Origin of the sequence: Flavobacterium sp. 9AF, from assembly GCF_902506265.1 — a bacterium.
GTDB lineage: Bacteria > Bacteroidota > Bacteroidia > Flavobacteriales > Flavobacteriaceae > Flavobacterium.
Genome location: NZ_LR733556.1, coordinates 1,267,509 through 1,325,179 on the forward strand (window position 1 = coordinate 1,267,509; position 57,671 = coordinate 1,325,179).

Annotated in this window: 59 protein-coding genes and 3 tRNA genes (2 of these 62 cut by a window edge); 38 read left to right on the top strand and 24 right to left on the bottom strand. The window is 30.2% G+C overall.

The window, feature by feature from the left end:
* Nucleotides 1-260, bottom strand: partial view of an NADH:ubiquinone reductase (Na(+)-transporting) subunit B gene (locus HALO113_RS06045; RefSeq protein ID WP_159778169.1) — the 5' portion only. Its footprint begins 937 nt before the window's first position; 260 of the gene's 1,197 nt are visible here — the first part of the coding sequence; the start codon lies at nucleotides 258-260; its stop codon lies off the left edge, out of view.
* Nucleotides 261-289: 29 nt separating this feature from the next.
* On the bottom strand, nucleotides 290-1,636 hold the full coding sequence (locus tag HALO113_RS06050; RefSeq protein ID WP_159778170.1) for a Na(+)-translocating NADH-quinone reductase subunit A: 1,347 nt from the start codon (nucleotides 1,634-1,636) through the stop codon (nucleotides 290-292).
* A gap of 196 nt (nucleotides 1,637-1,832) precedes the next feature.
* On the opposite strand from HALO113_RS06050, the gene HALO113_RS06055 reads away from it, so the two are divergent.
* The 4 genes from HALO113_RS06055 (at nucleotide 1,833) to pruA (ending at nucleotide 6,278) form a co-directional block, all read left to right on the top strand.
* Nucleotides 1,833-3,080 (top strand): DUF5103 domain-containing protein, encoded by a 1,248-nt coding sequence (locus HALO113_RS06055; protein ID WP_159778171.1) that lies wholly within the window; start codon nucleotides 1,833-1,835, stop codon nucleotides 3,078-3,080.
* Nucleotides 3,080-4,159: a DUF3667 domain-containing protein gene (locus tag HALO113_RS06060; RefSeq protein WP_159778172.1), complete on the top strand. Its 1,080-nt coding sequence runs from the start codon at nucleotides 3,080-3,082 to the stop codon at nucleotides 4,157-4,159. Before HALO113_RS06055 ends, HALO113_RS06060 begins: the two co-directional genes overlap by 1 nt.
* A gap of 3 nt (nucleotides 4,160-4,162) precedes the next feature.
* Complete coding sequence (gene apaG, locus HALO113_RS06065; RefSeq protein WP_159778173.1) at nucleotides 4,163-4,549, top strand: Co2+/Mg2+ efflux protein ApaG; 387 nt, start codon at nucleotides 4,163-4,165, stop codon at nucleotides 4,547-4,549.
* A gap of 100 nt (nucleotides 4,550-4,649) precedes the next feature.
* Nucleotides 4,650-6,278, top strand: a complete 1,629-nt coding sequence (gene pruA, locus HALO113_RS06070) for an L-glutamate gamma-semialdehyde dehydrogenase (protein WP_159778174.1) — start codon at nucleotides 4,650-4,652, stop codon at nucleotides 6,276-6,278.
* Between the two features lie 71 nt (nucleotides 6,279-6,349).
* Here pruA and rsmG read toward each other — a convergent pair whose 3' ends face one another.
* Nucleotides 6,350-6,979, bottom strand: coding sequence for a 16S rRNA (guanine(527)-N(7))-methyltransferase RsmG (rsmG, locus tag HALO113_RS06075; protein WP_159779561.1), 630 nt, complete (start codon nucleotides 6,977-6,979; stop codon nucleotides 6,350-6,352).
* A 114-nt stretch (nucleotides 6,980-7,093) separates the two neighbouring features.
* Here rsmG and HALO113_RS06080 point away from each other — a divergent pair, with 114 nt between their 5' ends.
* Together HALO113_RS06080 and HALO113_RS06085 are read left to right on the top strand one after the other, a co-directional pair.
* Nucleotides 7,094-8,191 carry an acyl-CoA desaturase gene (locus HALO113_RS06080; protein ID WP_159778175.1) on the top strand — a complete coding sequence of 366 codons (1,098 nt, stop codon included), beginning with the start codon at nucleotides 7,094-7,096 and terminating at the stop codon, nucleotides 8,189-8,191.
* 56 nt (nucleotides 8,192-8,247) lie between these two features.
* Nucleotides 8,248-9,432: a pyridoxal phosphate-dependent aminotransferase gene (locus HALO113_RS06085; protein WP_159778176.1), complete on the top strand. Its 1,185-nt coding sequence runs from the start codon at nucleotides 8,248-8,250 to the stop codon at nucleotides 9,430-9,432.
* Between the two features lie 65 nt (nucleotides 9,433-9,497).
* Here HALO113_RS06085 and HALO113_RS06090 read toward each other — a convergent pair whose 3' ends face one another.
* The 3 genes from HALO113_RS06090 to HALO113_RS06100 all read right to left on the bottom strand — a co-directional run bounded on the left by HALO113_RS06090 (nucleotide 9,498) and on the right by HALO113_RS06100 (nucleotide 11,636).
* Nucleotides 9,498-10,556: a serine hydrolase gene (locus HALO113_RS06090; RefSeq protein ID WP_159778177.1), complete on the bottom strand. Its 1,059-nt coding sequence runs from the start codon at nucleotides 10,554-10,556 to the stop codon at nucleotides 9,498-9,500.
* 104 nt (nucleotides 10,557-10,660) lie between these two features.
* Nucleotides 10,661-11,065, bottom strand: coding sequence for a hypothetical protein (locus tag HALO113_RS06095; RefSeq protein WP_159778178.1), 405 nt, complete (start codon nucleotides 11,063-11,065; stop codon nucleotides 10,661-10,663).
* Entirely contained in the window at nucleotides 11,055-11,636 is a 582-nt protein-coding gene (locus HALO113_RS06100; protein WP_159778179.1) for an RNA polymerase sigma factor, read from the bottom strand. Before HALO113_RS06100 ends, HALO113_RS06095 begins: the two co-directional genes overlap by 11 nt.
* 134 nt (nucleotides 11,637-11,770) lie before the next feature.
* On the opposite strand from HALO113_RS06100, the gene HALO113_RS06105 reads away from it, so the two are divergent.
* Complete coding sequence (locus HALO113_RS06105) at nucleotides 11,771-12,112, top strand: DUF6249 domain-containing protein (protein WP_159778180.1); 342 nt, start codon at nucleotides 11,771-11,773, stop codon at nucleotides 12,110-12,112.
* A gap of 111 nt (nucleotides 12,113-12,223) precedes the next feature.
* Nucleotides 12,224-13,393, top strand: coding sequence for a formate-dependent phosphoribosylglycinamide formyltransferase (gene purT / locus HALO113_RS06110; RefSeq protein WP_159778181.1), 1,170 nt, complete (start codon nucleotides 12,224-12,226; stop codon nucleotides 13,391-13,393).
* 49 nt (nucleotides 13,394-13,442) lie between these two features.
* Here purT and HALO113_RS06115 read toward each other — a convergent pair whose 3' ends face one another.
* Nucleotides 13,443-15,902: a T9SS type A sorting domain-containing protein gene (locus HALO113_RS06115; RefSeq protein ID WP_159778182.1), complete on the bottom strand. Its 2,460-nt coding sequence runs from the start codon at nucleotides 15,900-15,902 to the stop codon at nucleotides 13,443-13,445.
* Between the two features lie 95 nt (nucleotides 15,903-15,997).
* Here HALO113_RS06115 and HALO113_RS06120 point away from each other — a divergent pair, with 95 nt between their 5' ends.
* Nucleotides 15,998-16,321: a DUF6370 family protein gene (locus tag HALO113_RS06120; protein WP_159778183.1), complete on the top strand. Its 324-nt coding sequence runs from the start codon at nucleotides 15,998-16,000 to the stop codon at nucleotides 16,319-16,321.
* Nucleotides 16,321-16,896, top strand: coding sequence for a Crp/Fnr family transcriptional regulator (locus tag HALO113_RS06125; protein ID WP_159778184.1), 576 nt, complete (start codon nucleotides 16,321-16,323; stop codon nucleotides 16,894-16,896). The genes HALO113_RS06120 and HALO113_RS06125 overlap by 1 nt, the downstream gene beginning before the upstream one ends.
* Nucleotides 16,897-16,898: 2 nt before the next feature.
* Here the strand turns inward: HALO113_RS06125 and HALO113_RS06130 are convergent, their stop codons facing one another.
* Nucleotides 16,899-17,783, bottom strand: coding sequence for a phospholipase A (locus tag HALO113_RS06130; RefSeq protein ID WP_201297579.1), 885 nt, complete (start codon nucleotides 17,781-17,783; stop codon nucleotides 16,899-16,901).
* A gap of 188 nt (nucleotides 17,784-17,971) precedes the next feature.
* On the opposite strand from HALO113_RS06130, the gene HALO113_RS06135 reads away from it, so the two are divergent.
* The 13 genes from HALO113_RS06135 (at nucleotide 17,972) to HALO113_RS06195 (ending at nucleotide 25,991) form a co-directional block, all read left to right on the top strand.
* Nucleotides 17,972-18,943: a mechanosensitive ion channel family protein gene (locus tag HALO113_RS06135; RefSeq protein ID WP_159778185.1), complete on the top strand. Its 972-nt coding sequence runs from the start codon at nucleotides 17,972-17,974 to the stop codon at nucleotides 18,941-18,943.
* Between the two features lie 115 nt (nucleotides 18,944-19,058).
* Nucleotides 19,059-19,775, top strand: coding sequence for a pirin family protein (locus HALO113_RS06140; RefSeq protein WP_159778186.1), 717 nt, complete (start codon nucleotides 19,059-19,061; stop codon nucleotides 19,773-19,775).
* Nucleotides 19,776-19,786: 11 nt separating this feature from the next.
* Nucleotides 19,787-20,071 (top strand): GNAT family N-acetyltransferase, encoded by a 285-nt coding sequence (locus HALO113_RS06145; RefSeq protein ID WP_159778187.1) that lies wholly within the window; start codon nucleotides 19,787-19,789, stop codon nucleotides 20,069-20,071.
* Complete coding sequence (locus HALO113_RS06150; RefSeq protein ID WP_159778188.1) at nucleotides 20,061-20,480, top strand: OsmC family protein; 420 nt, start codon at nucleotides 20,061-20,063, stop codon at nucleotides 20,478-20,480. The genes HALO113_RS06145 and HALO113_RS06150 overlap by 11 nt, the downstream gene beginning before the upstream one ends.
* Before the next feature lie 30 nt (nucleotides 20,481-20,510).
* Nucleotides 20,511-20,735, top strand: a complete 225-nt coding sequence (locus tag HALO113_RS06155; RefSeq protein ID WP_159778189.1) for a (4Fe-4S)-binding protein — start codon at nucleotides 20,511-20,513, stop codon at nucleotides 20,733-20,735.
* A gap of 3 nt (nucleotides 20,736-20,738) precedes the next feature.
* Nucleotides 20,739-21,272 carry an NADPH-dependent FMN reductase gene (locus tag HALO113_RS06160; protein ID WP_159778190.1) on the top strand — a complete coding sequence of 178 codons (534 nt, stop codon included), beginning with the start codon at nucleotides 20,739-20,741 and terminating at the stop codon, nucleotides 21,270-21,272.
* Between the two features lie 88 nt (nucleotides 21,273-21,360).
* Nucleotides 21,361-21,891 carry a YceI family protein gene (locus tag HALO113_RS06165; protein ID WP_159778191.1) on the top strand — a complete coding sequence of 177 codons (531 nt, stop codon included), beginning with the start codon at nucleotides 21,361-21,363 and terminating at the stop codon, nucleotides 21,889-21,891.
* A 133-nt stretch (nucleotides 21,892-22,024) separates the two neighbouring features.
* A complete protein-coding gene (gene fabD / locus HALO113_RS06170; protein ID WP_159778192.1) occupies nucleotides 22,025-22,897 on the top strand; it encodes an ACP S-malonyltransferase in 873 nt (290 codons plus the stop codon).
* Nucleotides 22,898-22,971: 74 nt separating this feature from the next.
* Complete coding sequence (locus HALO113_RS06175) at nucleotides 22,972-23,760, top strand: HipA family kinase (RefSeq protein WP_159778193.1); 789 nt, start codon at nucleotides 22,972-22,974, stop codon at nucleotides 23,758-23,760.
* Complete coding sequence (locus HALO113_RS06180; protein WP_159778194.1) at nucleotides 23,738-24,121, top strand: DUF3037 domain-containing protein; 384 nt, start codon at nucleotides 23,738-23,740, stop codon at nucleotides 24,119-24,121. Before HALO113_RS06175 ends, HALO113_RS06180 begins: the two co-directional genes overlap by 23 nt.
* Before the next feature lie 95 nt (nucleotides 24,122-24,216).
* Nucleotides 24,217-25,035, top strand: a complete 819-nt coding sequence (locus HALO113_RS06185) for a heat-shock protein Hsp90 (RefSeq protein WP_159778195.1) — start codon at nucleotides 24,217-24,219, stop codon at nucleotides 25,033-25,035.
* A gap of 5 nt (nucleotides 25,036-25,040) precedes the next feature.
* Entirely contained in the window at nucleotides 25,041-25,715 is a 675-nt protein-coding gene (locus HALO113_RS06190) for a peptidoglycan DD-metalloendopeptidase family protein (protein WP_159778196.1), read from the top strand.
* Nucleotides 25,716-25,757: 42 nt separating this feature from the next.
* Nucleotides 25,758-25,991, top strand: coding sequence for a hypothetical protein (locus HALO113_RS06195; RefSeq protein ID WP_159778197.1), 234 nt, complete (start codon nucleotides 25,758-25,760; stop codon nucleotides 25,989-25,991).
* A 117-nt stretch (nucleotides 25,992-26,108) separates the two neighbouring features.
* Here the strand turns inward: HALO113_RS06195 and HALO113_RS06200 are convergent, their stop codons facing one another.
* The 4 genes from HALO113_RS06200 to HALO113_RS06215 form a co-directional block, all read right to left on the bottom strand.
* Complete coding sequence (locus HALO113_RS06200) at nucleotides 26,109-27,338, bottom strand: radical SAM protein (protein WP_255477868.1); 1,230 nt, start codon at nucleotides 27,336-27,338, stop codon at nucleotides 26,109-26,111.
* Between the two features lie 61 nt (nucleotides 27,339-27,399).
* Entirely contained in the window at nucleotides 27,400-27,618 is a 219-nt protein-coding gene (locus HALO113_RS06205) for a hypothetical protein (RefSeq protein WP_159778199.1), read from the bottom strand.
* Nucleotides 27,619-27,748: 130 nt separating this feature from the next.
* Entirely contained in the window at nucleotides 27,749-28,762 is a 1,014-nt protein-coding gene (galE, locus tag HALO113_RS06210) for a UDP-glucose 4-epimerase GalE (RefSeq protein WP_159778200.1), read from the bottom strand.
* 72 nt (nucleotides 28,763-28,834) lie between these two features.
* On the bottom strand, nucleotides 28,835-29,965 hold the full coding sequence (locus tag HALO113_RS06215) for a DegT/DnrJ/EryC1/StrS aminotransferase family protein (RefSeq protein ID WP_159778201.1): 1,131 nt from the start codon (nucleotides 29,963-29,965) through the stop codon (nucleotides 28,835-28,837).
* A 93-nt stretch (nucleotides 29,966-30,058) separates the two neighbouring features.
* Here HALO113_RS06215 and HALO113_RS06220 point away from each other — a divergent pair, with 93 nt between their 5' ends.
* The 3 genes from HALO113_RS06220 (at nucleotide 30,059) to HALO113_RS06230 (ending at nucleotide 33,972) form a co-directional block, all read left to right on the top strand.
* Nucleotides 30,059-31,315, top strand: a complete 1,257-nt coding sequence (locus tag HALO113_RS06220) for a 3-deoxy-D-manno-octulosonic acid transferase (RefSeq protein WP_159778202.1) — start codon at nucleotides 30,059-30,061, stop codon at nucleotides 31,313-31,315.
* 108 nt (nucleotides 31,316-31,423) lie between these two features.
* Nucleotides 31,424-33,583 carry a S46 family peptidase gene (locus tag HALO113_RS06225; RefSeq protein WP_159778203.1) on the top strand — a complete coding sequence of 720 codons (2,160 nt, stop codon included), beginning with the start codon at nucleotides 31,424-31,426 and terminating at the stop codon, nucleotides 33,581-33,583.
* Nucleotides 33,584-33,738: 155 nt separating this feature from the next.
* Nucleotides 33,739-33,972, top strand: coding sequence for a hypothetical protein (locus HALO113_RS06230; protein WP_159778204.1), 234 nt, complete (start codon nucleotides 33,739-33,741; stop codon nucleotides 33,970-33,972).
* A gap of 133 nt (nucleotides 33,973-34,105) precedes the next feature.
* On the opposite strand, the gene HALO113_RS06235 is transcribed toward HALO113_RS06230, so the two are convergent.
* Complete coding sequence (locus tag HALO113_RS06235; RefSeq protein ID WP_159778205.1) at nucleotides 34,106-34,459, bottom strand: DUF1508 domain-containing protein; 354 nt, start codon at nucleotides 34,457-34,459, stop codon at nucleotides 34,106-34,108.
* 255 nt (nucleotides 34,460-34,714) lie between these two features.
* Here HALO113_RS06235 and HALO113_RS06240 point away from each other — a divergent pair, with 255 nt between their 5' ends.
* The 3 genes from HALO113_RS06240 to HALO113_RS06250 are packed head-to-tail and all read left to right on the top strand — an operon-like array spanning nucleotide 34,715 to nucleotide 36,970.
* Complete coding sequence (locus HALO113_RS06240) at nucleotides 34,715-35,365, top strand: hypothetical protein (RefSeq protein WP_159778206.1); 651 nt, start codon at nucleotides 34,715-34,717, stop codon at nucleotides 35,363-35,365.
* 55 nt (nucleotides 35,366-35,420) lie between these two features.
* Nucleotides 35,421-35,996 (top strand): hypothetical protein, encoded by a 576-nt coding sequence (locus HALO113_RS06245; protein ID WP_159778207.1) that lies wholly within the window; start codon nucleotides 35,421-35,423, stop codon nucleotides 35,994-35,996.
* Between the two features lie 8 nt (nucleotides 35,997-36,004).
* Nucleotides 36,005-36,970, top strand: a complete 966-nt coding sequence (locus HALO113_RS06250) for an HTTM domain-containing protein (RefSeq protein ID WP_159778208.1) — start codon at nucleotides 36,005-36,007, stop codon at nucleotides 36,968-36,970.
* 65 nt (nucleotides 36,971-37,035) lie between these two features.
* Here HALO113_RS06250 and HALO113_RS06255 read toward each other — a convergent pair.
* The 4 genes from HALO113_RS06255 to mutS all read right to left on the bottom strand — a co-directional run bounded on the left by HALO113_RS06255 (nucleotide 37,036) and on the right by mutS (nucleotide 40,381).
* Nucleotides 37,036-37,121, bottom strand: a tRNA-Leu gene (locus HALO113_RS06255).
* A gap of 372 nt (nucleotides 37,122-37,493) precedes the next feature.
* A tRNA-Leu gene (locus HALO113_RS06260) sits at nucleotides 37,494-37,579 on the bottom strand.
* Between the two features lie 22 nt (nucleotides 37,580-37,601).
* A tRNA-Gly gene (locus tag HALO113_RS06265) sits at nucleotides 37,602-37,674 on the bottom strand.
* A gap of 136 nt (nucleotides 37,675-37,810) precedes the next feature.
* Nucleotides 37,811-40,381 (bottom strand): DNA mismatch repair protein MutS, encoded by a 2,571-nt coding sequence (mutS, locus tag HALO113_RS06270; protein ID WP_159779563.1) that lies wholly within the window; start codon nucleotides 40,379-40,381, stop codon nucleotides 37,811-37,813.
* Between the two features lie 430 nt (nucleotides 40,382-40,811).
* Here mutS and HALO113_RS06275 point away from each other — a divergent pair, with 430 nt between their 5' ends.
* Both HALO113_RS06275 and HALO113_RS06280 read left to right on the top strand, forming a co-directional pair.
* Complete coding sequence (locus tag HALO113_RS06275; protein ID WP_159778209.1) at nucleotides 40,812-41,339, top strand: RNA methyltransferase; 528 nt, start codon at nucleotides 40,812-40,814, stop codon at nucleotides 41,337-41,339.
* A 449-nt stretch (nucleotides 41,340-41,788) separates the two neighbouring features.
* On the top strand, nucleotides 41,789-42,919 hold the full coding sequence (locus tag HALO113_RS06280) for a DinB family protein (protein ID WP_159778210.1): 1,131 nt from the start codon (nucleotides 41,789-41,791) through the stop codon (nucleotides 42,917-42,919).
* A 113-nt stretch (nucleotides 42,920-43,032) separates the two neighbouring features.
* Here the strand turns inward: HALO113_RS06280 and HALO113_RS06285 are convergent, their stop codons facing one another.
* The 5 genes from HALO113_RS06285 to HALO113_RS06305 form a co-directional block, all read right to left on the bottom strand.
* Nucleotides 43,033-45,711, bottom strand: a complete 2,679-nt coding sequence (locus HALO113_RS06285) for a carboxypeptidase-like regulatory domain-containing protein (RefSeq protein ID WP_236554606.1) — start codon at nucleotides 45,709-45,711, stop codon at nucleotides 43,033-43,035.
* Entirely contained in the window at nucleotides 45,704-45,964 is a 261-nt protein-coding gene (locus HALO113_RS06290; protein ID WP_159778211.1) for a hypothetical protein, read from the bottom strand. Before HALO113_RS06290 ends, HALO113_RS06285 begins: the two co-directional genes overlap by 8 nt.
* 12 nt (nucleotides 45,965-45,976) lie before the next feature.
* A complete protein-coding gene (locus HALO113_RS06295; protein ID WP_159778212.1) occupies nucleotides 45,977-46,714 on the bottom strand; it encodes a GLPGLI family protein in 738 nt (245 codons plus the stop codon).
* An 11-nt stretch (nucleotides 46,715-46,725) separates the two neighbouring features.
* Nucleotides 46,726-47,490, bottom strand: coding sequence for a GLPGLI family protein (locus tag HALO113_RS06300; protein ID WP_159778213.1), 765 nt, complete (start codon nucleotides 47,488-47,490; stop codon nucleotides 46,726-46,728).
* Between the two features lie 120 nt (nucleotides 47,491-47,610).
* Complete coding sequence (locus HALO113_RS06305; protein ID WP_159778214.1) at nucleotides 47,611-48,015, bottom strand: hypothetical protein; 405 nt, start codon at nucleotides 48,013-48,015, stop codon at nucleotides 47,611-47,613.
* A gap of 725 nt (nucleotides 48,016-48,740) precedes the next feature.
* On the opposite strand from HALO113_RS06305, the gene HALO113_RS06310 reads away from it, so the two are divergent.
* Nucleotides 48,741-48,917: a hypothetical protein gene (locus HALO113_RS06310; protein ID WP_159778215.1), complete on the top strand. Its 177-nt coding sequence runs from the start codon at nucleotides 48,741-48,743 to the stop codon at nucleotides 48,915-48,917.
* Nucleotides 48,918-48,988: 71 nt separating this feature from the next.
* On the opposite strand, the gene HALO113_RS06315 is transcribed toward HALO113_RS06310, so the two are convergent.
* Both HALO113_RS06315 and HALO113_RS06320 read right to left on the bottom strand, forming a co-directional pair.
* A complete protein-coding gene (locus HALO113_RS06315) occupies nucleotides 48,989-49,180 on the bottom strand; it encodes a hypothetical protein (RefSeq protein WP_159778216.1) in 192 nt (63 codons plus the stop codon).
* A gap of 15 nt (nucleotides 49,181-49,195) precedes the next feature.
* Nucleotides 49,196-49,825 carry a hypothetical protein gene (locus HALO113_RS06320; RefSeq protein WP_159778217.1) on the bottom strand — a complete coding sequence of 210 codons (630 nt, stop codon included), beginning with the start codon at nucleotides 49,823-49,825 and terminating at the stop codon, nucleotides 49,196-49,198.
* Between the two features lie 388 nt (nucleotides 49,826-50,213).
* Between HALO113_RS06320 and HALO113_RS06325 the strand changes: the two genes are divergently transcribed.
* The 6 genes from HALO113_RS06325 to HALO113_RS06350 all read left to right on the top strand — a co-directional run.
* Nucleotides 50,214-51,908 (top strand): helix-turn-helix domain-containing protein, encoded by a 1,695-nt coding sequence (locus tag HALO113_RS06325; protein ID WP_159778218.1) that lies wholly within the window; start codon nucleotides 50,214-50,216, stop codon nucleotides 51,906-51,908.
* Between the two features lie 134 nt (nucleotides 51,909-52,042).
* Nucleotides 52,043-52,252, top strand: a complete 210-nt coding sequence (locus tag HALO113_RS06330; RefSeq protein ID WP_159778219.1) for a hypothetical protein — start codon at nucleotides 52,043-52,045, stop codon at nucleotides 52,250-52,252.
* A 13-nt stretch (nucleotides 52,253-52,265) separates the two neighbouring features.
* On the top strand, nucleotides 52,266-53,933 hold the full coding sequence (locus tag HALO113_RS06335) for a S8 family peptidase (protein WP_159778220.1): 1,668 nt from the start codon (nucleotides 52,266-52,268) through the stop codon (nucleotides 53,931-53,933).
* Between the two features lie 2 nt (nucleotides 53,934-53,935).
* Nucleotides 53,936-55,558 carry a S8 family peptidase gene (locus HALO113_RS06340; protein WP_159778221.1) on the top strand — a complete coding sequence of 541 codons (1,623 nt, stop codon included), beginning with the start codon at nucleotides 53,936-53,938 and terminating at the stop codon, nucleotides 55,556-55,558.
* A 2-nt stretch (nucleotides 55,559-55,560) separates the two neighbouring features.
* Nucleotides 55,561-57,192 carry a S8 family peptidase gene (locus HALO113_RS06345; RefSeq protein ID WP_159778222.1) on the top strand — a complete coding sequence of 544 codons (1,632 nt, stop codon included), beginning with the start codon at nucleotides 55,561-55,563 and terminating at the stop codon, nucleotides 57,190-57,192.
* Nucleotides 57,193-57,548: 356 nt separating this feature from the next.
* Nucleotides 57,549-57,671, top strand: the start of a protein-coding gene (locus HALO113_RS06350) for a lantibiotic dehydratase family protein (RefSeq protein ID WP_159778223.1). 2,061 nt of this gene lie beyond the right edge of the window; the window shows 123 of its 2,184 coding nt (coding positions 1-123); the start codon lies at nucleotides 57,549-57,551; its stop codon lies off the right edge, out of view.

The following is a 57,671-nucleotide window of genomic DNA, read 5'->3' on the forward strand; positions in this document are numbered from 1 at the left end:
AAATCAACAGCTTCAAAACCGTTAATTTGTCCATTCATTTGGTAACCTGCATTAAACATACCAAATAATAATACAGGAACCATTGCCATAATAACCGTGTTCATCACACGTTTTAAATCGGCAGCATCTCTAACATGTGAACCAGAATGTGTTGTTATGTTAGGCATATAAAGAAAAGTGTGCAACGCATTGAACGATTGTTCCATTTTAGTGCCACGATACTTTTCTTTTAAATTATGTAAATTTTGTTTCAAACTCATTTTTTGTGATTTTAAATTTCTTAAAGGGATTAACCTACTTCTTTAATCATTAAGTCTAATCCTTGTCTCACAATTCTCTGATGATCTTGTTTTGAAACATCAACAAATTCTGTTAAAGCAAAATCTTCAGGAGCAACTTCATAAATACCTAAGGCTTCCATTTGGTCAATATCTTTAACCAAAATAGCTTTTAATAATTGCATTGGGTAAATATCAAGCGGACAAACTTTTTCATACTCTCCAGTTAGCACAAAACCTCTGTGCTCTCCGTTTGTATTTGTATTTAAATCGTATTTTTTATTTGGTGTTAAAAAAGAGAACATCATGGCTCTGTAAACACTAAATTTATTAGGACGTGGTATATTCCAACCAAAGAAATCGTAATCATTACCTTCAGGAATAACTGTAACTTGGTTATGATAAAAACCTAAAGCATGTTCTTTTGATTTTTTATCTCCTGTAAGTACATTACCACTGATAATTCTATAATTACCTTCTTTTAAGTTACCCGCAACTATATCATTAATTTGCGCACCAATTATAGCTTTCGCATAAGAAGGTCTTTCAAAACCTGTTCCTGTTAAAGCAATTATTCTTTCTGAATTGATTTTACCTGTTAAAAACAATTCGCCAATAACAGCAACATCTTCGATTTGAACAGTCCATACCTTTTCACCTTTATTGATTGGATCAATTTTAGCAATTTGAGTAGAAACTAGACCAACAGGATGAACCCCTTTCCCTTTATGTACTGTCACTCCTTCTACTGAAGGCATAAAATCTGCATTAGCTGCAACCGTCACATGTACTTTTCCAGAAGTTAATTTTGTTAATGCAGAAAAACCAGCCTCTAAAGCTTCTTTTTTTCCATTTAAAACAAAATTCAAATCTCCCTCTAAAGGCGCAGAATGAATTCCAGAAACAAAAATAGCTTTAGGAGTATCTGCCGAATTTGCAACAACATCATACGGACGCTGTTTAACGAATGGCCAACAACCTGAAGCTAACAAATGTTGTTTTACTTCTGATCCAGATAATGATTTTGGATCTAATTTGCTATGCTCTAAATGGACATCTTGAGAGTCGGCAAGTATTCTAATCTCTAGAATTACTCTTTTTTCCCCGCGAACGATTTCCTGAATAGTTCCACTTACTGGCGAAACAAATTTTACACCTTCATCTTTCTTAGAGAAGAAAATGGGTTCACCTGCTTTTACAGTAGCTCCTTCTTTTACAATCATTTTTGGAGTAACCCCATGAAAATCTGAAGGTTTAATAGCATAGACTTTCGATCGGGCTGCGTTTGAAAGTTGCTTTTCTGCTTCGCCCTTCAACTTAAGGTCTAAACCTTTTTTAATTCGAATGTCTTTTGACATGTTTATTGAAGATATGGTTAGTACTATTTTATAAAACGTGCAAATTTAATTAATTAAGAAACACTACTCCAAAAATATAGCAACTGATTTTTATTATTTATACTAATTCTAAATTAAACAAAAAAAGACATTGTTGCATTAATTTTGTATTACTATTTATAGAATTATTATTTTTACACAAACAACAAAAAACATAATGTTTAAAAAAGCTATCATATCAATACTAATTATTTATAGTTCAGTTTTTTACAGCCAAGTTGAAACTGAAACAATTCCACCATACAACATCAAAACTGTCTCTTTTGTTCAAAATAATCAAAATGTCTTACCTTTTTTTAGATTAGGAGAATCTTTTGAATTGCAATTTGATGATTTATTTGGCAATGAAGCCGATTATTATTATACTATTACTCAATACAATTATGATTGGACACCTTCAAATTTAGCCAAAGTAGAATATTTAACTGGAATGGATAATCAAAGAATAATTACTTATGAAAACTCATTCAATACACTACAACTTTACTCTCATTACAAGCAACAGTTCCCAAATAAATACAATCAAATAACTAAAAGTGGTAACTATATCATAAAAATCTTCAACGACGAACAAGAGTTGGTTTTTTCAAGAAAATTTATCATTTACGAAGAAGAAGTTCGAGTTGCATCAGAAGTGCGCAGAGCTCGCGATTTTGAAAGTATAAATGAAAAACAAAATATAGAAATCAGCATTAATTATGGTGATTTAATTTTACAAAACCCCATACAAAATGTAAAAATTACTATTTTTAAAAACGGCAATTGGAAAGAACAAATTTCAAATATTAAACCACAATATACTATTGGTACAGAATTAATCTACAAATACAATAAGGAAACACAATTTTGGGCAGGAAATGAGTTTTACACGTTAGATAATTCTCAAATAAGAGTAACAAATAATAGTGTTTCAAGAGTTACTTCAGGAGATATTTACAACTCTCATTTGTACGTTAATAAAGCAAGAAAAAACGGAGTTTATACCTATTTTCCTGATTTTAACGGAAACTTTATTGTTTTAAATGCAAATGCTGAAAATTCTGAAGTACAAGCCGATTATTCATGGGTATATTTTACATTAGACGCTCCTAATCTATTTAATAATGAAACTATTTACATTACAGGAATGTTTAACAATTTCAATTTGAATGAAGAAAACAAAATGACCTACAATAAGGAAAATGGGTTATTTGAAAAAGCAATATTAATCAAACAAGGTTACACAAACTATCAATACACTTTAATGGATAAAAATCAAAAAAATGATTTTAAAAATGCAATTGATGGCAATTTTTACCAAACAGAAAACAACTACACTACTATTGTCTATTATAAAGGTAATAATGATCGTTATCATAGAGTCATAGGGATTTCAAACACGAATAGCGAAGGAATTAGAAACTAATGATTAAAAGAAGATTAAAACAATATAGAGGTTACGAATGTTTAAATTGCGAAACCCCTCTAGATATTAGTGAAAAATTTTGTCATCACTGCGGACAACTTAATTCTACAAAAAAAATAACCATAAAAGATTTTATAGAAGAATTTCTTTCTAATTTTTACGCATATGACTCTAGACTTAGAAATTCTATAATTTCTATGTTTACTAAACCGGGAATACTTGCTAGAGAATTTAATGAAGGTAAAAGACAAAAATATGCCAATCCTTTCCGATTATTTCTTAGTGTCTCTATTATTCTATTTTTCAGTTTTACATTTACAGAAAACAAAAACAATGTAAACACCAATATAAATAAAAACGAAGAGGCTTTTGTCACCAAAACTCAAACGGAGCTTGAAAAAGAATTAAATAAAATAAGTGACACCATTTCAAAAAAGGATAGTTTAGCATTAAAAGAGAAAATAAATACTTTTAAAACCTTAAGCGTTGATTCTATTTATACAAAATCGCAATTAGAAAAAAACCAATTAGATATTTACTACAGAATAAGTTCTTTCAGAAATTTTCATCTTAAATATCCAGAAAAATTAGACGAAAAAGCAATTGCTGAACTAGGATTTGAAAACAACCGTTTAAATCGTTTTATTTATGCTAAAGCAAAGCTATTTAAAAGCAATAAAATCAAAGACGAACTAAAGCTTTATTTCTATCAAAAATTACCTTTTTTAATCTTTTTATCACTACCGATTATAACCATCATTTTTTGGCTAGTATTCTATTCCAAAAAAATAAATTATACTGAACATTTGGTTTTTACCTATACATTCTTCACTTTCTTGTTTATCTGTTTAATTCTTTTCAACATAATAGATTATTTTAGCGATACGGTGTCTGAATTTTTAATTGGAATTTGTTCTACAATAATCTTTCCTTTTTACTTATATCGCTCATTACGTAATTTTTATCAGCAAAATCGTTGGAAAACGATTTTTAAATTTGTAATTTTGAATCCGCTGTTTGGTATATTTTTATTAATTTCAATCTTGATTATGTTATTCTTAGGAATACTTTTATTTTAGAACATGGTAACACAAATAACAAAAGGCATTAAAATTTCTGTTTTAACTAGTTTTGAAGGCACTTACTTCAAAAACTATAAGATACATTTTGCTTTTAGTTATGAAATAAAAATTGAAAACCAAAGTAAAGACTCTGTTCAATTAAACACAAGACATTGGGAAATTTACGATGCCTTAAACAACAAAGAAATTGTTGATGGCGAAGGAGTTGTAGGAAAAAAACCAGTTTTAAAACCTGGGGAAACACACACTTACACTTCTGGATGCTTGTTGTCTTCACCTATTGGCGCCATGAAAGGCTTTTACAGCATGATAAATTTTACAACTACCAAAAGTTTTAGGGTAATCATTCCAACCTTTAAATTTAGCGCACCATTTGCCTTAAATTAATTTTTTTACTTTTTAGTCTGCAACAACAGTTGCATCACATCCATTATTTTTTTCTTAAATTTGCCCATCAACATATACTAATTCATTAAAAATAAATTTTATGTTAAAAGGATTTTTTAACGTTCCAAAAGCTGTAAACGAACCTGTTAAAACATACGCTATTGGCACAAAAGAGAGAGAAGCTGTAGCCAATGCTTATAAAGAAATGTGGAATTCAAAAATTGATGTTCCTCTTTTTATAGGCAACCAAGAAATCAAAACGGGCAATACACGTAATATGACTGCTCCTCACGATCACCAACATATTGTAGGAACTTACCATTTAGCAGAAAAATCACATATTACACAAGCTATTGACAATGCTCTTGAAACCAGAAAAAAATGGGCTACCATGTCTTGGGAAAATAGAGCAGCCATTTTCTTAAGAGCAGCAGAGTTGATCGCAGGACCATATAGAGCTAAGATTAATGCAGCAACGATGATTGCACAATCAAAAACAATTCATCAGGCTGAAATTGACGCAGCTTGTGAATTAATTGATTTCTTACGCTTTAATGTAGAATACATGACACAAATCTACAAAGAACAACCAAACTCTGACTCTTCTACTTGGAATCGATTAGAACACAGACCTCTTGAAGGATTTATATATGCTATCACTCCTTTCAACTTTACTGCTATTGCAGCTAACCTACCTGCAAGTGCTGCCATGATGGGTAATGTTGTCGTTTGGAAACCAAGTGATAGCCAAGTATTTTCTGCTAAAGTAATTATAGATGTTTTCAAAGAAGCAGGATTACCAAACGGTGTAATCAATGTTGTCTTTGGTGATGCAATCATGATTACAGATACTATTTTAGCTAGTCCTGATTTTGCGGGCATACATTTTACTGGTTCCACCCATGTATTTAAAGATATTTGGGCTAAAATTGGTAACAACATTAACAAATACAAAACCTATCCTAGAATTGTAGGTGAAACTGGAGGTAAAGACTTCATTATTGCCCATCCTTCTGCAAATGCAAAACAAGTAACTACAGGTATTACTAGAGGTGCTTTTGAATTCCAAGGTCAAAAATGTAGTGCTGCTTCTAGAGTTTATATACCGCAAAGTTTGTGGCCAGCGGTAAAGAATCAATTGGAAACCGATTTAAAATCAATGAAAATGGGATCTCCAGAAGATATGTCAAATTTCATTACCGCTGTAATTCATGAAGGTTCTTTCGACAAATTAACCTCTTACATTGACCAAGCTAAAAAAGATACTGATGCAGAAGTAATTTTTGGTGGAAACTACGATAAATCAAAAGGATATTTTATTGAACCAACGGTTATTTTGACTACTAATCCAAAATACACTACAATGGAAACCGAATTATTTGGTCCAGTAGTTACTATTTATGTATATGAAGATGCAAAATGGTCGGAAACCCTCAAATTAGTCGATGAAACTTCTGAATATGCTTTAACAGGAGCTGTGTTTAGTACAGATAGATTTGCTATTGAAGAAGCGACTGTAGCATTACAAAATTGTGCTGGTAATTTCTATATCAATGACAAACCAACAGGCGCTGTAGTAGGTTGTCAACCTTTTGGAGGCGCTAGAGCATCAGGAACTAATGACAAAGCAGGTTCTGTATTAAACTTATTACGATGGGTTTCACCAAGAACTATTAAAGAAACCTTTGTTACTCCAGAAGATTACAGATATCCTTTCTTAGGAAATTAAAAGAAGTATTTTATATTTATAAAAAACGCTATCCTATATTGATAGCGTTTTTTGTAAGATATTAATCCTATTTATTTCTTAAATTTTAATGGCAAATGCACCACTTTTTTAGTTTCAAAAAACGCTTCTGAAAAAAAATCAGATAAGTTAAATTGAGTTGCATTTGGAAAAGAAGCTAATTCTTCCGTTAAATCACCTCCTTTGAGATACAAAATTCCGTTTTTCAATTCATGTTTTGATTCTTTTACAGTCCTATCTTCTACCCATTTTACAAAATCAGGCATATTGGTTACAGCACGACTTACAATAAAATCAAAATTCCATTTCACCAATTCGGCTCTTTTTTGTTCCGCAACTACATTTTTCAATTCTAAAGCTTTGGCTACTTCTTGAACGACTTTTATTTTCTTTGCAATTACATCTATAAGATAAAATTCAACTTCTGGATACATAATTGCCAAAGGAATTCCAGGAAAACCACCTCCTGTACCTACATCCATAATTTTGCTTCCTTTTTTAAATTCTAAAATTTTAGTTATCCCTAAAGAATGTAACACATGCCTTACATACAATTCTTCAATATCTTTTCTTGAAATTACATTTATTTTGGCATTCCAATCTTCATACAACTCTTTTAACATCTCAAATTGCTTCATTTGGTGCTCGGTAAGATTAGGGAAATATTTTAAAATTAACTCCATTGCTTTTTTTTGTTGCAAAAATACATTTTTTAACAAACAATTAGGTTAAAATACCAAGTCTAATAGAGATAATTATTATCTTTGGTCGCAAACAAAGCTTTAGACTAAATTAGAATGAATACAAAAACCCCTATTTTTTCAAAAACTGATAATGCTAAGTTTTTTAGAACTTTAAATAAGAGAGTAAACGATTATTTTAAAGAAAAAAACTTAAAAAGAACTGGTAACTGGAAGTTGCATTTGAAAACTGTAATTATGTTTACTTTATTTCTTGCTCCTTATTTTATTTTGATTTCATTATCTATGCCTTTTTGGGTATATGTTTTATTAAGCATAACTATAGGCATTGGAATGGCTGGTGTAGGAATGAATGTAATGCACGACGGAAATCACGGCTCATACTCCACAAAATCATGGGTTAATAAATTCATGGGTGGTAGCATCTATATTTTAGCAGGTAATGTCTACAACTGGCAAGTACAGCACAATGTATTGCACCATACTTATACGAATATACCTGGACATGATGAAGATTTAGATGCAGGAAGAATTATCCGTTTTACCAAAGAAGCGAAATGGCATAAGTTTCATAAGTTTCAACATTATTATTCTGTTTTCTTATATGGTTTACTAACTTTTAATTGGGCATTAACTACCGATTTTAAACAGATGAAAAACTATATCAAAAGAAAATTATCTTATGGAAAAGTAAAAAGCCCTAAAATCTTATGGACTACCTTAGTGATTACTAAAGTCATTTATTTTTCAGTTTGGATTATTATACCTATGGTATTAGGTGTGTTATGGTGGAAAGTGCTTATTGGATTTTTTATCATGCATTATACTGCTGGCTTAATTTTAAGTGTTATTTTTCAGCTTGCACACGTGGTAGAAGAAACTTCAAACCCTATTCCTTCTCCTGAAACAGGTGAAATTGAAAACACATGGGCAGTACATCAATTATTTACCACTACAAATTTTGCTCCTAAAAACTGGATTGTAAATTGGTACACAGGAGGCTTAAACCATCAAATTGAACATCATATTTTTCCAAATATCAGCCACATTCATTATACTAAAATCGCAGAAATAGTAAAACAAACAGCTAAGGAATGTAATCTTCCTTATTATGAATATAAAACTATGAGAAGTGCCGTAATAGCACATTTTAAGCATCTCAAAGAACTAGGTCAACAACCACAATTAGCATAAAATTGAGACGCGAGGAATCGCGTCTTTTCTATAAACTATAAATAACAAACTACACAATGAATGCATTATCAGATAGAATTAACAATTTATCTACTTCGCAAACACTAGCAATGGCTGCTTTAGCCAGAGAACTAAAAGCACAAGGAAAAGATATTATTAGCTTAAGTTTAGGTGAACCTGATTTTAACACACCTGATTTTATTAAAGAAGCTGCAAAAAAAGCAATCGATGAAAATTACAGCACTTATAGTCCTGTAGACGGCTATGTAGATTTAAAAGAAGCTATTTGTAAAAAATTCAAACGTGATAATGATTTAGATTATAAACCTGCAAATATTGTTGTTTCAACAGGTGCTAAACAATCTCTTTATAACATTGCTCAAGTAATGTTAAATGAAGGAGATGAAGTCATTTTACCGGCTCCTTATTGGGTGTCTTATTTTGAAATTATAAAACTTTCTGGAGGCACACCAATAGAAGTACCCACATCAGTCGAAAGTGATTTTAAAATAACTCCAGAACAATTGGAAAAGGCAATTACTCCAAAAACAAAAATGATGTGGTTTAGCTCTCCTTGTAATCCAAGTGGTTCAGTATACAACAAAGAAGAATTAACAGCTCTTTGCAAAGTTTTAGAAAAACATCCAAATATTTATATCGTTTCGGATGAAATTTATGAGCATATAAATTTTTCTGGAACATTTTGCAGCATTGGTTCTATTCCAGGTATGTTAGAAAGAACAATTACTGTTAATGGTGTAGCAAAAGCTTTTGCAATGACAGGATGGAGAATTGGCTATATTGGTGCCCCAGAATTTATAGCAAAAGCATGTACTAAAATTCAAGGACAAGTAACCAGTGGCGCTAATAGTATTGCACAAAGAGCAACTATTACAGCTGTGGAAGCAGATCCAAAAGTATTACAACACATGGTAGATGCCTTCCACAAAAGAAGAGATTTAGTAGTGGGATTAATTCGAGAAATTCCAGGTTTAAAAATTAACGTTCCAGAAGGCGCATTTTACGTATTCCCAGATGTGTCCGAGTTCTTTGGTAAAACATTAAAAGGGACTAAAATCGAAAACGCAACCGATTTTTCTATGTATCTTTTAGCAGAAGCTAACGTGGCAACTGTAACAGGTGAAGCTTTTGGAAATCCAAATTGTATTCGCTTTTCTTATGCTACAAGCGACGATTTATTAAAAGAAGCTTTACGCAGAATAAAAGAAGCTTTATCTTAATAACATAACAAATATATTTTCAAAAAGGAAACCCTAAAACGGTTTCCTTTTTCATTTAACAAAAATTAATTACTATAGAAAGACGCTATATCTTTCACTATTTTTGTAGGAGAATGACAATCACAATTACTTAATCCTACAACATACATTTTTTCTTCAGGCAAATACACTGCCATCGACTTAAAACCAAAAATACTGCCACCATGCTCATAAGAGAGTCTTTCTCCTCTTTTAACAATATGCCAACCATACCCATACCCTATTTCATCTCTATTATTTAACGTATAATTTTTAAAAATTTTCTCTTTTGTTTTTTCTTGTACCAATGTATTTGTTTCTAGAGCTATTTGCCATTTCAATAAATCATCTATCGAAGACAATAAGGAACCTGAAGCATATGGTAAGCTAAAACTAATGAATGTACTGTTTACAAATTCTTCTTTTAAATGATACCCTGAAGCTCTTTTTTTAATTATTTTTTCATGACTGGCATACAAGGACGAACTCATATTTAAAGGCTTAAAAATATTTTCTTGAATAAATTCAGCATAGGATTGACCCGAAACAATTTCAATAATACAACCTAAAATAACATAACCTGAGTTATTGTATTTATACATTTCTCCAGGTTTAAAATCCATCGGTTCCTCTTTAAAAAAGGCGATCAATTCTTGTGGTGACAAGTCTTTTTTAGCAATCTCATTGATGGCTTTTATCTTTGTAAAATCTTTAATTCCAGAAGTGTGTGTTAATAGATGATGAATCGTAATTTTGTTACCTTGAGTGGGATAATCTGGAATAAATTTCACTATTTCATCTTCAAAATCTAATTTTCCTTGTTCCTCTAGCATGGCAATTGCTACTGCCGTAAACTGTTTTGTCATAGAACCAATTTCAAAAACAAAATCAGGTTGCATGGCAACTTCTAATTCTAAATTGGCTTTACCGAAAGCTTTTCTATAAAGGATTTCTTGACCTTTTGCTACTAAAAAAACACCTCCAGGTTCATTTTCTTTAAAGGTTTGACCAATAATACTATCTATTTTAGATGCAGCAACTTGTGAATAAATTTCCATCTGTATTGTCGAAAAGACAATCAGAAAAAGGCTTGTAACTGTTCTCATATATTTTTGATTGATGATTTATTCTTTAGACCTTAATAAAGCAATCGAGGTTACAAAAAAAAGCGAACGGTTTGTTCGCTTTAATATGAATTACATTTTTACAATTAAAATTTCATTCGTTTATTATAATAAGAAGTAATAAAAAACATTTGTAAAAGACCTAATACAAAAAACAAGACCAAAGAAAAAGTAAGTGTTTTTGAGATTCGTATCCCAGAAAACAAATTGTTTATATTATTTCGAAATACTTTTTGAAAAAATAAATTTGAAGTGGGTTTTATTTCCAAATTCATTAAAAAATAAAATGTTATCAATAAAAAAACAATAAACAAACCTCCAATTATTAGCCATATCTTTTTAGATATTAAAGGGGTGTGCAATTTTTGAAAGGCAACTTCATTCTCAATTTGTTGCATTATTTTTAAAGTAAATCCATCAGATGGTGTTTCAATATTAGATTTACAAATCAGTTCTTTGATATAATCTTCATTATTCATTTCATTTTTCATAGTGTTCAATTATTTCTTTTGGCAGTTGTGTTCTTAAAATAGCTTCTAATTTTTTTCTACTTCTAAACAATTTTACTTTAGCGTTATTTGAAGTAATATTTAACACTTTAGCAATTTCTTCTAAAGTTTGTTCTTCATAATAATACAAAGTTAATAGTATACTTTCTTCATATGGCAATAGATTAAGACATTTTTGAATCATTTCCTCTTGCTCTTTCTTAACTAATAGATTAACTATATTTTCTAATTCTAATATTTTACTTCCTTTATAATCATCTACTGGAATTGAAATTAATTCCTTTTTATACTTTTTCAACACATCCAAACAACTGTTGTAAGCTATTTTATAAATCCAAGTAGAAAATTTAGAATTTCCTTGAAATTTAGACAATGATTTGAAGACTTTTACAAAAATATCTTGAGCTACTTCTTCTGCCTCTTCCCTATTTTTAAGCATTCTAAAAGCTATAGTAAATACTAAATCTTTATACTTATTAACTAAAAAAGCAAAAGAATTAGTATCTCCTTGTACTACTTTTTGTATATAATTTTGATCTTCCGTGTTACTCATATAAGAAATAAGACTGCTACTTTGTTATTTTGGTTACATCATTTAAAAAAAAAACAAAATTGTGTAACCTAATTTTAATTCTAATCGTCATAGCTAAAAACACATCAATTTAATCAATTAAAAAACGAAAAGTTATGGGATCAGAAATTATTATTGTACCAGTTATGTTTTTCTCCATTTTTGGAATCTTTTATTTGTTCTTAAGTACGCGAAACAAAGAGCGATTAGCACTTATTGAAAAAGGTGTTGATGCTAACATCTTTTTTTCAAAAAACAATTCAGAGATACCCATGTGGAAAATTGTAATCATCAATTTAGCTTGCTTAATGATTGGTATAGGTACTGGAATTTTATTAGCCTTAATAGCTGATAATCTCTTTGCAATTGAGAACGGACCAATTTATCCAAGTTGTATTTTTATTTGTGCTGGAATAGGATTGTTAGCTGGATTTAAGATTTCAAAAAATCTAAAATAATTTCATTTAATTTTTTCTGTAAAATTGAATCATTTTTGTAAAATTATGATTCAATTTTTTTTTACGTTTTTAAAACCCTAATTTTGTTTAGGTTTAAAAAACAACACAACAATGACTAAAAAAATTTTACTTCTTGGTTCGGGAGAACTTGGAAAAGAGTTTGTAATTGCCGCACAACGCATAGGACAACACGTGATCGCTGTAGATAATTATGAAAATGCACCCGCAATGCAAGTGGCACACCAATTTGAAGTAATAAATATGTTGGATGGAACTGAATTAGATCGAATTGTTACTAAACACCAACCAGATTTTATTGTTCCAGAAATAGAAGCCATTCGCACCGAACGCTTTTACGATTATGAAAAACAAGGTATTACAGTTGTTCCTTCAGCAAAAGCCGCTAATTTTACGATGAACCGAAAAGCCATTCGTGATTTAGCAGCTAAAGAATTAGGTCTTCGCACTGCTAATTATCGTTATGCTACAACTGCAAAAGAACTAGAAGAAGCCGTAAAAGAAGTGGGTATTCCTTGTGTAGTAAAACCTTTGATGAGTTCTTCTGGTAAAGGACAATCTACTATAAAAACTACAGAAGATATTGAAAAATCTTGGAATTATGCGGTTGAAGGTTCTCGAGGAGATGTTATAGAAGTAATTGTGGAAGCCTTTGTAACCTTTGATTCAGAAATTACACTTTTAACTGTAACTCAAAATCACGGTTTGCCTACCCTATTTTGTGCGCCCATTGGTCACAGACAAGAAAGAGGCGATTATCAAGAAAGTTGGCAACCTGCTAACATTTCTGAAGCGGCACTTACTGAAGCACAAGACATGGCAAGAAAAGTTACCGAAGCATTGGGTGGCGCGGGTCTTTTTGGAGTGGAATTTTTTCTAACCAAAGAAGGTGTGTATTTCTCTGAATTATCACCAAGACCCCATGATACAGGTATGGTAACGTTAGCCAACACGCAAAATTTCAACGAATTTGAATTACATCTGCGCGCGATTTTAGGCTTACCAATTGCTGAAATTACATTAGACAGAAAAGGTGCTAGCGCGGTTATTTTAGCTTCAGAAAATTCAAGTCAACCCACCTATAGCGGTATTGAAAAAGTAGCAGCGTTATCCAAAACCGATTTTAGAGTTTTTGGAAAACCCACCTCCAGACCCTATCGAAGAATGGGTGTCGTTTTAACGTATGACACTTTAGAAACTCCTATTGAAACGATTACAGAAAGAGCCAAAGAAACAGCTAAATTAATCACTGTAAATTCTTAATGAGATCGCATAGAAAAGCCCAAAAATTAATTTGGGCTTTTCTATTTTATTACTGTTTGATAACTTTTAAGGTTTCTTCATATCCGTTATGGGTTACTTTTAAGAAGTAAATTCCTTTTTGAAAACTTGAAATGTCTATTCTAGAAAAAGTAGCCTTTACAACTTCTTGATAGATTGTTTTTCCTAAAGCATCAACCAAAACTACTGCATCAAGAGTATCATTTTTATTAGAATGTATAAATAGCTCATTCGTGGCAGGATTTGGGTAAACCACAAAATCATTTTTCTTAAAATCAGACACTCCTAAAGTCTCAACAAATTCAGTCGTAAAAGTATTGGTTACTATTGCAGGATTAAAATCAAAATAAATCTCAGCTGTATTAGGAATTATATCGCCAATTGCATAACCAGACATGGGTTTAATTTGAAATACAATATAACCTTTACCTGTAGTTGTATTTGCAACAGATGGTGGTAAATCGATACCATCAAATTTCCAACTCAAATTATTACCCTCTTTAATTAAGACATAATCGTGACTCGCATCTATCATTTTAAGGGTTGCAACATCTAACATAGCGTCTAAAACATCATCTACTTTTACATTTATAGCATTCGCTGTTCCTGTATTTTCAAACTGAATGGTATAGGTTAAATAATCCGAAGAAGTAAAATTGGCATGGACAATTTTTCCACCATGCACTTCTGTTTTATCGTTTGGATCATAGGAACCAACCACAACTTGCGATAAAGTAGCTTCATTGTTATTAGGATTAATATCTCCTGTAGGAAGTGTTATAGTAACCGAATTGGTAATAAGATCTCCTAATGCTACAGTTGGAATCGTTGGTGTTTGCATGGTAACGTAAATGTAACGCGTTTCATTGGGCAATAAATTAGTAAAGTTATAACTAAACCCATTGGTATTGGTAACAAATCCAGGTTCAGAAACATTGGTTATTGATACGATAGCATCCTTGGTAAAAGTAATTGTTCCATTCGTTGCCATATTGCCACTATTTCTGTACATAATTCTCTCATAGTAAACAAACCCTGGCCTTGGAGGCGCACCAAACTGGTTGAGAAACACTTGTAAATCTGGGCTATAATCACCTAAAATAGGAAAATTATAAGTTGTAACACCTGAATTTACAGGAACAGTAATGTTTGTATAATTATTTTGTGTTACTGTAAATTGATCCTGATAAGTACTATTAATAGTATAATTTATATTATAAGTATTGGAAGCATTAGTCTCATACAAATAATACATCCCATTTGAGGTTTCTATACTAATTGTATTCCCATTATTTATCTGATATTCAAATGATCCTACATTAATATTTGGTTCTCCATTATCTTGAATATTATTTCCATTACTGTCTAAAAAAGCATTCAATTTTATTCCGTCCGTTATAGCCAATGTGGTTGTTTCTAAGACCGTCTTAGAAGTTGAATTTCCATCGTAAGTTCCATTGAATAAAAATTCACGCGTTACATAGCCAGTATTAATATCTTCTTGTGTTAATACATAAGTAGCTGTAAAAGTAGTAGTATCAGTAGCGCCACCAGATAATGTAGCCAAAGTAGTCCCATTAGTCGACAAACCAAAAGCATCTAATGCAATGTTAGTAAGATCTAATGCTTGTGTGTTAGTAACCGAAAAAGTATAAGTAATCACATCTCCAACATTTACAAAACCATCGTTATTATAATCTTGATAGGTACCGTTACTATTAAGGTCTATGATATCTACTATTGTTAAACAAGTAGGTGAAACTACACAGCCAAATTGATCTTGTACGTAAAAACAATAATAACCTGGGGGTAAATTTTCAAAAGTATTATTTGAGGTAATTTCTGTAGGATTTGTGCTAATTGAATATTGATAAGGAGGTGTTCCTCCTATCGTATTCAAAGTTATTGTATTTCCATTGGTTATTAGACTTACACTTAAAGGTTCAAATTGTTCCAAAAAAACATTAATTGAGCTAGTACAACCAAACTGATCAGTAACAATTATTTGATTAGCTCCAGATTGTAATCCATAAATTAAATTCCCCATAATTGCTCCATTAAAATCAGGATTGTTTACATCATATGTAAAATTACCTCCCCCTCCTGTTGCATTAATCTGTATATTCACACCTGACATACAATCAATTAGATAAAGAAAGTCTATAACTATTGCATAATTCTCAATCAAATTAAATGTCTCATAACCCACTGATGTTGTATTGGTATTTTCAACCCTAACATAGATAGTTTCTGCGCTGGAAACACTTGTATAAGAAGTAGGGTTTGCAATGGCATTTACATTATTTTGCGCATCTGCAAGGCTAACATGATAGGTAATTATTAAATCTGCTGGATTTTGGGAGCCAATTAAAATGGCTTCTTGAGAAGTTAAATCAAATACATTATTCCCTGCACAATTATTCAAATCTGAAATTTGTGCAAAAAGTGAAATTTGAAATAAAATAAAAAACAATAGTAGAATTTTTTTCATATAAATATTTTAATAAAAAAGTTCTCAAAGATATACAAATAACTTTCTCAAATTACAATGAAAAGAGTAAATTAGCCTTTCTAAACATACAAATCATGAAAAAAATCCTGCTATTCTTAGCCTTATTTTTACTAAATATTGCGGTTGCTCAAGAGAAAAAAGCAACTACAAAAAAACAAATTGTAGAAGCGTCTTGTGGGCAATGTCAGTTTGGGATGAAAGGCAACGGTTGTGATTTAGCTGTTAGAATAGACGGAAAAGCGTATTTTGTAGAAGGCACTGATATCGACAAACATGGAGACGCTCATGCCGAAGATGGCTTTTGTCAAGCAATTCGCAAAGCAGAAGTTGTAGGTACCATAAAAGACACGGTTTTTGTAGTAACTCAATTTAAATTACTCCCCAAATCAACTAAATAATGGCTTTAATTTTAGACAATATTTCCAAAATAATTTCTCTTAGTGATAAAGAAAAGGATTTTATTCTTTCTAAAATTGAAATCCGTCAATACAAATCCAAAACAATTTTACATCAAGCGGGAAATATTGCTAGACATTCCTATTTTGTAAATTCGGGGCTTTTAAGAAGCTTTACCATAAATGACCAAATAGTAGAGCATGTTTTGCATTTTGCTTGTGAGGGCTGGTGGATTGGCGATATGTATAGTTTGCTTTCACAAAAACCAGGCAATTTATTTATCGAAGTTTTAGAAGATGCAGAGGTCGTTTTATTATCTAAAGAAAATCAGGAAATTTTATATCATGAAATTCCAAAATTAGAGCGTTTTTTTCGCATTTTAATAGAAAACTCATTGGTTGCCCATCAAGAGAGACTTATGGATAATTTGAGTTTGTCAGCCGAAGAACGTTTTGAAAAATTTTGTACTAAATATCCAACTTTAATTCAAAAAATACCTCAAAAACAAATTGCCTCCTACATTGGTGTTACTCCTGAATTTTTTAGTAAAATGAAAAGTAAACTATTAAAAAAATAAACTCACCAATTTGCAAACGAAACACCAATTCCCAATGTTGTCTGATTTACATTATAATCAATTAAAGTTTCTCCATATCCTTGAAAGATTTGAGCATGACCACGTAAATGTCCCCTAATAGGAAAAACATAATTCAATTGAATATTTCCCTTCTTAAAAGAGGAAAATGAATGCGATATAATCGTATAAAATTCATGCTTACCAAAGTTTGCACCTATTTCTAATTCACCATCTCCAACATATTTAGTAATACCAGGATTTTCATCTTCTGTATCTGGCATACGATACCATGGTCTAAAATTTATGTTCCAATTATGATTTTCATATCCTATGTTAAAAATAATTCTATTCCAACTTCTTGAAGTAGGAATATCTTTTCCGTTAGATTGATGATTGAATATAAGCCCAAAATTCCTTATTCTTCCACCCCACAAATCAATATCCATTGGAAAGTTAAAAATAATTTCTGGCTCGTAGTTTAATTCTCTAAATGCTCTAGAAAGTTTTTTATTATACACTTGCCAATGTGCCTTTTGCGTGTATGCCAACCATAAATCTCCTTTTCCAAAAAGCAACCCTTCTACAACTTTAGTTTTGAAACTAATTTGAAACTTGGCTTCAATATTATCAAAAATATTTTTATCCTTAGTAGCAAACTCTCCGCTTTCATTAAACGGTTCTTCATTCTTTTTACTTGACCATCTAGCCGCAGAAAAATAAATAGGTCTATAAGACACAAAACGAAATGTCCCTTTTTTATCAATACTATCCAATTCCCATTGCTGCGATAAGTTTTTTTTAATAATAGGATTAGGTGCTAATCGTTGGGAAAAACCAAAATAAGAAAACAGAATGAACAATAAAACGAATTTTGAAAATTTCATCATTACATATTTTTAAATAATATCTTTTGTACGAAAGTACTTCATGAAATCGGTATGAAGTTTCATCAATTTCATAAAGATTTACATAATTATAAGGTATGTATTAAAGTATTAATTTTTATATAGATATTGGGATGATTTTTAACCCCAAAAATGATTTTTGGAACCTAATTATTTAATAAAATTGAGCTATGACAATAAAATCTCATTTCTTAACCAGTACTTTTTCGAAAATAGAAATTAATAAATTTTCTGAATTAATTTCTGAAAAATTAACCTATTGGCTAGAAAGTCTAATAAAACTATTACCAAATATCTTTTTAGCGGCTGTCGTTTTAGTTTTAGGTTTATTCATAGCAAAATTCATTCGTAAAATTGCCCACAAACTTTTTGCTAAAATTTCTAAAAACATCACTTTAAATAACTTATTTAGTTCTATAGCCTATTTAACTATTATAGGCATCGTAATTTTTACCGTATTGAGTATTTTAAAACTCGACAAAGCGGTGACTTCTATTTTAGCAGGTGCTGGTATTTTAGGTTTAGCATTGGCTTTTGCCTTCCAAGATATCGCAGCTAATTTTATGTCGGGTGTTTTTATTTCTTTTCGAAAACCTTTACGGGTAGGCGATATTGTTGAAGTGAAAGATTATATGGGTAAAATTAAGGAAGTGAATCTTAGAGATACGGTTATGGAAACATTTAAAGGACAGGTGGTTATTATTCCTAATAAAGAAGTATTTCAAAATCCCATTGAAAATTATTCGCACATTCAAAAAAGACGCTTTGATTTAACTGTTGGAGTGTCTTATGGTGAAGACTTAGAAAAGGTTCAAAAAATTACGTATGATGCTGTTAAAGATATACCCGACTTATCGGAAGAAGATGAAGTAAAAGTATTTTTTACCGAATTTGGTGACAGCTCCATCAATTTATCGGTTCGCATGTGGGTAAATACACCTGAACAATCGGTTTATAATAAAGTAGGTAGTGAGGCCATCATCAGAATTAAGAAAGCATATGATGAAAATGAGATTGTGATTCCGTTCCCTATTCGCACCTTAGATTTTGGAATTAAAGGTGGTTTACCACTCAATGAGGTCCCTATTCAAATTAGCAATGGAACTGAAAAAAACAATAATTCTTTTCTTAATCTAGGTTAAGGAAAAAAGAGGTATGTGGGTCGTAAATTTGTATCAAATAAGTTGAAAATCAACAATGAAGCAGTAAAGAAATTGTTCAAACTGTTTCATTTTATCCTAATAAAAAATCTTTCAAATGAAAAATTCAGTAATTCATAGAGCAAACACCAGAGGAAATGCAAATCATGGTTGGTTAAATGCATGGCATAGTTTTAGTTTCGCAAATTGGTACAATCCAGAACGCGTACATTTTGGAGCATTACGTGTATTAAATGATGATACCATAGCCGCTGGAATGGGTTTTGGAACGCACCCCCACGATAATATGGAAATTATTACTATTCCTTTAGAAGGCGATTTGGCACATAAAGATAGTATGGGAAATGCCGCTACGATTAAAACAGGTGACGTTCAAGTAATGAGTGCAGGAAGTGGCATCAGACATAGCGAATTTAATCCTAATGCGGACCAACAAACAAAATTATTCCAAATTTGGTTATTTCCTAACAAAGAAAATGTAACACCTCGTTACCAACAAATAACATTAGATCAATCGTTACAAAAAAATAACTTCGCTCAAATATTGTCTCCTAATCCAGAAGATGAAGGCGTTTGGATTCATCAAGGCGCGTGGTTTTATTTAAGTGATTTTGAGCAAGATGTTACCAAACAATTGGCTCTAAAAAAAGAAGGTAATGGTTTTTATATCATGACAATTGAAGGAGAGATTGAAGTAAATGGTGAAAAGCTAAATACTAGAGATGCTATCGGAATTTGGAATACCAATACACTTGAAATTAAAGCCGTAACTGCAGCTAAATTTTTAGTAATGGAAATTCCAATGGAACATTAATAATACAAATTATGACACCAACAGTCCAATTAGAAACCAACGACAAAAACGGTTACTTCTTCATTGAAGTAGACGGAAAATTAGCAGCAAAAATGACTTTTGTTTATGCTGGTAGTGACAAAATAATCATCGATCACACCGAAGTAAATGAAGCATATAATGGTAAAGGCTTTGGAAAACAAATGGTCGCTCAAGCGGTTGCTTTTGCTCATGAGAAAAACTTAAAAATTATTCCTTTGTGTCCTTTTGCGAAAAAATTTTTTGAAAAAACACCAGAATATCAAGATGTATTGTAATCATGGAAAATTATTAGAAAATGATGTATTAGGACATATCGGTTTACAAAAATACAAATGTACCATTTCATGGCGAAATGGTACATTTATAATGGATGAACCTGAAAGTATTGAAGGTAAAGATTTAGGTCCAGATCCTTACACCACACTTTTAGCCTCTTTAGCAGGTTGCACTTTGTCTACTTTACGAATGTATATCGATAGAAAAGGCTGGAATATTCCAGAAATAAATATTTCCTTAAATTTATATCAGGAAAACACTCCCGAATTAACAACAACAATATCACGTACCATTACTTTTTCAGAAAATATTGATGAAGATATTAAAAACCGACTATTACTAATCGCAGAAAAATGTCCAGTCTCTAAAATTTTGAAAAACAAAGTCGTAATCGAAACCACAATTTAATTGTATTTTTAACAAACTAAATCACAGTATATGAACCCTAAAGACATTACAAAAGAATACACAAATGGTGAAGTAAGCATAGTGTGGCAATCTGGAAAGTGCATTCATTCTGGAAATTGCGTACGAAATAATCCTGATGTTTTTAAACCTAAAGAAAAACCTTGGATTAAACCAAAAAATTCAACTACTGAAAAAATTATTGCAACTGTTGAGAAATGTCCTTCAGGAGCATTAACCTATTATAAAAACAAATAAATAATGACAAAAAAAATTATTGCTTTTGGTGCATCAAATAGTAAAAAATCAATTAATAAACAATTAGCTACTTATGCTGCGGGTCTTTTTACCAAGGCTACAACAGAAGTTTTAGATTTAAATGATTTTCCTGTACCAACCTATTCCATAGACATTGAAAAAGAAGAAGGTTTTCCTCAAGCGGTTCACGATTTTTTAAACAAAATTGCAGAAGCCGATTTACTCGTTATTTCTATGGCAGAACATAATGGAAATTATACAGCCGCTTTCAAAAGTCTTTTCGATTGGATGTCTCGCATTAATGTAAAACTATTTCAAGGGAAAAGTATATTCCTTTTAGCAACTTCTCCAGGAGCTCGTGGCGGTAGTTCTGTTTTAGAAATTGCTGAAGGAAGATTTCCAAGACATGAAGGCGTTATTGAAGCTACTTTTTCATTACCTAGTTTTAATGATAATTTTGATACTGATAAAGGAGTAATTACCAATACTGATTTGGATAACGAATTAAAAGAAAAAGTAAAAAAAATAAACATTTGAGTTACTTCTTAATCTAGGTTAAGTGACACTCTAACCATCTGATTGTAAATTTGTAGTGTAATTAAAAACATAATTTAAAATAAAAAATATGGCAACTACAAAATGGACAATAGATTCCACACACTCAGAAATAGGTTTTAAAGTAAAACACATGATGTTTACAAATGTTTCAGGGAAATTTGACTCTTATGAAGGCGTAATTGAAACTGAAGAAAATGATTTTTCAACGGCTAAAATTTCTTTCTCAGCAGCAATCAACTCTATTAATACTAGTAATACAGATAGAGATAACCACCTAAAAAGCGGTGATTTTTTTAATGCTGAAAACTTCCCAAATTTAACGTTTACAAGCAACTCTTTTTCTAAAATATCCGATCATAATTATGAATTAACTGGTGTTTTAACGATTAAAGGAACATCCAAAGAAGTGAAGTTACCAGTTGAATTTAGTGGATTAATGCAAGATCCTTGGGGAAATACAAAAGTAGGTTTAAACATTGAAGGTAAAATCAACCGAAAAGATTGGGGATTAAACTGGAATGCAGCATTAGAAACAGGTGGTGTATTAGTAGGCGAAGAAGTTAAACTAATCATCGAATTACAATTGGCTAAAGCCTAACTTAAACTTTCAAAAAAAATAAGCCTTACAGATTTTAGGATTTGTAAGGTTTTTTTATGCTTAAAAAAGTCTATTTTTGTTACCGATTATGAATACATAAAAAACATAACGCATTAAAAACTAAACGAAACAAATGAAAGCATACGTATTTCCAGGTCAAGGAGCCCAATTCACAGGAATGGGAAAAGACTTATATGAAAATTCGGCAGTAGCCAAAGAATTATTTGAAAAAGCGAATGAAATTTTAGGTTTTAGAATTACCGATATCATGTTTGAAGGAACAGCAGATCAACTGAAAGAAACCAAAGTAACGCAACCAGCAGTTTTCTTACATTCTGTAATTTTAGCAAAAACTTTAGAAGATTTCAAACCAGAAATGGTTGCCGGACATTCTTTAGGTGAATTTTCTGCATTAGTGGCTAATGGTGCTTTATCTTTTGAAGATGGTTTAAAATTAGTATCTCAAAGAGCACAAGCTATGCAAAAAGCCTGTGAAATAACACCTTCCACTATGGCTGCTGTTTTAAATTTAGAAGATAAAATAGTAGAAGATATTTGCGCTAGTGTTGATGGGGTGGTTGTTGCTGCAAATTACAACTGTCCTGGGCAGTTAGTCATTTCTGGAGAATACAAAGCTGTTGAAATGGCCTGTGAAAAAATGAAAGAAGCGGGTGCAAAAAGAGCATTAATTTTACCTGTTGGAGGTGCTTTCCATTCTCCTATGATGGAACCTGCAAGAGAAGAGTTAGCTGCAGCAATTGAAGCAACTACTTTTTCAAAACCTGTTTGTCCAGTATATCAAAATGTAACCGCTAATGCCGTTTCAGATCCGGAAGAAATAAAGAAAAATTTAATCATCCAATTGACTGCTCCAGTAAAATGGACACAATCTGTTAATCAAATGATTGCGGATGGTGCTACTTGTTTTACTGAAGTAGGTCCAGGAAAAGTACTGGTTGGTTTAGTCAATAAAATCAATAAAGAAGCAGTTACTTATTCGGCTTAAAATATAAAACTAAAAAACTCCGATAAAATATCGGAGTTTTTTTTTAGCTACCTTTGTTTAAAAGTTTTTTAGTAATGAATTTAAAGTTACGAACTGTAAATGTTACGCGATACATTACTCCGCTTCGAGAAGGAGGTTCTTTACCTGCTTTAGCTGAAGCTGATGATGATTTTAAATATGTATTAAAATTTAGAGGTGCAGGACATGGAGTAAAGGCATTAATCGCTGAATTTTTGGGTGGCCAAATTGCAAAAGTTCTCGGTTTACCCGTTCCGGAATTGGTTTTTGCGAATTTAGATGAAGCTTTTGGAAGAACAGAAGCCGATGAAGAAATTCAAGATTTATTAAAATTTAGTCAAGGATTAAATTTAGGGTTGCATTTTTTATCAGGTGCTTTAACCTATGACGCAGCAGCAAACGATTGTGAAGCTTTATTGGCATCAAAAATTGTTTGGTTGGATGCTTTTATTACCAATGTAGATCGTACCTTCAAAAACACAAATCTACTCCTTTGGAAAAAAGAACTTTGGCTCATTGATCATGGAGCATCTTTTTATTTTCATCATTCTTGGACCCATTGGGAAACCACTGCAAAAACCCCTTTTGCTCTCATTAAAGATCACGTTTTGTTACCCAAAGCCACAGAATTAGAGGCAGCACATATTTTTTGTGCCAATACTTTAAATTCCGATATTTTAAAAGAAATTGTAAATCAAATTCCAGAAGATTGGTTACAATGGGAAGACCAATTGATTACACCTTATGAAATAAAAGACGTTTATTTTCAGTTTTTGACGATTCGTTTACAGCATGCAGAATTATTTTTAAAACAAGCTCAAGATGCACGAAAAACACTTATATGATTATACGATAATTCGTGTTGTACCAAGAGTAGAGCGCGAAGAATTTATCAATGTAGGTTTGATGCTATTTTGTAAACGTCAAAAATACCTGCGCATTCAATATCAAATTCCAAAGGAAAAAATAATTGCTTTTTGTCCCAAATTTGACTTGGAACAATTACATATTAATTTAGAAGCTTTGGTAACTATTTGCGAAGGCAAAAAAGAAGGTGGTCCTGTAGCTCAATTTGAAAAAGAGGAACGATTCAGATGGATTAGTGCTGTTAAAAGTTCCAGCATACAAACCTCTCGACCTCATGCTGGATTTAGCGCTAATTTAGACCTCACATTTGATAAATTGTACAATGAGTTAGTTACCTAACATAAGTCTGTTAATAAAAGGTCAAAACAAAACAGTTATACTACATTTCACTTTCTGATTATTACTTTTATAAGGTATTAAAAAAACAATATAAAATGAAAAATAAAACCCTATTTTCTGGCACTATTTTAAGCTTATTCTTCTTTTCTTGTCAGGAAAACACTAAAAAAGAGGAAGTAAAAACAGCAATATCTCAAGTATCAGAAGAGGCTATTAAAGAAATTCCTGAATTCACTAAAGGAATTGAAATTACACACAAAAAGAGCGCTTTTATGAGTCACGAAGTGGTAGGTTACGATTTAATAGTTCAGTTTGGAGGTAAAGAGTATTTAGCTGCAAGATTTACGCAAACGGTATCTGGAAGCAAAATAAAGATGGAAAGAACCAATGGAGAAATTGTTATTTACGATGGCAAGGATGTGTTTACTAATAAACAAGATGCCAATCTTCCAAAAGACCGTTTCGACATTTTTACTTGGCCTTATTTTGTAACTATTCCCTATAAGTTAAATGACAACGGCACTATTTGGTCCAACTTTCAAGACAAACCGTTTTATGAAACTACTGCACATACAGGAAAATTATCTTTTGAGGCAAATATTGGTGACGCTCCAGATGATTGGTATATCGTTTATAAAGACGATGCTAATTATTTAATAGGAGCTGCTTATATTGTAAGTTTTGGCAAAGGAAAAGAAGCCGCTGAAAAAGAACCTCATGCAGTAAAGTATACTAATTTTTCAGAAGTAGACGGTATTCCTTTTGCTAAAGATTGGACGTATCATATGTGGACCAATGAAACGGGGTTTGGAGAAAAAATTGGTACGGCTACTTTATCAAATATAACTTTTTTAAAAACAAACGATAGTCTTTTTAGTAAACCAAAAAACGCAATTGTAGTACCTTTGAAATAATTAATATGACCCATTTTTTAGAGATTTTAAAAAACGTACAAGATGTCAAAGTAATTGATGCTTCCATTGACTATTCTTTATATGCACCTATTCAACTAGCTGCATCTAATAATGATTTAACTCCCTCAGTACTAAAAGATGCAGCTGCTTTTGAAGAATACATTGAAAATCATTTAGCCAAAAACAAAGCCAAAGTCGCTTATGGAGGTTATTTAGAAACACGCAATCTTTATAAAAGAAGCACCGTTTTTAATGATGCTGTTACAGAGGAACGCAATATTCATATTGGTTTGGATTTATGGATTAAAGCAGGAACAACTGTTTTAGCCGCTTTGGATGGAACGATACATAGTTTTCAAAACAATACCGCATTAGGAGATTACGGACCCACTATTATTTTGAAACATCAAATTGAAGGAATAACTTTTTATACCTTATACGGTCATCTTAGCTTAGAAAGTCTTGACGACAAAAGTATTGGTCAAACCGTAAAAAAAGGAGACTGCATTGCTACACTTGGGGCACCACCAATTAATGGAGATTATGCACCGCATTTGCATTTTCAAATCATCCGAAATATGGAAGAAAAAAAAGGAGATTATCCTGGAGTTTGCAGTAGTAAAGACCTGTCTTTTTATATGTCCAATTGCCCTGATCCAAATTTCTTGCTAAAGATTTAAATTTTAGTTACATTTGAAAGGATAATATTTAAAACAAACAAAATGAAAAAATTATTTTTAACATGCGCATGTGTAGCAATTTTACTAGTGGTTTCATGTAAAGAATCTACACAAGACAAAGTAGAAGATACAACTGAAGCTATAGGAGAGGATATTCAAACAGCCACAGAAAACACTGTAGAAGCAATAGATTCAACAGCTACAGAAGTAGGAAAAGATATTGAAGAGGGTGTTGAAAAAGTGAAAGAAGAAATTCACGAAGAAGTAGAAAAATAATTTTCAAAATGACCAAAAAAATTAAGCTTCAAAAAAATATTTTGGGGCTTAAATTTTTATATAGAACTAGTTTATCCCTACTATCATTGATTGTATTAAATAATTTTTCACTACAAACTAGATTGTTTCTTTATATTTTTTTAAATTTTCATTGTCTAACTTTTTTTTAGCATTTAAATGGTTATAAGCAATAATATCATTATAATTTAAACGCTCTATTTCTGTTTTATCAATATCTGGAAAAACATCTAATAATCTATTTTGTATATGGCAAATAAACTTCACCATATCTTCACAATATACAGAAGGATTGTCAAAACCGTTTTTCTTATCAAAGCGATGTACCAATCTTCCTCCTAAACAAATTTCAAAAATAGGACAATCTTTACATTGGGAACAAACCTGCATACTTTCATTAAAATATAAACTTCCTAATGATGACTCGAAAATAGCTTCTAAATCATTATCTTTAATATTTTTATTCGTTTTTGTAAATTCTTGTCCACATGCTTTTAAAGAATCAATAGGTTCAATTTCACCATTAGTTTCAATAATTAAAGACTTTAATTCATTAGAATTCAAATCGTCAAAATTTGCAAAACCTAATATCACATTGATATATCCTACAAAAATTGGGATATCAAATTTTTCTTTATCCTCAAACCATATATCAAACAATTCGATTAGAAAGTTCGCATAAGGTTGGTTATACTTTTTATCTTTCTTAAAAGGAAAATTATTATGTGTAAAATCTTTGATTAAAAAATTCACAGAATCGATATTCATTTTTTTTAAACTTTCATAAACAAACAAAGGATTTTCCTCAACATCCATTACGGTAATAACATCTGCTCTTTTGGTTTTTCTTTTCACCAATTGTATAGCGCTTTTTACTGCTTCATAACTGCCTTGACCTTTATGATCTACTCGATATTTATCATGAGACGCTTGTGTGCTATCTATACTAATACCGATTTCAACCTGATTTTCATAAAGTAGTTGACACCACTCTTCGTCTAACAAAACACCATTAGTTTGTATGTTAAATGAAATTTGCAAGTTTTTTACTTCATTTTCTAAATCTTTAATTTTCAAAACAATTTCTCTGAATTTATTTTTTCCCAATAATAAGGGTTCTCCACCATGAAATAAAAAATTGAACGTTTTTAGTTGGTTCTTTATAATATAATTTTTTGTTTTTTCAACAACATTCACAATAGTATCTTCACTAATAAATTTGGGCTGTTTTTTAAAAGAATCGTCTCCTAAATTATACATGAAACAATATGAACAATTTAAATTGCAACGACTGGCTATTTTTAAGACTAAGGAATGGAAGATAAACATGGCACATTTATTTTAAAAATTTAAAAAAGAGGTTGCAATATTTACAACCTCTACAGCAGCTTTATTCTTTTCTAATTGGGTCTAAAGCAATTTCTCCAATTTTAACACATCTATTTAAAGTTGTACTCCAAACATACCCATCTAAACAATCTGGATGAGCTCTAGTAGGAAGATGTACTACTACTGGAATATCACCTCCTTTAATGTTTTGTAAAAAATCAAATTGGTACTTTGTTAAGTTTTCTAAACTTTTTCCAAATGTTACTTTTTTTGTTTTCATGATAAAAAATTTTATTTGTTAATATGTATTTATATCAACTTAGAATTGAATTTGTTACCTCTTAAAACAAAAAAAAAGCATCATTTTTTAACAAAAATGATGCTTTTATAATATATTCAAAAACTAAGAACTATCTCTTAATCTTTTGCTCCCATTTCCAAGCACTTGCTAAGGCTTCTTCTAATGTTAATTTTGCTTTCCATCCTAAAACAGAATTGGCTTTATCTGTATTGGCATAAGCTGTTGTAATATCTCCTTCCCTTCTACCTACAATTTTGTAATTTAACTTTTTCCCCGATACCTTTTCAAAAGCTGTAATCACTTCTAAAACAGAACTTCCTTTTCCTGTTCCAATATTAAATATTTCCACTTTTTCAGCATTTTTGCTTTCTATCAATCGTTTTAAAGCCACTACATGTGCTTGTGCCAAATCAATCACATGAATATAATCTCTAATTGCGGTTCCATCTGAAGTAGGGTAATCATCTCCAAAAACTGATAGCTGCTCTCTAACACCTATTGCCGTTTGTGTTATAAAAGGGACTAAATTTTGGGGTACTCCTAATGGTAATTCTCCTATAAAAGCAGAAGAATGCGCACCAATAGGATTAAAATAACGTAATAAAATAGCATCTATAGCAGAAACCTTGGTTACATCCTGAATAATTTCTTCCCCAATTTGTTTGGTATTTCCATAAGGAGAAAGTGCCTTTTGAACAGGTGCATTTTCAGTTATTGGCATTTTTTCTGCTTGACCATATACCGTACAAGAAGAGCTAAAAATAAAATGCGCTTTAGGTATTTTTTGCAATTCTTGCAATAAATATATTAAAGCATTGATGTTATTTTCATAATAAAGAAGCGGATTTTCAACACTCTCTCCAACTGCTTTAGATGCCGCAAAATGAATTACTCCTGAAATATCTTGATATTTATTGAACAATCCCTGAACAGATTCTTTTTCTCTTAAATCAATTTTTTCAAAAATGGGCTTTTTTCCTGTAATTGCAACAATGCCATCTAAAACTTTTTCCGAAGAATTTGATAAATTATCAACTACAACAACATCAAAACCTTCATTTTGTAATTCAACTACTGTATGAGAACCTATAAAACCTAAACCTCCTGTAACTAATATCTTCATTTTTTTTAGTTGTTGGTTGTTGGACATTGGTTGTTAGACGAATACCATCAACTATCAACCCATATTCAACAACTATATTATAAATTCTAAAACGGCATCCGTAATAAACTTAATTTGTTCATCATCCAATTCGGTATGCATTGGCAAAGCAAAAACTTCCTCACATAATTGATTTGTGATAGGAAAATCAGATTCATTATATCTTGCATCAGCATATGCTTTTTGCTTGTGTAAAGGAATTGGATAATATATCGCACAAGGAATTTGTTTGCTTTGTAAGTGCGTTAGTAAAGCATCTCTTTTCCCATTTGTTAAACGAACGACATATTGATGAAATACATGGTCATCTCCATTCCAATCAAATTGCGGTACAATTAAACTTGGATGAACACTTAATGCTTCGTTATATTTTTTTGCGGCTAATCTTCTAGCTGCATTATAAGCGTCTAAATGTGGTAGTTTTGATTTTAAAACTCCTGCCTGAATACTGTCTAAACGAGAATTTACTCCTACTACATCATGATGGTATCTTTCATACATACCATGATTTACAATTCCTCTCAGTGTGTGTGCTAATGCGTCATCATTTGTAAAAATAGCACCACCATCTCCATAACAACCTAAATTTTTAGAAGGAAAAAAGGATGTTGCAGCTACATGTCCTATTGCTCCTACCTTCGTTTTTTCACCTTTTGAATTGGTATAATTAGCTCCTATAGCTTGTGCATTATCTTCAATTACATATAAATTATGTTCATTTGCAATTTCCATAATGGCATCCATATTTGCAGCACGCCCAAATAAATGTACAGGAACAATCGCCTTTGTTTTGGATGTGATGGCTTTTTTAATTCCTTCGATAGAAATATTCATAGTATCCATATCTACATCTACTAAAACAGGAGTTAATTGTAATAAAGCAATCACTTCTACAGTAGCGGCAAAGGTAAAATCAGCTGTAATTACTTCATCACCAGGTTTCAAATCCAATCCCATCATGGCAATTTGCAAAGCATCTGTACCATTAGCACAAGGAATCACATGCTTTACTCCTAAATATTTTTCTAAATCGGCTTGAAATTGGTGAACCAAAGGTCCATTAATATAAGTATTTGTATCTAAAACTTCTTGAATAGAAGCGTCAACTTCTGTTTTTATTTTTTCGTATTGACTTTTTAAGTCAACCATTTGTAATTTTTTCATCAGACTAAATTTGGTTGCACAAAAATAAGAAATTATATGCTACTTTTTCGGTTAACCAAAAAGAAACGTATTTTAGCAGTTAAATTTGCAAACATGTTTTTTTTATATAATCTATTAGTCCTTTTTACCGGTTTTTTATTAAGAATCTTAGCTCTTTTTAGCCCAAAAATGAAATTATTTGTTTCTGGGCGAAAAAATGTATTTTCTACTTTAAAACAAAGCATACAAAAAACCGATAGCGTAATTTGGTTTCACGCTGCTTCTTTAGGTGAATACGAGCAAGGATTACCAGTAATGGAAGCCATAAAAAAAGTCTATCCTAATCATAAATTGCTACTTACCTTTTTTTCTCCATCTGGTTACGAAGTAAGAAAAAACAACACCATTTCACATATTACTCTTTATTTACCTTTGGATACGCAAAAAAACGCTATTGATTTTATCAATTTGGTTCATCCGGAAATGGTCTTTTTTATCAAGTATGAATTTTGGCCAAATTATTTAAAACAGTTACAACAAAAGGAAATAAAAACGTATTTAATTTCAGGTATATTTAGAGAAAAACAGGCTTTTTTTAAATGGTATGGTGGTTTCTATCGCAAAGCGCTTCACAGTTTTAACCATTTTTTTGTTCAAAATGAAAAATCTAAAATATTAATACAAAATATTGGTTTTTCCAATGTAACCATTTCAGGAGACACCCGTTTTGATAGAGTTGTAGCTATTTTAAATAGAGATAATTTGTTGGATTTTATGGATTCATTTGTCTTTCTTGACTCTGCTCGAAATAATAAAGCAACAGTAATTGTTATTGGAAGTTCGTGGCCTAAGGACGAAGAATTGTTAGTTAAGTACATCAATCAAAGTCGTGAAAATGTAAAATTTATTATTGCACCACATAATATTAAACCAGAACAAATTTTAACACTTAAAAATCAAATTCAAAAAAAGACGGTTCTTTTTTCAGAAAAAGAAACGCATTCTAAGTTAACCGATTACCAAGTTTTCATCATAGACACGATTGGCATTCTAACAAAAATTTATTCCTATGCAGATATTGCTTATGTAGGTGGTGGTTTTGGAAATCCAGGTGTACATAATATTTTAGAGCCTGCTACTTTTGGTGTACCAATAGTAATTGGTCCTAATTATTCTCATTTTGCTGAAGCCACAGCTCTGGTTAATTTAGAAGGCTGCCTTACTATTTCAGATTACAATAGTTTGAAAAACACTTTCGACTTACTACTTCAAAATGAAGATGAGCGCTACGAAAAAGGACATATTTGTAGCACATTTGTTCAAATGAATACTGGAGCTACGCAAACTATTTTAAATCATATAACCCAATAATTTTTCTTTACAACCATTTAACTTTCACATCAATTACAAATCAATGATCGTAATTTTTAAGAAAAATAAAAAATATGTAAATTGCGAGCTATTAAAAATAAAACAATTATGAAATTTTTAAAATTACTGATCCTATTATTTACAATTCCTATTTTCTCTCAACAAGGAGGTATGTGGATTCCTTCTTTATTAAAAGGAATGAATGAAACTGAGATGAAAAATCTTGGTATGAAAATGAAAGCTGAAGACATTTATAGTGTTAATAAATCGAGTTTAAAAGATGCAATTGTTCATTTTAATGGCGGATGTACATCTGAAATTATATCTAACAAAGGTTTAATTTTAACTAATCATCATTGCGGTTATGATGCTATTCAAAGCCATTCTTCTGTAGAACATGATTATCTACAAGACGGTTTTTGGGCAAGAGATATTTATGCCGAATTACCTAATCCAGGTATGGTAGCTACTTTAATTGTTAGTATAAATGATGTTACCGATCAAGTTTTAGAAGGAGTTAGCAGTTTACCAACAGAAGCAGCTAAACAACAAAAAATTCAGGAGAATATTTCTAAGGTTCAAAATGATTTTAAAAGAGAATCTTGGCAGGATACAAAAATTAGAACGTTTTATGAAGGAAATCAATACATCCTCTTTGTTACTGAAACGTTTAAAGACATTCGTTTAGTAGGTGCTCCACCGAGCTCTATTGGAAAATTTGGTTCCGATACCGACAATTGGGTTTGGCCTAGACACACAGGAGATTTTTCTTTATTTAGAATTTATGCTAATAGAGATAATAAGCCTGCAGAATATTCACAAGACAATGTACCTTATACTCCTAAGCATTATTTACCCGTTTCTTTAGACGGAATTAGCGAAGAAGATTTTACTATGGTATTTGGTTTCCCTGGAAGAACACAAGAATATCTTCCTTCATTTGCAGTAGAACAAATTGTAAACACTTTAAATCCTGCAAAAATTGAAATTAGAGACGCAGCCCTAAAAGTACAAGATGACTTTATGAGAAAAGACAAAGCTATTAAAATACAATACGCATCAAAATATGCTAGTGTAGCCAATTATTGGAAAAAATGGATTGGAGAAAAACAAGGTCTTGAAAAATCAAACGCTATTCAAATTAAAAAAGATTTTGAGAAAGAATTCTCTAAAAAAGTTGAAAAATCGGGTAAAACAAAAGAATACGGTTCCTTATTAAAAGATTTTCAAGAGAGTTATGCCGAAATTACAGAATATGCATTAGCTAGAGATTATTTTAATGAAGTGGTTTTAAGAAATACAGAATTATTAAGTTTTGGTAACCAATTGTATCAATTAGAACAAATTTACAATTCGAAAGGAGAACAATCATTTAATGATAGAAAAAATAATTTAATAAAGCGATTTGAAGAATTATATAAAGACTTTAACCCAACAGTAGATGAACGTGTTTTTGAACAGTTAATGAATTTATACATTACCAAATCACCTTATTCTCCACCATCATTAAAAAAAGAAGACCTAAGCAAATTAGCTTCAGACATTTATAAAAAATCAAAATTAACCTCTTTTGAAGGTGTAAAAGAATTGCTAAAAGGGGATGCCAAATCTGCCATAAAAGATTTAAACAAAGATAGTGGCTATGAATTAGTCAAATTATTAACCGATAATTACAATGACAAAGTAACCACTATATATAATGAATTGAATTTAAAAATTAATGGTTTACAAAGAGAATATATGAAAGCGCAACTAGAACTTTTTCCAGATGCTAGATATTTTCCAGATGCCAATAGCACCTTACGTATCACTTACGGAAAAGTAAAAGGATATCATCCAAATGATGCTGTTTATTATGAACCTGTTACTCATTTAGAAGGAATCATGGAAAAATATATTCCTGGTGATTATGAATTTGATGTTCCTACCAAATTAATTCAATTGTATAAAAACAAGGATTATGGTCAATATGGTGAAGATGGTAAAATGCCAGTATGCTTTCTAGGAACAAATCACACGACTGGAGGAAACTCGGGTAGTCCGGCCATTGATGCTGAAGGAAATCTTATCGGTTTAAATTTTGATCGTGTATGGGAAGGAACCATGAGCGATATTCATTACGATCCAGAAATTTGTAGAAATATTATGGTAGATATTCGTTATGTTTTATTCATCATTGATAAGTATGCCAATGCGGATAATTTGATAAAAGAAATGGAATTAGTTCACCCAAAAAGAGGTACAAAGAAAACCAAAAAGAAAAGATAAAAAACATTCTATTTTTTTGGCACGTAATTTGCTGATAATGAATACAAGAGTGAAGAAAAAAAAATTTTAAAAAAAAAGTCAAAAAATATTTTGTCAAGTCAAAAAATTTATATCTTTGCTCCGAATTAATAATTAACCTTTTATAATTTAGTAAGATGAAAAAAGTTGTTTTAAGTTTAGCATTAGTTGCTATGATGTTCGTTTCTTGTAAAGAAAATAACGCTGAGACTACAGAAGAAACTGCTACTGAAGCTGTTGAAGCTGTTGAAGCTACTGCAGAAGAAGCTGTTGAAAACGTTGAGGCTGTTGCTGATTCAGCTACAACTGCTGTTGAAGAAGCTGCTACTACTGAGGCTCCTGCTGCTACTGAAGCTCCAGCTGCTAAGTAATTAATTGCTAACTAGCAAAAAATTTAAGCTCCACTAAGTGGAGCTTTTTTTATGCTTCTATTTTTTACACTTAAGAATCCTAATCATTAAATTATTACACAGAAAATATTTTTCTTTTTACAACTCGTAAAATTTACTCAAAAAAAGCAAAAATATCTTCTCCTGCTGAAAAATCTAAAACTTCCGCCAAAGCACCATATTTTACAAATTCGTCAATTCCTTTTTGAAGCAACAATTGAGTAGAATATTTTCGACTCACAGCCACTTGTTTATCATCTAAAATAATTCTAAAAAAGAATTTTCCATTTCCAGAACGAAAGCGCATAAAAATCAATCTTTCAATACTTTCTTGTAAATATTGTATATGTTCTTCACATTCAAAACGAAGTTCAAAACTATTACTTGTAAAAATAGTTTTACCTTTCCGAGAAGTTAGTTCGTATTTATATTCTCCATTGAGACGCTTTGTTATTACAAAAGTGGCCATATTATTTGTTTGTTAATTGCAGTGCTGCAAAATACTATTTTGATTTTAAGCTATCAATACTTTTATAAAGAAGTTATCAAGAAAATCATTTTAGCCTCTATCATCAATTTTTTTTTAAATAAAAAAGGGGAAATACCCTTATTAATTTCAGGCATAACACTCTTTTAATCAGTTGTTTATATATTTAATTTTATGTTTTTATTGACGTAAGCCGAAAAGTCAACAATAGAGTAGGCAATTAAAAAAAACAAAAACATGAAACTAAAAACAATCAGCTTAATTGCGTGTCTTGCCGTGGGTGTTTTGATACTCTCGCAATGCAAACCTAGAAAATCATTATTGTATAATGAGTCGGGAAATTATTTGGTTGACGGAAATTTCCTCATCCAAAATACAAAAGAAATTGCTCCAGAAGATATTAAAAAATTATTAGCATTAGATAAAGAGTATGCTGAACAAATTAAAGGAAAAGCTTTCCTATCTTACCTCGTAAACACCCAGCAAATTCAATTTATCCAAAGAATTCAAAATTTAGATCGGATATCTAGAATTCAAAAAATTAATTTTATCCACAAAGGATGCTTTGAAACGGCACAAATCGATTGGTCTCAGTTTGGTGACTTAAAAAGTCAATTAGATCAAATTTTAGACAAATACAAGCCCACATTAATAAATGGCAATGTAGCCATTACCAATAATCAAATCGCTACTAAAGCTATCAAAATGAGCGATAAAGACATCAATACCTTATCAAAACTTAGCATTTATGGTTTGGATGATGCTAATATTTGTGGTGATTTCATGGGTGTAAATAAATATTCCAGAGTTTTATTTCGAGTGAACAATGTAGCTCCAGATAAAGAATTACAAACTCGTTTGGAAGGAATTATTCAACAATATCGTTAAAAACAAGACAAGACTGATTCTCTGTCAGTCTTGTTCTTTTAAATATTTTACTACAATGAAAAAAAAACTACAATTGGCTGGTATTTTCACAGTGCTTCTATTGGTTTTTATAGTAGGACTAAAAGGAACCTTTGATGGCTATTATGGCTTCTATTATGCAGAAAAAGAATACAAAAAACCAATAACTTTTACCCTTACAGAAGAAATAATCAAACTAAAACCCGTAAGTTTTTTTCTATCTTACACAGGTTTCGATACAGGATACAGTTTTTTCGCACCCAATGTAGCAAGCGACTTTGTCTTGTTATTCGAATTAAAGGACCAAGAGGGTAATATTATTGAAAATAAAATTATGCCTGCTTTTAAAAACAAAGAAAGTATTACTCGATATACCTCGGTATACAATATGTTTTTAGACAAAATCTCAACCGAAGATGGTTCGATGAAAGACAATAAATATCAGCAATATTTAGATATTATAGTGAAACAAATTGCGGTTTCAGTTAAAAAAGAAAATCCAAAAGCATCCACAATAACAGCTCGATTATACTTATACCATTACCCCGATTTAAAAAGCTATCAAAAAGGAGAAAAATCGGAACGTTTGATTCTTATTGGCGAATATAAATAAATTTAAAAATGAAAAAACTATCCAAAATCTATTCTAAAATTGAGCATTTTTTCTTTGCTCCATCCCATAATCATGAGTTTCTATTCTTTTTTAGAGTAGCAGCTGGAATAATTATAATATTGCATTTTTTATCAATTTATGGTGATTTTAACCAATTCTTTTCAAGCAAAAGCATTATTCCGCTAGATATTATGGCCACTTTTAATCAGGATTGGCAACTTACCTTTCCTTTTGTAGTAAAACAATTAGAAAGTATAGGCATTTCAGAAGCAACTACCCTTTTAGCAACCAAAATAACTTACATTGCTTTAGGAATAAGCATCATTCTTGGTTTTTATTCTAGAATAAGTGCCTTCTTACTCCTTTTTATTCAAATATCATTAATGAAAGGAAGCAGTTTTTTCATCTATGGAGCCGATTTTTTCACTAGCATGTCGCTCTTCTATTTAATTTTATTTCCATCGGACACAGTTTTTTCAATTCGCAATTTATTTCGTTCAAAACCAAATGAGCCTACCCACTATATGCCAGTAAAACGACTTTTTCAACTTCACCTTAGCATCGCTTATTTTTTCTCTGGATTTGATAAATTATTAGGATTTAATTGGTGGAATGGTGAATCGATATGGAAAGCCATAAACCTTCCTTATGCTAATAGAGACTTTCATTTTGATTTTTCTTGGCTGGCAGATCACAGCTTTATTCTTGTCCTTATTGGTTGGTCAACCATTATCATTGAAATGTGTTATCCTATATTTGTATGGCTTCCTAAAACAAGAAAAATTTGGGTAATTCTAACTATTTCCATGCATATAGGAATCGCTCTAGTATTAAATTTATACTACTTTTCTGCGATTATGATTGTTTGGAATTTAACCAATTTTTATTTTGAAGAAACTACTTTAGCTACACATAAGCCTAGCGTGTTACATGCCTTATTTGTCAATAAAAAGAAAGTTTTTAAACTAACATAAAACAGACTTACATTAGCAAACGATATAAAATAAAAAACTCCTAACATTGTTGTTAGGAGTTTTTGTACTCAAGGCGGGACTTGAACCCGCACGAACATTACTGCTCACTGGATTTTAAGTCCAGCGTGTCTACCAATTCCACCACTCGAGCCTTTTGTTACTTTTGAAACATCTCTTTTGTAGAGACATCAATTGAGTAACTATTTTGTATTAGGTAAACTCTTTTCAATAAAATTAGGACGATTAAAACAACCTCTTCCCTAATTGCGAGTGCAAATATAAGCCTTTTAATTAACCTCGCAAATTAATTTTAGTAAAATTTCAAAACTCTTTAAAACAAAAACACTCCTTCCGCACCATTCAGCACGTGTTAACTGCTCTTTGTCCCGAAAAACCAGCACTTAATACGCTCCCATTCTCAAAATTAGGAGTCAGCCAAACCTTTATCTTGTTCAAACTTTTCCACAAGGTAATAAAATAGAAATAAACAAAAAAAGCTCCTAACATAGTTAGAAGCTTTTTGTACTCAAGGCGGGACTTGAACCCGCACGAACATTACTGTTCACTGGATTTTAAGTCCAGCGTGTCTACCAATTCCACCACTCGAGCGAATATTTCATTTGGTATTTTGAGCGAAAAACGGGGTTCGAACCCGCGACCTCAACCTTGGCAAGGTTGCGCTCTACCAACTGAGCTATTTTCGCATTTTATATTTATGAACGACAGCAACTACTCGGTAATTCCCTCATTGCGGATGCAAATATAACACCTATTTTTTTTTCTACAAGGATTTTTGAAGAAAAAAATTAAAAAAAATACAATTTACTGATTATTAATTGGTTATTTTTTGGTTAACATTCGTTTTATTTCATTCAACTTCATTAAAGCTTCCACTGGAGTAAGTGTATTGATGTCTATATTTAAAATTTCGTCTTTTATTTCTTCTAATAAGGGATCGTCTAAGTTAAAAATACTCAATTGCATTTCGTTATCTTTTTCTAACTTATTACCATTTAAAGCATCTCCAGAATGGTCTTTTTCTAGTTTTTTTAATAACTTTTGCGCTTTTTGAATTACCACTTGTGGCATTCCTGCCATTTTTGCCACATGGATACCAAAACTATGTGCACTACCTCCTTTTACTAATTTACGAATAAACAACACCGTATCTTTTAATTCCTTTACAGATACATTAAAATTTTGAATACGTTCAAAAATGGCTTCCATTTCATTTAATTCGTGGTAATGGGTAGCAAAAAGCGTTTTCGGTTTGTTAGGATGTTCGTGTAAATATTCGGAAATCGCCCAAGCAATTGAAATTCCGTCATAAGTAGAAGTTCCTCTACCAATTTCATCTAATAAGACCAAACTTCTATCCGAAATGTTATTTAAAATCGAAGCGGTTTCGTTCATCTCCACCATAAAGGTCGATTCGCCCATAGAAATATTATCGCTCGCTCCTACTCTAGTAAAAATTTTATCTACGATGCCCATTCGTACACTTTCAGCAGGTACAAAACTTCCCATTTGAGCTAATAAAACGATCAAAGCCGTTTGTCTTAATATGGCCGATTTACCCGACATATTCGGCCCAGTGATCATGATGATTTGTTGTGTTTCATTATCCAAAAAAACATCATTTGAAATATAGGGCACACCTATAGGCAATTGTTTTTCAATCACAGGATGTCTCCCTTCTTTAATCTCTAAATCATAACTATCATCGATAATAGGCTCTACATATTTATGTTCTATTGCCAATTGGGTAAACGAATTCAAACAATCCAACTGCGCAATCAAATTAGCATTGTGTTGCACAGGCTTAATATATGTTGCCATCCAGTTGACCAATTGTTCAAACAACTGACTTTCTAATTGTTGTATCTTATCTTCAGCTCCTAAAATCTTACTTTCATATTCTTTTAGCTCTTCAGTAATATAGCGTTCGGCACTTACCAGTGTTTGCTTCCTAATCCAATCGGCTGGCACTTTATCTTTATGCGTATTTCGAACTTCGATGTAATAACCAAATACATTATTAAAAGACACTTTTAAGGAAGAAATGCCTGTTTTCTCACTTTCTCTTACTTCTAGGTCTTCTAAATAGCCTTTTCCTTTAGAAGAAATAGCTCTTAATTCGTCTAATTCTGCATGTACTCCTGTTGCAATCGCATTCCCTTTATTTACATGTGCAGGTGCCTCTGGATTTAAGGTCGTTTGAATTTTCTCACGCAACAGTTCGCAGGCATGCAAACTATCACCTATGGCTTTTAAAGCTTCATTCTTACTTTGTAAAGCTATTTCCTTTATTGGGATAATCGCATTCAAAGAGTCGTTTAAGTACACCACTTCTCTCGGGGAAACTTTCCCTGTTGCCACTTTAGAAATCAAACGTTCTAAATCGGAAATTTGTTTGATTTGGTATTGAATCTTTTGTAAGATTTCTGGATTATCTTTTAAATAAGCCACTACTTCATGACGACTTTTAATACGTGAAACATCTTTTAAAGGCAAAGCCAACCAACGTTTCAGCAAACGCGACCCCATAGGCGACAACGTTTTGTCGATAACATCTAAAAGGGTAACTGCATTTACATTAGTAGAATGATACAATTCCAAATTACGAATCGTAAAACGATCCATCCACACATAAGCATCTTCTGCAATACGCTGAATGTTTGTAATGTGTTGGATTTTACTATGTTGGGTTTCCGATAAATAATACAAAATGGCACCCGAAGCCACAATTCCTTCTTGCAGTTCTTCTACTCCAAATCCTTTTAAGGAATTGGTTTGAAAATGCTTGGTTAAGGTTTCCATCGCATAATCTTCCTTATACACCCAATCTTCTAGAAAAAAAGAATGTAAATCATCACCGAAAATTTCTTTAAATTGATTCTTGTGGTGCTTTGGTACTAAAACTTCACTTGGATTAAAGTTTTGCAAGAGTTTGTCGATATATTCTTCATTTCCTTGTGCGGTTAAAAATTCGCCCGTTGAAACATCTAAAAAAGCAATTCCCAGATTTTTTTTTCCAAAATGAACCGATGCCAAAAAATTATTCGATTTCGCATGTAACACCTCATCATTCATTGCTACTCCAGGTGTTACCAGTTCAGTAACGCCTCTTTTTACAATGGTTTTAGTCATTTTAGGATCTTCTAATTGGTCACAGATAGCCACACGAAGTCCTGCTTTAACCAGTTTAGGCAAATAGGTATTTAAAGAATGGTGCGGAAAACCAGCCAAAGCGGTTTCGCTATCAGAACCAGCTCCTCTTTTGGTTAAAGTAATTCCTAAAATTCCTGCCGATCGAACCGCATCTTCTCCAAACGTTTCATAAAAATCACCTACACGAAACAATAAACAAGCATCGGGATATTTTCTTTTAATTTCATTGTATTGCTTCATTAAAGGCGTTTCCTTTTTTTCCTTTTCTTTTGTTATCGTTTCAGATGTTTTTTTAGCCACTGTTTGTTATTTTTAGAAGTGTTTGCGAAGGTACGAATTTCAATGGCAATGGCAATATCAAAAATCAATGGTAATGACAATTTCAAATTTTAATTCAATTGCCATTAATAATATTGCTCCTTTTAATAATGACAGAGACTTTATTTTAAAAGGTAATTCTTCCTGCACCCTCTCATGCTATTGACATTAAAAATTGAAACAATAACCCATTACACATTATCTCATTATCTAATTATCTAATTGAATCATTGACTTATTGACTCATTGACTTATTGACTCATTGACTCATTGACTTATTGACACATTGACTAATCGACACATTATCTAATCCACACATTGCTACATTGCCACATTATTTTATCTTTGCCCTATGAGAAAATTAGCCAACGCAGAACTAGAGCGATTAAATAAAGAAGAGTTTAAAGAAGCTACAAAAACACCACTTATTCTTGTTTTAGATGACATTAGAAGTTTACACAATATTGGTTCGGTTTTTAGAACGGCCGATGCTTTTTTAGTGGAGAAAATTTATTTGTGTGGCATAACAGCTGTTCCGCCAAACAAAGAAATTCACAAAACTGCTTTAGGAGCTACAGAAACGGTAACTTGGGAATATGCAAAAGATGTTTTAGAAGTTATTGCAAAACTTAAAGAAGAAAAAGTAGCCATTTATTCTATTGAACAAACCGAGAATTCAATTATGCTCAACGATTTTACAATAGAAACTACTACAAAGTATGCTCTAATTTTTGGAAACGAAGTAAAAGGTGTAGCACAAGAAGCGATAAACCTAAGTGATGGGGTTATTGAAATTCCGCAACTGGGTACAAAACATTCTCTAAATATTTCGGTAAGTGCAGGTATTGTGGTTTGGGATTTATTTCAGAAAATGCAGTAGGAAAAAGGGAAAAGGGAAAAGAGAAAAGAGAAAAAATATGAGAATTATTAAATTCTAAAATATTTAAGACAACCAAAGAACAAACTAACCCAACGAATCCTACTGGAAATACCAATGAAAAATAATCCCTTTGATGTTGATAAAAAAACATTATAAAGCAACAATAAAAACAACAACGAATGCAATTTATGGTAGAAAGAGGCAGCCCAAAAAGTCTACAAAGGTGCTATTCTGAAATAAGTTCAGAATCTAAAAATATTGATTAATAGTTTAATTTAGAATCTGAAACAAGTTCAGATTGACAAGAATCATTATCATTTAGACATCCTCTTTTTTTGCATCCCACACTTTAAAAAAAATCATAAAAATGTTAATTTTTCTATTAAAGACGCTAAACACAAAAGAGAATAAATGAAAAATAGTAGTTTTGTTTTCAAATAAAAAACATCATGAAAAAAACATTTTTATTAATTGGATTATTTATTCAAATTGCACTACATGCGCAAGATGTAAAAGTAATATCTAGTAGTTGGACTTCTTTTACTCAATCCATTAACATTGAAACAAAGAAAGAAAAAAAATTTAAAATTGAAGCTGCTGTTAAAGTAGTTTCAGATGAAGATTATGCTTGGGCTGGATTATGGGCAAGAGTAGACAACAAAAAAGAGGGTTATGGTTTCTTTGACAATATGGCTGATCGTCCCATAAAATCTAATTCTTGGCAAACCTATACGGTAGAAGGCACATTTGATGAGCATTCAAAATCGATTAATTTTGGAGGATTATGTTTGTATAATGGTAAATTTTACTTTGATGATTTTAAATTATTCATTGAGAATGACAAGGGGGTTTTAGAACCTGTAAAAATATCAAATGGTAATTTTGAAAAAAAAATAGAAAACGGTACTATTCCTAGATGGAGTAATGGTGTTTCACAAGGACAAGGTATAAAAGTAAAAGAGTATGAAATAACGACAACTGAAGACAAAGCGGAAGGAAAATATGCCATAGTAATTGAAGGCAAAGGAATAATTTATAAAGATTCCTATAAAATAAAGCCTATGGAAAATGTTTCTCCACAAATAGGCACATTAATTTCTATGCTTGAAAATTTAAAAGATCGTGTTGAAAACCAAGTAAAAAATATGAGTCAGTATGAATTGGATTATCTTCATGATGAAAAAGCCAATCGCATTGGTTCTTTAATTATGCATTTAGCTGCTGCAGAAAAATACTACCAGTTATATACTTTTGAAAATAGAGGATTTAATGAAGAAGAAAAAAAGATATGGCAAACTGCTTTAGATTTAGATCAAGGTGGTCGTGATGAAATAAGAAACCATGATGCACAATATTATTTAAATATTTTTAATGAAGTACGTGCCAAAACGATTGAAGAATTAAAAAAGAGAGACGATGCGTGGTTGATGGAAGTACACAAAGACAGCGATATGAATAACTTTTTTGGTTGGTTTCATGTCATGGAACACCAATCAAGTCATTTAGGGCAAATCTTATTTTTAAAGAAACGGATTCCACCAGAACCAGAGGTAAACTTGGAACAACCTATTAAAAATTAAATAAAAATGCGTTCAATTAAGAACGCATTTTTTTGTGGTGTATAATCATAACTAACTACATGGCGTATACATCATCTATAAATATCATTTAGAACAAGCAGTCGTTCATTATTCTAAAATCGATAATCCATTTTTAATAAAACATATCTTGGTTGCAAACGGTATTCCGTATTAGATATACTAATATCGTTAACGCTGTAATTTTTAAAAGAAGTAGTATTAAATAAATTGTTTCCCGATAAGAAAAAAGACAATTTGTTTTCCTTCACTGTATATTTTGCTTCCAAATCCATAAAATAATAGGTGTTGTGCTTCTTTTCTAAGTTACCAAAAAAATATCTTTCAGTTTGTATTTGAAAATTCATCTTAGAATTAAGTACAAATGATAAATCTAAAAACAGGGTATTATTAGTAAATGAATTGTTTATAGTTGTTGTCACTTCATTATAATCCCATTTTGTACCTGTGTGATAATTGAATATGCCTTTAAAACCGGAACGCAACTCTAAACCATAATAGATTAAATTGTTTTTCACTGCTCTTAAGTTAGAATTATTTACCACATTCTTATAATTCGTTTTTGTACCACCAACAACTAATTTTAAATTAGAAGATACTGGTCTAAAATAATAATCAACGGAAGAACTCAAGGTTGCAAGATCTCTATCTTTAATCTGTATTTTATCATATTGAGAATAATTTTGTGCAATTACTGCATGGGTACTCAAAAAATCATGATTTCTAGAGTACATTATAAATGTGCTAGCGAAAAATTTATCACCCCAATTTCCATAAGTGTAACTCAACAAGGCATTGGAAGCTTCTAATTGATTGAAAGTTCCTGTGCCTTTTGTAAATGATCTAAAACCACTATGCACATAATTAGAATAAACATCAAGTATGGAAGCATTAGTTGTATTAAATGCATAAGAGGCAAGTATTTTGTTTTTTTTATTCATTTCATACTCTATTCCTAATTTTGGATTTATAAAAAAAGGCGTTTGAGAAGCTTTCATTTCTGCAATTTCCAATGTATTAAAGAATTGATGCAAATCAATTTGTGGCACTAAATTGATTTTTTTCAAACGGTAAGCATATTTTAGAATTGCATATAAATCATTTACTCCATAAACTGTATTGTTTTGATACCCCAAAGGATTATCGATAAGCTGGTTTCCATTTTTAATTTGAAAATTTGAATGCAAGACATCTCTTCTGTATTGATTTCCAAATTTTATTTCTAATAAATTACCTGCTTTTTCCCTATTTAACAAATAACTTTCTATGCCATAAAAAGCCATTTCATTCTGGTTTATTTGAGCAATATTGTTTGCATTTGACGAAAATAAATCATCGTATAAAAACTGATTTAACTCATAGGTTTGAGGCGTTTTTTCATTAATTACCCGAGCCGAAATTAACCATGCTTTATTAGTGGTTATTTTATTAGTAAACACTATTTTTTGATCCAATAGGTGGTTATTACTATTTAATCTCTCCTGTAACAAATTATCATTAAACAACAATTCACTTCTATCTTTATTTCTTGTGTTGCTTAACTTACTGGTGAACTGAAAATTTTTAGTTGATGAAATATTAAAATCAAAATCTATCTTTCCAAACCCTACTAATGTGTTTTTTCGTAGTGTAAAATCTTCTGTATTTTGAAAAAAGATGTTATTAGCAAAAAATGATTGGCTACTATTTCTATAAAAATTGTTTTCGTCTTGATTTATAAAAGCCATCGCTTTTAATTTTATTTTTGGAGAAAGGGTAAAGATGCTGTTCAGTGAAATTAACTCCGCATTATTAAAATTGACTCTTTTCTGCTTAAGTTGCGGCACATATACCTCTAATCCTAAAATTGTTTGATTTTTTTCATTGTCACCTATTTGCTCATCACCAAATGAATAAATTAAACTTGAAATATCTCCTGTAGCAGTTTCACCTGTGTTATTGAGATTAGTTAGGAAGTAATATTTATTTTTTTTTCCAAAATTCATAAGATTACTTCTTCCTTCATATCTGTTTTCAGAAATTAATCCATAACCTAAAAGAAAATTACCAAACCATTGCCTTTTAGCATCATCCTTTAAAACCAAATTTAAAGCTACTTTTTCGCTATTTTCAATCCCTTTTAAGTGTTTATTATTAGAATAATGCTGTAACAATTCTACCTTTTCAATAGGACTAGAAGGCATATTTTTAGTCAGTACTTTGTATCCTTTTTCAAAGAAATCATCGTTATCTACCATTACTTTTTCTACTTCCTGATTTCCCGCTTTAATTGTTCCATCACTATCTACGGTAAGTCCAGGAATTTTTTTTAATAAATCTTCTACTACTTCTTCGTTGCCTTGTATAAAGGCTTTAACATCAAAAACAATAGTGTCTTTTTTTATAGTAATGGGTCTATTGGATTCTATGACAACCTCATTTAAAGCAATCGCTTTATAAACTAAAGAAGCATCTTGTAAAATTGTTTTTGATTCATGAGTTAGGACAACTTCAAAAGATACTGTTTCATAATTTAATGCCGAAAAACTCAAAACATAGCTACCCGTTTTATAAGTAGTTAATTCATAGTTTCCTGTTTCATTGCTATAACCATAAGCAATAATGCTCTGAGAATTTTCAGGTTTTAAAATTACATTAGCAGCACTTACTGGAAAACCTTTATCGTCAAGAATTGTTCCTTTGATTGTACTTTGTGCAAACGAAAAAGCACCTAACAACAACATTGCTGTTGTTAGGTTAACCAAACTACAAACAAAAAACAATGCTTTATTCAACTTTTGCTACTTTAGGCTTTATAATTCCTGCTGCAATTGCTGCATTTTCTACCTGTTCACATGTCGTTGCTGTAAATGTGTATTCAGATACTAGGGTTTGAGCCCCTATTTTTTCTTTTACGATATAGGTTATCGAACAAATATCTGTTTTAACATTTTTCTTTTCAACTCCATTTTCTTTGGGATTATTTTTATGAGCGAAAACCATATTTATAAATAGTAAAATTATCGCTGTTATTAGTATTTTTTTCATGTTTTATTTAATTTATTGTTCAATAGAAATAATTCGTTTATTGGATATTGTAACTTTAACATCTCTGCTTAATTTAGAATTTACTTTTCTTTCTAAATCATCTAAAAACTCTTGATTGTCTTCCTTATTTTGTTTGCTAGAAATAACTTTAAAACCTTCTATTATATTTTTAATTTCTTCTTCAAATGGAATTGTAATTTTATTTATTATAAAAATAACCTTGCTTTCTGAATCATACAGCTCCATGATTACACCAGGTAAATTATTAAACTTCCAAGGTCCAACATTGTAAGGCAAATCGGCACAATACCAAGCCGTATAATTTCTTCCTCTAAAATCAGCCTCTGCTTTAAAGCAATTGTACTTTCCTATCAATTTATTTTCTTCAATTAATTTCCAATTTATCAAAGGATTATCGTCTTTTATAGCTACAATTTCTTTTGTTAATAAAGACTTTTGAATTTCATAGGTTTCCTTCTTAACTTTATCCATATAAACATAGGAAGCTGTGGTATCTATTTTATTTATCACATACTCTCCTTTTAGAGAAACCTCTTCCGTATATAAGTTTTCACTCTCTGCACTTTTAAATTTAAAAAGTGAATAATTTGAATTAAACAACACGGTTCCATTGTACTTAGAAAGACCATCTAATGAAAGAATCATATCATATTCAATTTTCCCATCGGAAAATCTTGACTGAGAAAAAGTTACTTGTATTATAAAAAGTAGTATCCAGAAATGTTGCATCCTATTTGTTTTTAATCTAATTCAATTCCTTTTTTTTCAATGGAAGGAGATATACTTATTTTAATAGTTTCGTCTTTTCCTGAAGAAGCTTGCATTCGTTGTGCTTTCTCGTTCATTCTTTTGATAAACTTCTTATTATTCTCTTCATCTATGATTTTTAATTCTTTTCGAGTAATAAAATTCTCATTCCCTTTTAGTCCTTCAATTTCTTGATTAAATGGAATTTTAAGTTGCAACATAGAAAAATAAACATCTTTATTATGATCATATAACTCGATTATTAAGCCTGGCAAACCATTAAACTTCCATGGGCCATAAGGCAAAGGTATTGCAGGTGCATACCATGCGGTGTAATTTCTTCCTCTAAATTTACAAGTTGCCTTACTACATAATAAACTCCCTATTTCTTTTACCTCTTCTTCCAAAATCCATTCTTGAGAGCCGCTTTCTTCCCATACATTAACTTTCTGGTTAAGTATATAGAGCTTTTTTTCTTTAACCGAATGAATAATAGCTGTTTCCGTTGTGTCTCTTATAACCACTTCTAAATGTTGGGAAGCATCATCCTTTGTTGTCTCGATTACATTTTGAGCTAATCCTTTAACATTAAAAACAAATTTTGAATAGTTCTCATTAAAATACAAAATAGCATTATAATTTTTGAGCCCGTCTGTATTACTATACATATCATAATCTACTTTCCCTTTAGCTATGAAATTTTGAGATTGGATTTTATATACATACAGGATAAGAAAAACAAAGAGTATTTTTTTCATTTTATTTTTTAAACAAGTTAGATGAAATGTAAAACTTTTGCAAGATTTAAAATGTTATTTTTTTATATTTTATAAAAGCAACCTTGCTCAATAAAGGGCAAGGTTACCTTTAAACAAAGATTATTGCGCCATGGCTAACAATTGAGCTTTTAATTTTTTACCTGCAGCAACTGCATTTGCACAACTAGTCGTTACAGAACCTGTAACTGTAGTTGAAACAGACCCACCTGCTACCCCAACTGATGCTTCTGCAGTTACTGTTACCGACATAGTAATAGTAATAGAACATTCTTCTCCATTTTCTACTAACTCGTTTAATGAATCGATAATAGAATCAGAATGTTGTGTAAACTCTTCTACTGAATTGAATTTATATTCAGTAATCGTGTTGTCTGTTTCCAATAAAATAGTAGCAACAGTTGTAGTTACTTCTTTCATTGTAGGATGTATTGCATCAGTTGTGTTTGCAAAACCAGTTACAGAAAATAAAATGGTAGCTACTAAGCCAAAAAATAAATTTTTCATAAATTTGTTTTTTAATTAAATTAATTACAGTCATACTTTGTGTTCGTCAAAACATTTAGAAAAGTATGGCTGTTTTTTTTTAGTTGGAAAACTTTAAAACAAGAAAAAGCCAACTCTTTCTTTATTCTTGTTTGATAGTTTTGTTTTAGAAAACCTATCCATTCCTGTTTTGCTCGTCTTTTTTATGGGTTACTAGCAGCTGAATCAATCCCAGTATAGTGGCCAACTATTTTTTAAGAAAAGGGTTAACAGTAACTTTTCTTACATTTCATTCAAATTTATCTAACAATTCTATTATTTTTCTTAGCATCTTAACCAAATAATACACTATAATAAGAATCGTAATAATTAAAATTACTTGAAATAGGTAATTAATATACATCATCATTTATCGTTTTATAAAGGAATAAAAAATATTTCTTATTTCTGATTTCAAAACTAAAGGTGTTTTTTGAAGTGTGCAAACAATGTAACTCGACATTCGCGAATTTCGACTTGTTTTTCATGAATTGAGTACTTTTTAAACACTGAAACAACAATATAAAACCTTATTTTACAACATTTTAACAAATGTTTTTGTTTGTAAAGCAAAAATCTGTACTTAATTGTTATACCGCTTTTGAATGTTGTATTTTTTATCCCTTTTGTGACAATTTTATTTTTTTAAAATTATTTTGTCACAGTTTTTGATACCATATAATTATACCATTATTAAAGTTTCATAATTGATTTATCAAAAATTAAAATTAGATTACAAAAAATTCTTACTCCAAAACCGTAAAGAAAGTTATGGTGTCGTGGCTTTGTTAGAAAAGGAACTCGATTTAGCACGTATTAACAAAGAGATAGACGAAGTTGATGCTTTTATTTTAGCAATTACTAATCATAAAGCTACTTTGTAAATGCAAAACTTAGAAAGAAAAAGGGGGAACTTAAGATTAAGTTGCCCCTTTTTTTTAATTAAATCATTCGTTTATTTATTACTTTTCAATAAATGATTAAATCTACTTAAAAGTAAAATTACACTTATAATTTCTATAACTAATCCCGTTATAAGAATTGGTTTATAAAAAGACTCCCCAGTTATTTTTGCAATTGCTCCAACAAAAATCACCAACATTCCAATAAATAATAATCTCAAAGGATTTAATTTTAATTTATTCATTTTTTTAATTTTTAATTAACACGAACATAAAGCAGCTATCAAAATAGCGATAGAAGGATTTGTTATATAAGCTACAGTAGAAACAAAATCATCACAAAATTCATCTGTCTCTCTAGAATTACAGTCTTTGAAAGATTCTCCTTTTTCTCTTTGACATAACCCTTTAGAAGATAATTCCTCATTTGATGAAATTAAAACATTTTTAAAAACTCCATCAGAATATGTTTGAGAAATTACAATTCCTTCATCTAGGTTTTTTATAATTAAATCCCCATTCCCTTCATCATTCATATTATCAACAAGTTCAAATCTATTTTTAACAATAAACTTACCGTTTTCAATACTTCCTTTATTTAAAAAATAATTATTATCATTGCTGGAAATAATTATAAAATTATTCTCTTTTATTGATTTATAAAAAACTGTATTTGAGTTATAATTCAAATTTTTACTAATTATATTAATCTCATTAGCATTTGTAACTTTAATAAATCCAGTTTTTTTCTCAATAATTTTTAAAATCTCTTCTCCTGACGAATTCTTATCATTATCTATAGTATCGTCCGAACAAGAAAACAAAATAATTGAAAAGATAAATATACTACTTAATAAGATTACGAATGATACTTTTTTATTTTTTTTCATAAAATAGGTTATTTAATTAAATTAATTACAGTCATACTTGTGTTCGTCAAAACATTTAGTAAAGTATGGCTATTTTTTTTATAGATTTTGTTCTTAAAAGTGTTTACTAAATCTATTATTCAAATATAAACACTTTATCTTTTTTATTTTCTTTGGGAAAAAGACTACTCCCTCAAATTCGTAGCTACAAGAATTAAACAAAAACGTTTTGTTATTTTGTTGAGACAAATGTAGAAGATGAAAATAATTCATACAAGCAAAACAACTCGACATTCACGAATTTCGACTGGTTTTTCCTGAATTTAAGTTTAAAAACGCTTTCATTTAAAAGAAAAATAAGATATTTACACCTTCTAAATTCAAACAAAAAATCAAACATAATTTTTTAATGAAAAATTTCTTTTTATTTAGTTTTCTATTCTTATTTCAATCTTTTTTTTGGCAAGTAAATGAAGAAGATTTAAAAAAATTGAGTTATGATGAACTTTATGACTTATACTTCGATTATAAAAATAATATAACAGAGCAAAAAAAAATTGCTGATTTTTATATAAAAAAAAGTAAAATAGAAAATAAAAACATTGAGATAGCTAGAGGTTATTACCTATTTTCTCTTTTTGATAGAGAGTCAGATAAAAATAAATCTATAAAATACCTCGACAGTGTAATTAAATATTCTAATAATTCTGGTGATTTCTATTTCCCTTTTGAAGCATATGTCGAAAAAGCTAAACTCTTTACTGATTTAAATAAATATGAAGAAACTGTATTAAACTACTTAAAAGCAGAAAAATATGCTAAAGAAGAAAACAATTTGGACAATTATTATAAATCCAAGTATTTAATTGGAATTTTTAAATCTGAGATTCTAGGAGAAATTGATGAAGCTATGGTATTATATAATGAATATAAAGAATATTTAAAAGATAAAAATTTAAATGATCCTTATTATCTATATTATTTTAAAAGATTAACATTTATCCTCGCAGATGCTCATAAAGCAAAACAAAATATTGACTCTTCTTCTTATTATAATAGACTTGGTTATAAAATATCAAAAGAATCTAACGATAATTATACTAAAAGTTTATTTATTTTAAATGAAGGAGCTAATCAAGTAATGAATAAATCGTACAAAATAGCTCTAGATAGTGTTACTAGAGGTAGTGAAGAAATTATAAAATCAAAAGATTATGGAAATATTTTAGCCACTTATTATTATTATGGCAAATGTTATGAAGGTTTAGGAGATAACAAATTAGCCATAAAATATTATAAAAAGGTAGATTCAATTTATAAAGTAAGAAAAATTATTACTCCAGAATTTGTCAGCGGTTATAATTTCCTAATTAATTTTTATAAAGAAAAAGGAGATAAAATAAATCAATTAGAATATTTAACTACTTTTATGAAAATAGACAGTACATTACAAAAAGGATATAAAAAATGGAATAAATTATTAAAAGATGAATATGACTTTCCTCATTTAGTTGAAGATAAAGAAATTTTGATTACAGAATTAAAAAATGAAAAAAAGAATCATTTTTATGTAATACTAATCTTAAGCATTTTAGTTTTGGGTATATTATTCCTTGCCTTAAGAGAATTTCAATTAAAAAAAACATATAAATTTCGTTTTGAAAATTTAATCAAAAATGATTCATTAGTAAAAGAAGAAATTAATGATATACATCTAAAACCAACAAATCAGGAAAATATTGGAATTGCAGAAGATATAATAGAAATGATAATAAAACAATTAAATATTTTCGAAAAAAATAAAGGCTATTTAAATCCATCCATTACAATTCAAAATTTAGCTCAAGAATTCAATACGAATGCTAAATACCTTTCAGTAGTTATAAATGCTAAAAAAGAGAAAAGTTTTAGTAACTATATAAATGATCTCAGAATAGATTGTATTGTTCAGGAATTAAAAAACAATACAAGTTTACGTAAATATACTATTTCAGCCATAGCAGAAGAAGCAGGTTTTAATACAGCTGAATCGTTTTCCAAAGCTTTTTTTAAGAAAACGGGTATAAAACCTTCTTATTTTATCAAAGAATTAAACAATGCTTAAAACACTTATTTTCAATATTTTAAAAAACAAAAAAACTCGATATTCATGAATTCCGAGAAACTTGTTTTAACTTTTTGGTTGTTTTTTTAATCATCAATATATATTTGCAAATATTATCAAAAAAATTTAATCACATGAAAAAATCTAAAAACAAAAAGTTTATTTTTGAAAAGTTTGAAGTAGCAAAATTGAATAATTTAAAATCTATTAAAGCAGGAGATTCATCAAATATATGTACAACTACAGATACAAGAGACCCTGACGCTTCAGATAAACCAAAACCAAACAATCCAAAAATCCCCAATAATCCTAACCCTAATCCAAATCCTGGTGGATCTAATTAAATAGTTTTTCAAAATGTGCAATTCTAAGACACTTTTATATTTTTTTATATATATTGCTTTTAGTTGTTCATCAACAAACAATTTAAAAAGTAAATTAACTGTATCAACAATTGATACGGTTGATTTATGGCATTTTAAAGATTCAATTAATGGTTTGTCTTTAGAAAAATGGTACAATGAAAATACTAAAAAAACTAAAAAAGAAATAATAGTAGCCATATTAGATACTCAAATTGACCTTGAACATGAGAATTTTAAAAATCAAATCTGGGTTAACAAAGATGAAATACCAAATAACAAGATTGATGATGACAATAATGGATATATTGATGATATAAATGGGTGGAATTTTGTAGGAAAACCAAATGGAGGTTATTTTGCATATGGTAATTTTGAATATGTAAGAATTATTCAAAAATGGGATAGCATTTTTAAAAACAAAAAAGAATCTGAAATTACAAAATCTCAATTAAAAGATTTTAATCAATATTCAGTTGCTAAAACTTATTTAGATTATTATCTTGATTATTACAAAAACTACAAAAAAAATCTCCAATTTAAAATTGAAATGTTTCCTCTTTCTAAAGACACTCTAAAACATTATTTTCCAAATGAAGATTACACTACTAATCAATTAGATAGTTTATTTAAGAAGTATAACAAAAGTGATAAAGACTTTTATGACAGAAGAAAAGATAAAGATAAAGATTTCTCATCATTAATTCTTTATATGCTTTCTAATTATCAACTTAACAATAAAAAGCTAGAAATAATTGAAGACTTGAAAAATCAAATGGATTCCATTATAAATCAAAATTTAAATGTAGAATTTTTAGATCGAAATTTTATAAATGATAATCCAAGCAAGTTAGAAAAAGGATATGGCAATAATTTTTTAAACTCTTTTAAAAAAATACAGGACCACAATACTGAAGTTTCGAGTTTAATTGCTCCTAATAATAAAATTAAAAAAGGAGTAAAAGGCTTTCATAAAAATATTAAAATAATGCCATTAATAACCTCTGTCTCTGGTGACGAACATGACAAAGACATTGCTATGGCAATTTATTATGCAGTAGATAATGGGGCTAAAGTAATTAATATGTCATTTGGAAAAGAGTTCTCTTTAGAGGAAGAATGGGTTTCTGAGGCAATCAAATATGCTGAAAAACATAATGTTTTAATTGTTCATTGCTCAGGTAATAATAGAAAAAGTATTGATGAATATTTATTCTATCCAAATGATGTAAAATATGGCGAAGTAAATGAATTCTCATCAAACTTCATCACAGTTGGCTCCATTTCTAAAAGGATTGACAGCACTATGGTTTCCCCATTTTCCAATTATGGAAAAAACAATGTAGATCTTTTTGCTCCTGGTGAGGAAATTTATGTAGCCATTCCAGATAATCAATATACCTATGATTCTGGAACATCCTTAGCAGCACCTATGGTTTCGGGTACAGCTGCTTTAATTTGGTTGTATTATCCTAATTTAACCGTACAAGAAGTAAAAAAGATAATTTTAGAATCGGGTGTTACGATAGATAAAATGGTTATTAAACCAGGTACAGAAAATGAGTTAGTTCATTTTTCTGAATTATGTAAATCGGGTAAAATTTTAAATACTTATAATGCTATGAAAATAGCTGAGGAAATGAGTAGAAAGAAAACGCATTAATAATGAAAATACACCTTCTTTCATTCTTATTTGTTGTAAACTGTTTTTCTCAATCAAACATTGTCAATACAAATGAATGGCATTTTAATAGTAATTCTAATGGTATTTCATTAGAAAAATGGCATAATGAAAATACTAAAAAAACTAAAAATGAAATAATAGTAGCCACATTAGACTCTCAAATTGATTTAGCTCATGAAGATTTACAAGGTCAACTTTGGTTTAATAAAAAGGAAATTCCAAACAATGGTATTGATGATGACAAAAATGGTTACATTGATGATTATAATGGTTGGAATTTTATAGGTAAACCTAATGGACAATACTTAAGATATGGTAATTATGAATATACTAAAATAGTACGAAAATATAATCCATATTTTGAAGGCAAAAAAGAAGTTACAACTGATTCTATTACTTTATTCAACACTTATAAGCGAGCTTTAAAACACCATACATACTATTCCGAATTTCATAAAGATTATTTAAAATCATTAGAATATACTATCTCTATTTGGCAAAAGGGTAAAGATACCTTGAAGTACTTTTTTCCAAAGGAAAATTATACTATTGCACAACTAGATAGCTTATATAATAAATATAAGATAAATGATAAATCTTATGATAAAAGAAGAGACGATAACGACAAAGATTTAGGTGCACTAATATTTAACATAATGGCTAGTTATGAAATTGGCAAAAAAGAGTTAAATGATTTAATTGTTTCTAAAAATGAAACGGACTCAACTATTAATACAAAGTTAAATATAGCATATGATCCTAGAACTTATATTAAAGACAATCCAAATATTTTAGAGAAAGGCTATGGTAATCATATCCTTAATAACAATAAATTTCAACTTGGTCATAATACTGCTGTTACAAGTATTATTGCTGGAAACAGAAAAAATGATGTCGGTTTATTAGGATTTCATGAAAACATCAAAGTAATGCCTTTAGTAGTTTCAAATTCTGGGGATGAATACGACAAAGATATCGCTATGGCAATCCGTTATGCTATTGATAATGGTGCAAAAGTAATTAATATGTCTATAGGCAAAGACTTTTCATTAAATCAAGATTGGGTTTCTGAGGCACTAATTTATGCTGAGAAACATAACGTTTTAATAGTACACAGCTCAGGAAATAGCAATTTAAATGTAGATAAGAGAGCTTATTTTCCTTCTGATTATATTTTTACAGAGGAAAAAGAAATAACTACAAATTTCATCAATGTTGGATCTATTTCTAAAAGGATTGACAGTACTATGGTTTCCCCTTTTTCCAATTATGGCAAAAACAACGTAGATATATTTGCCCCTGGCGAAGAAATATATGTTGCGGCACCAAACAATACCTACAAACATGATTCTGGAACATCCTTAGCTGCACCTATGGTTTCGGGAACAGCCGCTTTAATTTGGTTGTATTATCCTAATTTAACCGTACAAGAAGTAAAAAAAATAATTTTAGAATCGGGTGTTACAATAGATAAAATGGTCATTAAACCAGGCACAGAAAATGAATTAGTTCATTTTTCCGAATTATGTAAATCGGGTAAAATTTTAAATACCTATAATGCTATGAAAATGGCTGAGGAAATGAGTAGAAAAAAAACGCATTAATAATGAAAATACACCTTCTTTCATTATTATTTGTTGTAAACTGTTTTTCTCAATCAAACATTGTCAATACAAATGAATGGCATTTTAATAGTAATTCTAATGGTGTTTCTTTAGAAAAATGGTATAGTGAAAATTCTAAAGAAACAAGTAACACAATCATAGTTGCCACATTAGATACCCAAATAGATTTGGATCATGAAGATTTGAAAAATCAGATTTGGATAAATGAAAAAGAAATCCCTAATAATGGCATTGACGATGATAAAAATGGTTACATTGATGATCGTAATGGCTGGAATTTTATAGGAGTGGGTAATAATAACATACAAGCTTTTTCGAATTTTGAATTTGTACGGTTTATCAAAAAGAATAAGGATCTTTTCCAAGGAAGAGATAGTCTTAAATATATAAATACTCCTTTATATAGAGAATATAAAAGAGCTTTAAAAAAGTATGAAAGTGAGTACAATTATTATACAGAATATTTAAAAGCTGAAGGAATACTTATCTCTGCTTATTATCCTGCTAAAGACACTTTAAAATATTATTTCCCAAAAGAAGATTATACAACAAGACAATTAGATAGTTTGTATCAAATACACAAAACTAACAACAAAACATTTGTAGAAAGAGTTAATAACAATGATCCTAGTAGAGAATTTCCTGATTTAATTTTTTACATGAAAATGATTAAAAAATTAAATTTTACAATAGAACAAATGGAAAATTCAAGCAAACACAAAGATTCTATTGTAAAAAAATTATTGAATTTTGATTATGATGATAGAATAAGAATAAAAAATCATCATTTAGAAAAAGGATATGGGAATAATAGTCTTGACTCACATGAGAGACTGAAAAAACATAATACGGAAGTTTCTAGTATTATTATTGCAAATAGAAATAATAATAAAGGTGTTAAAGGATTTCATAATAATATTCAGGTAATGCCTTTAATTATCTCACCATTTGGAGATGAACACGATGAAGATATTGCAAATGCCATTTACTATGCTGTTGATAATGGAGCTAGAGTAATAAACATGTCTTTTAGTAAGGAATTCTCATTAAATCAAAAAATAGTAACAACTGCTTTACAATATGCTGAAGATAAAAATGTATTAGTAGTTCATACATCAGGCAACGCATCGTCTAATATTGATTTAACCACCTTTTACCCTACAGATTTTAATTATACAAATTCAACAGAAATAGTTAATAACCTTATTACTGTTGGCTCCATCTCCAAAAGAACAGATAGTACCATGGTTTCCCCATTTTCCAATTATGGAAAAAACAACGTAGATCTTTTTGCTCCAGGGGAAGATATTTATGTAGCCATTCCAGATAATCAATATACTTATGACTCTGGAACTTCGTTAGCTGCGCCTATGGTTTCGGGTACAGCTGCTTTAATTTGGTTGTATTATCCTAATCTAACGGTACAAGAAGTAAAAAAGATAATTTTAGAATCGGGTGTTACGATAGATAAAATGGTAGTAAAACCGGGCACAGAAAATGAATTAGTTCATTTTTCCGAATTATGTAAATCGGGTAAAATTTTAAATACTTATAATGCTATGAAAATGGCTGAGGAAATGAGTAAAAAGAAGAAAAACAAAAATATAGATTAAAGTTTATAGCGCAAAAATTAGAATACAAACAAACATGAAAAAAAACACTTTATTACTTCTACTACTTTGCTGTAGTATAAGTCACGCACAAAAATTAAGAGAATATTCCCATTATTGGGCTTCTTTTGTCCTTTTAAAAGGTTAATATAGATTTTATAAATTTCTTTCATTTCTTAAATCTGTGTTCCTCTTTAAAAACAATTAAAAACTTATCAGGTTAACGAAAAGAAACATCACATGAGAGTCTTCATACCTCAGCATGACAAAAGTAGGTTGATTTTTGAAATTACCATTGACATTGAAGTCGCTATTTACATTGAAATTTAGAATTTTTTATTTGCAATTTAAAACCCGTTATGAATAACTTTTCTGCCTTTACTAATTTTATTTTACGAACGCCTCTATTGCCCGTTTCTTATTATGTATCTCTTTTAGAAAACTATAGTAAAGACAATTTGTTTGCCACTTTAGATAATCTA

Coding starts and splice junctions, on each gene's coding strand:
- HALO113_RS06050 (WP_159778170.1), bottom strand. CDS start 1,636: ATGTCAAAAGACATTCGAATTAAAAAAGGTTTAGACCTTAAGTTGAAG.
- HALO113_RS06055 (WP_159778171.1), top strand. CDS start 1,833: ATGTTTAAAAAAGCTATCATATCAATACTAATTATTTATAGTTCAGTT.
- HALO113_RS06060 (WP_159778172.1), top strand. CDS start 3,080: ATGATTAAAAGAAGATTAAAACAATATAGAGGTTACGAATGTTTAAAT.
- apaG (WP_159778173.1), top strand. CDS start 4,163: ATGGTAACACAAATAACAAAAGGCATTAAAATTTCTGTTTTAACTAGT.
- pruA (WP_159778174.1), top strand. CDS start 4,650: ATGTTAAAAGGATTTTTTAACGTTCCAAAAGCTGTAAACGAACCTGTT.
- rsmG (WP_159779561.1), bottom strand. CDS start 6,979: ATGGAGTTAATTTTAAAATATTTCCCTAATCTTACCGAGCACCAAATG.
- HALO113_RS06080 (WP_159778175.1), top strand. CDS start 7,094: ATGAATACAAAAACCCCTATTTTTTCAAAAACTGATAATGCTAAGTTT.
- HALO113_RS06085 (WP_159778176.1), top strand. CDS start 8,248: ATGAATGCATTATCAGATAGAATTAACAATTTATCTACTTCGCAAACA.
- HALO113_RS06090 (WP_159778177.1), bottom strand. CDS start 10,556: ATGAGAACAGTTACAAGCCTTTTTCTGATTGTCTTTTCGACAATACAG.
- HALO113_RS06095 (WP_159778178.1), bottom strand. CDS start 11,065: ATGAAAAATGAAATGAATAATGAAGATTATATCAAAGAACTGATTTGT.
- HALO113_RS06100 (WP_159778179.1), bottom strand. CDS start 11,636: ATGAGTAACACGGAAGATCAAAATTATATACAAAAAGTAGTACAAGGA.
- HALO113_RS06105 (WP_159778180.1), top strand. CDS start 11,771: ATGGGATCAGAAATTATTATTGTACCAGTTATGTTTTTCTCCATTTTT.
- purT (WP_159778181.1), top strand. CDS start 12,224: ATGACTAAAAAAATTTTACTTCTTGGTTCGGGAGAACTTGGAAAAGAG.
- HALO113_RS06115 (WP_159778182.1), bottom strand. CDS start 15,902: ATGAAAAAAATTCTACTATTGTTTTTTATTTTATTTCAAATTTCACTT.
- HALO113_RS06120 (WP_159778183.1), top strand. CDS start 15,998: ATGAAAAAAATCCTGCTATTCTTAGCCTTATTTTTACTAAATATTGCG.
- HALO113_RS06125 (WP_159778184.1), top strand. CDS start 16,321: ATGGCTTTAATTTTAGACAATATTTCCAAAATAATTTCTCTTAGTGAT.
- HALO113_RS06130 (WP_201297579.1), bottom strand. CDS start 17,783: ATGATGAAATTTTCAAAATTCGTTTTATTGTTCATTCTGTTTTCTTAT.
- HALO113_RS06135 (WP_159778185.1), top strand. CDS start 17,972: ATGACAATAAAATCTCATTTCTTAACCAGTACTTTTTCGAAAATAGAA.
- HALO113_RS06140 (WP_159778186.1), top strand. CDS start 19,059: ATGAAAAATTCAGTAATTCATAGAGCAAACACCAGAGGAAATGCAAAT.
- HALO113_RS06145 (WP_159778187.1), top strand. CDS start 19,787: ATGACACCAACAGTCCAATTAGAAACCAACGACAAAAACGGTTACTTC.
- HALO113_RS06150 (WP_159778188.1), top strand. CDS start 20,061: ATGTATTGTAATCATGGAAAATTATTAGAAAATGATGTATTAGGACAT.
- HALO113_RS06155 (WP_159778189.1), top strand. CDS start 20,511: ATGAACCCTAAAGACATTACAAAAGAATACACAAATGGTGAAGTAAGC.
- HALO113_RS06160 (WP_159778190.1), top strand. CDS start 20,739: ATGACAAAAAAAATTATTGCTTTTGGTGCATCAAATAGTAAAAAATCA.
- HALO113_RS06165 (WP_159778191.1), top strand. CDS start 21,361: ATGGCAACTACAAAATGGACAATAGATTCCACACACTCAGAAATAGGT.
- fabD (WP_159778192.1), top strand. CDS start 22,025: ATGAAAGCATACGTATTTCCAGGTCAAGGAGCCCAATTCACAGGAATG.
- HALO113_RS06175 (WP_159778193.1), top strand. CDS start 22,972: ATGAATTTAAAGTTACGAACTGTAAATGTTACGCGATACATTACTCCG.
- HALO113_RS06180 (WP_159778194.1), top strand. CDS start 23,738: ATGCACGAAAAACACTTATATGATTATACGATAATTCGTGTTGTACCA.
- HALO113_RS06185 (WP_159778195.1), top strand. CDS start 24,217: ATGAAAAATAAAACCCTATTTTCTGGCACTATTTTAAGCTTATTCTTC.
- HALO113_RS06190 (WP_159778196.1), top strand. CDS start 25,041: ATGACCCATTTTTTAGAGATTTTAAAAAACGTACAAGATGTCAAAGTA.
- HALO113_RS06195 (WP_159778197.1), top strand. CDS start 25,758: ATGAAAAAATTATTTTTAACATGCGCATGTGTAGCAATTTTACTAGTG.
- HALO113_RS06200 (WP_255477868.1), bottom strand. CDS start 27,338: ATGTTTATCTTCCATTCCTTAGTCTTAAAAATAGCCAGTCGTTGCAAT.
- HALO113_RS06205 (WP_159778199.1), bottom strand. CDS start 27,618: ATGAAAACAAAAAAAGTAACATTTGGAAAAAGTTTAGAAAACTTAACA.
- galE (WP_159778200.1), bottom strand. CDS start 28,762: ATGAAGATATTAGTTACAGGAGGTTTAGGTTTTATAGGTTCTCATACA.
- HALO113_RS06215 (WP_159778201.1), bottom strand. CDS start 29,965: ATGAAAAAATTACAAATGGTTGACTTAAAAAGTCAATACGAAAAAATA.
- HALO113_RS06220 (WP_159778202.1), top strand. CDS start 30,059: ATGTTTTTTTTATATAATCTATTAGTCCTTTTTACCGGTTTTTTATTA.
- HALO113_RS06225 (WP_159778203.1), top strand. CDS start 31,424: ATGAAATTTTTAAAATTACTGATCCTATTATTTACAATTCCTATTTTC.
- HALO113_RS06230 (WP_159778204.1), top strand. CDS start 33,739: ATGAAAAAAGTTGTTTTAAGTTTAGCATTAGTTGCTATGATGTTCGTT.
- HALO113_RS06235 (WP_159778205.1), bottom strand. CDS start 34,459: ATGGCCACTTTTGTAATAACAAAGCGTCTCAATGGAGAATATAAATAC.
- HALO113_RS06240 (WP_159778206.1), top strand. CDS start 34,715: ATGAAACTAAAAACAATCAGCTTAATTGCGTGTCTTGCCGTGGGTGTT.
- HALO113_RS06245 (WP_159778207.1), top strand. CDS start 35,421: ATGAAAAAAAAACTACAATTGGCTGGTATTTTCACAGTGCTTCTATTG.
- HALO113_RS06250 (WP_159778208.1), top strand. CDS start 36,005: ATGAAAAAACTATCCAAAATCTATTCTAAAATTGAGCATTTTTTCTTT.
- mutS (WP_159779563.1), bottom strand. CDS start 40,381: ATGAAGCAATACAATGAAATTAAAAGAAAATATCCCGATGCTTGTTTA.
- HALO113_RS06275 (WP_159778209.1), top strand. CDS start 40,812: ATGAGAAAATTAGCCAACGCAGAACTAGAGCGATTAAATAAAGAAGAG.
- HALO113_RS06280 (WP_159778210.1), top strand. CDS start 41,789: ATGAAAAAAACATTTTTATTAATTGGATTATTTATTCAAATTGCACTA.
- HALO113_RS06290 (WP_159778211.1), bottom strand. CDS start 45,964: ATGAAAAAAATACTAATAACAGCGATAATTTTACTATTTATAAATATG.
- HALO113_RS06295 (WP_159778212.1), bottom strand. CDS start 46,714: ATGCAACATTTCTGGATACTACTTTTTATAATACAAGTAACTTTTTCT.
- HALO113_RS06300 (WP_159778213.1), bottom strand. CDS start 47,490: ATGAAAAAAATACTCTTTGTTTTTCTTATCCTGTATGTATATAAAATC.
- HALO113_RS06305 (WP_159778214.1), bottom strand. CDS start 48,015: ATGAAAAATTTATTTTTTGGCTTAGTAGCTACCATTTTATTTTCTGTA.
- HALO113_RS06315 (WP_159778216.1), bottom strand. CDS start 49,180: ATGAATAAATTAAAATTAAATCCTTTGAGATTATTATTTATTGGAATG.
- HALO113_RS06320 (WP_159778217.1), bottom strand. CDS start 49,825: ATGAAAAAAAATAAAAAAGTATCATTCGTAATCTTATTAAGTAGTATA.
- HALO113_RS06325 (WP_159778218.1), top strand. CDS start 50,214: ATGAAAAATTTCTTTTTATTTAGTTTTCTATTCTTATTTCAATCTTTT.
- HALO113_RS06330 (WP_159778219.1), top strand. CDS start 52,043: ATGAAAAAATCTAAAAACAAAAAGTTTATTTTTGAAAAGTTTGAAGTA.
- HALO113_RS06335 (WP_159778220.1), top strand. CDS start 52,266: ATGTGCAATTCTAAGACACTTTTATATTTTTTTATATATATTGCTTTT.
- HALO113_RS06340 (WP_159778221.1), top strand. CDS start 53,936: ATGAAAATACACCTTCTTTCATTCTTATTTGTTGTAAACTGTTTTTCT.
- HALO113_RS06345 (WP_159778222.1), top strand. CDS start 55,561: ATGAAAATACACCTTCTTTCATTATTATTTGTTGTAAACTGTTTTTCT.